Raw genomic sequence first — 56281 nt, 5'->3', positions numbered from 1 at the left:
AATGCAAAAAATGAAGGCTGATAAAGATAATGATTTTAAAGCCGTTTTGACTCCAGAGCAATATGAGATATATCTCAAAAAGCGTAAAGACTAGGTCACGGCAAAAGACTTTTTGATTGAGAAGTTTAAAGAGGTTTATACAGCAAAGTCACTCCTAGCTTAGGAGTGACTTTCTTTTTGTATTTACTACAAACTCTCTGATAAGAACCTTCTGAAATCTGTTTTATTTTCAGACCAAATTTTTTCAAAGACTGCTATCTTATCTCTGAGCTCAACCAAATCATCAAACAATACTCGGTCGCCAGCAGGATTACCTTTTACTTTATCCCCCAAAGTGTTGTCTGTAATTTGTAACTCGTGCGATAATTCGTCGTTTACTTCGTCTTGTCTGATAAAAATACTTTCAAAGTGGCCTACCTTCATTTTGATTTCCTGAGCGGTATTTTGTGCTGAAACAGAAGCAAGCTGATCTTGAAATGTTTTTAACTCATCTTTTACAAAATTTACTTTGCTCTTCCACTCATTGATTTCTGTGTGCAATTCGGTGATATGCTTTTTGGTACTCATGGTTTATAATGGTTTTGGGTACAATGATGCTAATGTTACGCCTGAATAAAAGTCAGTTACTATTCAGTTGGATGAAGATTTGAGATGTTTTTGATGATCAATAAGCGAATCTTCTGAAGCAAAGTTGTATCTATTTTGAGATAGGAGGTATGAGAACGGTCAGCAAAAAAGCCAACCTTACTCAGTTATAAATACTTCAGGAAAAGAGACTATATCCTAACAAAATCCTATTATTGAATAAATAATTTGAGAAGTTAGTGAAAGGGTATTTTAAAGATATTGTATTGTTTATCAAATTGTTAAATTTGAGTATTGTGAAAACTTGTAAGAATTGAGAGGCGGGAAGTTGTCTTAATTTACTTATATTTGTACTAAAAGTTTCTTATTACCGTTTACAAGAAAATATCAAATCAAATAATTTTTTATGAAGCATTTAGCCCTTGTCCTCGTAGGATTGTTATTAGTTATCTCATCTAGTTGTAAAAAGAATAACGTTTCTACAAAAACTAACACTGAAAAATTGACTGCCAAAGTATGGATGGTTTCCGAAGTTTCTTCAACAGGAGGCTTGGTAGTAGTGTACAAAAGAGATTTGGCCAGTAATGGATATGATTTATCAAAAGTGCGTTTGGAGTTTCTTACAAACGGAACAATTCGCGGTGTAGATAACAATGGAAATACCTCGACAAGTGGTACTTGGAAATTTGTGAATAACGAGACGCAAATCGAAATTTCAGGAATCAACTTCGCAGGAATCAACTTTGGTACGATTGCAGTAACTCGCTTAGAGGATGCTAACTTCGACTTTAAAGGAACAGCATCAATTCCTCAGTTGGGTATTCCTTCAACTGATGCAACGGTGAAAATGATTCCAGCAAACTAATATTTAGTGAGTTAGGGTTTATGATTGAGTGATTATTTTATCACAATTTCATTATCCCAAATTAAAAATCCCCACAGAACAAAATTTATTTGTCTTGTGGGGATTTTTAATTATAAGAAGGGCTATCGTATATCTTCTGCTAATATGGTAAAAACTGTTTTAGATAGTTTCTTGCAGTTAGAATAGCTTTTTCAATATCTGCACTTGAACCTTCGTAGGCTTTATCCTCTACTTCAATAACAATCGGTCCACGGTATCTAACATCATTGAGTGCTGAAATGAATTTTCCCCAATTGATGTCTCCAAGTCCAGGGAGTTTTGGCGAATGGTATTCCAAAGGATTTGCCATAATGCCAACTCTGTCCAGTTTTTCTTTATATACTTTGGCGTCTTTCAAGTGAATATGATGTAAGCGCTCAGTGTAATCATAAATCGGGCGGCAGTAGTCCATTTGTTGCCATAACAAGTGCGAAGGGTCATAGTTTAGCCCTAGCGTTGCTGAAGGAATAATGGTAAACATTTTGTCCCAAATAGCTGGAGTGGTAGCTAGGTTTTTGCCCCCTGGCCATTCGTCGTCAGTAAAAAACATTGGACAGTTTTCAATCCCTATTTTTACGCCGTTATCTTCTGCTAGTTTGACAATCTCTGGCCAAACTTCCTTGTATTTATCAAGGTTGTAAGCAACATTTTTCGAAATATCTCTTCCTATGAATGTATTCACTATAGGAACTCCCAATTGCGCTGCCGCCAAGATGATTTTCTTGATGTGGTCTTGAAAAAACTTAGCCTGCGTTTCATTAGCATCTAATGGATTGGGATAATAACCCAAACCAGAAATATAGATTCCTTTGGCCGCTACATATTGTTTGATATAGTCAATTTTTTCTGGAGTCAAAGATTCAACGTCGATGTGCGTAACTCCTGCATAACGTCGAGCATCGGCATTGCCTGCTGGCCAACACATAATTTCAACACATTTGAATCCGTTTGCTGCCACAAAATCTATGGCTTGTTCGAAGGTATTATCCGCTAAAATGGCACTTACAATTCCTAAATCTAACATGTTTTTGGAGGTTTTATCTTAGTTTTTTATTTGGATATTTTTATAAAGAGCGTTACAAATTTTTCTTTTTAAGTTCACTGACAGCAAAATTCACAGCTCTGGCAGTTAGTGCCATAAAGGTCAACGAAGGGTTTTGATTGCCTACCGACGTCATTGCTGCACCATCCGTTACAAATACATTTTTGCAGTGATGTAATTGATTATGAGCATTGAGCATAGATGTTTTTGGGTCTTTTCCCATACGTACGCCACCCATTTCGTGAATGTCTAGCCCAGGAGACTGTTTGGTATCGTACATGAAAATATCTTTTATGCCTGATTTTTCCAATATTTCACTAGCTTGATGATGAAAATCTTGCACCATCTTAGTGTCGTTAGGCTCGTTGTACCCCACAGAGGTGATTAATTGAGGGATTCCCCATGCATCTTTATGCTCAGTTGATAGACGCACATGATTTTGCTCCTGCGGAACGGTTTCGCCTTGCATCATTATAAATACACCCCAAGGACCTACTTCCGTAGATTCTCTTTTAAAGTCAGACCCAAATGCATCGCTATGAATGTTACGATTCCATCCAGTTCGATAAGCCGAAAAAGCGACCATATAGCCTCTTAAGAAATCCGTTTCTTGTTTACGCAAGTTTCTGAAAGAAGGCATAAAAGCTGTAGTCGGGCGTCTGCCTAGATAATACTCTTTGTCAAAACCTTCATAGGTGCCGCCTCCAGCACCTCGGTAGTTGTGAAACGCTACGTATTTCCCAAGAATACCATTATCGTTGCCCAAGCCATTTGTGAAGCGATTCGAGGTCGAATTTAATAGAATCAAATTGGTATTTAAACAAGCAGCATTGACAAAGATTATTTTGGCGTAAAACTCTGTCATTTCTTTGGTTTGAGTATCGATGACTCTCACGCCCGAAGCTTTTTGTTTTTTTTCATCATAAATAATTGAATGAACTACCGAGTGAGGTCGTAAGGTGAGATTACCTGTTTTGGCAGCCCAAGGTAGGGTAGAAGAGTTACTGCTAAAATACCCACCATACGGACATCCCCTATAACATAAGTGTCGAGCTTGACATTGCCCTCTACCTTGCTTGAGGTGAATCTCTTTAGGCTGAGTCAAATGTGCACACCTACCAATAATTACCTGACGGTCGAGGTAGCTTTGTTTGACTCTTTGTTGAATATGTTTTTCGAGACAATTGAGTTCCCAAGGAGGTAAAAACTCACCATCAGGAAGGCTATCAATGCCATCTTTATTACCACTAATTCCTACAAATTTTTCAACTTTGCTATACCAAGGAGCTAAATCTTTGTATCGTATTGGCCAATCCACCGCAAAACCATCTCGAGCTGGTCCTTCAAACTCAAAATCACTCCAACGTTGTGTCTGACGAGCCCAAATCAGAGACTTTCCGCCAACTTGATAGCCACGAATCCAATCGAATGGTTTTTCTTGAACATACGGATGTTCGTGGTCTTTGACAAAAAAGTGTGATGTAGCTTCGTCATAGGCATAGCAACGCTTCACTATAGGGTCTTTTTCTTGTTCTGCTAATGGAATTCTACCATGATGGGGCATATCCCAAGGGTTGTACATGGCAGTTGGGTAGTCTTCAATGTGCTTAACCTCTCGACCACGCTCAAGGACAAGCGTTTTGAGACCAGCTTCACAAAGTTCTTTTGCTGCCCAGCCACCACTAATCCCAGAGCCAACAACGATGGCATCATAGGTTCTTGATTTGTTGGAAGTAATATTCAAATTCATCTTTTTGAAAATTGGGAGTTTATTTTCTAGTTTTATAAAATGGGGTAGAGGAAAAAAGTTGACTTAAATAAAAAAGGAATAGCTTTTCATTCCTGAATTTAAGCTATTCCTTCAATAAAATGTTGTGGGGCTATAAGGTAAATAGAGGGATTATTTATCCAGAAAACCTTTTATGTGGGCAATCATTTGATCTGATTGACAGGAGGTTGCCATGTGTCCACAGTTGCCCTCTAACAAAACCAATGGGCACTTGAGTATTTTTGAAAGCTGAATAGCAGCTAACGGGTTGACCATTTGGTCTTCTGGAGCCACCAAAATCATGACCTTAGCCTTTACCAAAGGAGCTATTTCTTGTGGTGTTTTTCCTTGATAAATATCCTGCTGGAGCATGGCACGTAACTGCGATGCCCAGTCATAAGCATTGAGTGTTTGGGCTTCTTTTTCTAATTTACCAATCAATTCTGGATAGGTGGTGGTTGGCGTATTCTGGGCTCGATACGAAGGTGTCCAAAGATGCATTTGATGTAGCGCGTTCACCGATGCCATCGCTTCAGGGCTATAATTGCCCCGCTCAATCAGATTCAATTGAAGATTCCAGAACAGTTTATCATAGCTACTTTGCTGGGGTGAACCAATAATTGGAACTATCTTATCCATGTAATCAGGATAACTGAGCATCCATTGGAAAGTTTGCATACCACCCATAGAAATACCTGTGACTGCGTATAAATGAGATAGTTTGAGGTGTTCGCTACTCAATTTATAACTTGCTACCACCATATCTCGAATATTGAAAGTTGGGAAAAGTTGATTTTTTTGTGAAGTGCTATTAGAAGGTGAAGACGATACACCGTTGCCAAGGGCATCTACTATAATGACAAAATATTTGGTACTATCCACGAAGCTTTTGGGATCGGCTACGAAAGATTTCTGTTGGCTATTTCCTGTAAACCAAGTAGGAACTAATACGGCGTTGGATTTGCTTGCATTCAGTTTACCAAAAGTTCGATAGCCAATATTACAATCTTTAATAACTTGACCATTTTCGAGTTTGAAATCGCCAAGATGATAAAATTTTTGTTGAGCTGTAGCCCAATTAGCAAGCCCACACAAGAGTAGGAAGAGGATTTTTTTCATAGTTGGTAAAAGAAGTTATCGGTTAGTTGTTTTTATCGGTTATTGGTTAGTTGTATATCAGAGAGTTATGGTAAAAGTGTATCTCGAAAATACAATTAAGTAATCATGCAGAACAAGATTTAAGTTATGTGCTTAGGCAAAAGGCAGCAGGCGCAAGGCAAAGATTGTTAAATTGTTTTTAGTAACGATAGATATGTATTTGCCGAATGCCCATAGCTGAAAGCCGAAAGCTAAAGAAAACAAAGAGATTTTTATTAAATTAAAGAGCCTTTTTGCATAATACCTACAGCCTATAGCCTAGCAATTAAATCTAGCTAAACGAAAAGTTTAACTCACAATTCACTCAATAAAAAAAGGGATTAAGGATTTTGTCCTTAATCCCTTAAAACTTTGATAGTTTTTGGGAAATGTGTCCTTGACCTAGACTGAATTATTCTTCATTGTCGTAATTGATTACCTGCATCTTGCGACCTTTGATAACCTTACGGAATTTGTTCATTGTCAAGCGGTGTTCACGTTCGAAGCCTACATGATACATGGATCTTACTAAAAGTGTAAGAACAATAAGTACTAATTCAATCATGTAAGGAGCTACGAAAACCAAAGCTAGTGCTGAGGCCACACCCGTTACTACAAAATAATACACATACCAATCCTCACCATTTTTTTCTCTTAATCTAAAAATTAGAGGCAAATGAAAAGGCAATGCCCATAAAATATTCTTATTATTCTCTGTTACTCCATGATTAGTCCCGAACCATAAAAATACTAAAATCCAACCAATAAAACCAGCAATGCTGAATAGTATTTTATCTAATTTATAACCTTTTTGTCGTCTTTTCCAATGGTCGTAAGTTTTCCAACAGGTAAACAATAAAACCATTAAGAAAAAGAATGCAGGTTGTAAGAAAAACGGCATTGGTTTTACTTCCTCTTTTACTAATGGAAATAAAGGTGCCTCTGTATCAACTAAATAGCGAAGAACTCTGTGGGTCATTCTTTTAGCTGCGCCTAAACTTCTGTGCAAGTTGGCAGGAATATAATTTGCTTCAAATTGAGTCGTGCGTTCATCCGCCTCAGAACCCAATGCTATATTCATCGCGACTGCTGGCCAACGCATATCTCCAGCATAAAGTGACTTATTCATCCATTGTCTGAATGTCGTATCACTCATAGTTTGCAAATTTGCAAAGTGTACGCTGTCAGTACATGCTACTACAATTGCTTCACGTACACGAGTGGCACAGTTGTCTGTAAAGAATTTATATTGATAGATGCGTTTTGCTGGGTCGTTATAGGTTTTGTCCAGCTCATCAAGAATTCGCTGTTTTTGAGCTAGAGCCATATCTAATACTTGCTCGCTCATGCCACGCTTCATATACTGGTAGTAGGCGATGTAATCACCAATAGGACGATACTCCATTTTGTAGGGCAACGTTCCTTGGATAAATTTCCAGTAAAAATTAGGGGTGCTAAAATCGTATACACCCCAATTATAGGCACGGTCAATGCCATTAGCTGGGTCATAAATCCATAGGAGAGAGTGCCCAAAAACATCATTCAACTCTTTACCCGGGTCGATTGTAATGACACTTACTTTAGCACTTTCTGAAAGTTTCTGAGCATTGGCTGACAGGAAACAACTACCCAGAAAACAAAATAATAAAATAATTTTAGATAGAATGTTGAGGTTTTTCATGTAGTTGAGGTTTTGCAATGGCGATAAATACACCCGTAAGAGTTGTATAAAAACCAGATGGTTCAATTCTAACAATACAACTCAAAAGGAATAGACTCTATTTAATTTTGGCTTTGGTTTCTGTAAATTATTAATATTTACTGAAAAATAGAAACCAAATGACAGGTAATTACCGAAAAATTATTCTTTCCCTGCAATTACCAAAACGATTTCACCTTTAATCGTATTTGGATTTTCTTGATAGTGTTTCAAAACTTCTGCCAAGGTGCCTCTAATATTTTCTTCAAACATTTTGGTCAATTCTCGTGACACACAAGCTTGGCGATCAGCACCCAAGTATTCTCCTAGTTGTTCAAGGGTCTTAATTAAACGATGCGGAGATTCGTAAAAAATCATCGTACGCTCTTCGTTTTGAAGATTTTGTAAGCGCGTTTGGCGTCCTTTTTTATGTGGTAAAAATCCTTCAAAAGTGAAGCGGTCAGACGGTAGTCCCGAATTGACGAGTGCTGGAACAAAAGCCGTGGCTCCTGGGAGACATTCAATTTCTAATCCTTGTTTCAAACACTCACGAACCAATAAAAACCCAGGGTCTGAAATCGCAGGTGTGCCCGCATCAGATACAAGGGCAAGATTTTTCCCTTCTTTCAACATTTTGATAATACCCGCGGTACTGTGGTGCTCGTTGTGGGCATGGTGTGCAAAAAGAGGCTTAGAAATGCCCAAATGCTTTAAAAGCATACCAGAATTGCGAGTATCCTCTGCCAAAATACCATCTACTTGTTGTAGTATTTTAACAGCACGAAGGGTAATATCATCAAGATTGCCAATGGGAGTTGGCACTAAATACAATTTACTCATTAGTTCAATGTCCAATAATAATCTTTATAAAAGTGCATCTATTGCCTTAGCCAAGGCATGATCTTTCTCCGTAACGGTATTACCAGCATCGTGAGTAGTAAGCTCGATGGTAACTGTATTCCAAACATTCGACCACCACGGATGATGATTATGTTGTTCGGCTAAAAGTGCCACACGGGTCATAAAGCCAAAAGCTTCTGAAAAATCCTTAAACTGAAAAGTACGTTGTAATTTTTGGTCTTTTTCTATCCACATAGTCGATGAAGAGGGCTAAATGCAAAAGGGATGCTTAATCAAGCCCGAAGATACTTGATTTTTGAGGGAAAATGATGATGTCGAGGGAAAAATAGGGTAAAAATAGGGAACAGGCACCAAGGCATAAAGTGACATAGTGTTTTCAGAATCTTTTACGAGCTTTTTAAACAAAGTAAATTTTACTTTCAATCACTCTGTGCCTGTTGCCTGTTCCCTCTTTTTTATCCCCCCATTTTCTTTCGCCATTCCAGAGGCGTTATGCCTTCTGATTGTGAAAACCATCGACTAATATGACTATGGTCGTTGAAACCCAACTCAAAGGCAATTTCTTTTATACTCTTATTGGTGGAAAGTAATTGTTTGAATCGGGAGAGTTTGCGTACTTGTATTTCTTGGAAAATAGAATGCCCAATCGCTTTTTGAAATTTCTGATTTAATACTTTCAAAGAGCTATTGCTTGCCTGTACAACGTCTTGTACTTCAATAGCTTTATGAATATTAGCAGAAATAAATTGTATTACCTTGTTTACTTCCTTATCAGTAATAGCCATTGTATCTGTGGAGCTTCGTTCGATAACTTCTAGGGCTTCGGTTAAAATAATGGGTTTCTCTGGCGCTTTACCTTGCAACATATGGCTTAGCGTGGAGCAAATGTTGAAAGCTGTACTCTGATGATTGCGAGCAATGCTCGAAAGATTAGGATATGTAATATTACAAATTAATTCATCGTTATCTATCCCTAATACTGCTATTTCATGCGGTACTTTTACTTGTGCTATCGAACAAGCATTGATTAAAATTTGCCCAAAATCATCGTTACAACATAAAACACCCGTGGGTTTAGGAAGAGATTTTATCCAAGTAATCAAACTTTCAAAATTGTAAGAAAGTACATCTTCTTCATTCCCTTTGAGTAAAAATGAGCTAAACTGTGCCTTCGAAGAAATAGCCATTTCCTGAAAAAACGCCTTTCTTTGTAAAGACCATTCTAGGTTTTCTATTCCTAAAAAAGCCAAACTTTTGAATCCCTTTCTGGTAAAATATTGGATGGCTAACTGAGCATCTGATAAATAATTTCCTTTTACATACGGAATACCCTCCACATGATTGACTGAAGTAACCTGAATAATGGGAATGCCCAATGGCGCCATTGGGGCAATATCTTCACTATTTTCTAAAATACAGGCATCTGGTTGTACCGACTGAATCAGATTGATTCTATTGTTTGCACGATGGTTTTTTAGAAAATAAGCGGGTTCAAAAATAATATCCCAATGACTTATCTGATTGTTGTAATCATAAATGCCACGCAACAAATCACGACTATAACCCCGATTGGATTCAAGATGGATAAATACTTTGTGAGACATGGCTTTTTGTTTTGAAGAATACTTTTCCAAAAATACATTATTAGGAAATAATTGGCGATAGAATAACCAAAAATGGTGTTCTATTGTCAACTTTAGCTTTTTACTTTTGTGAAAAATCAAAAAGTAAAAACCATGAGTTCTTCTGTTAATATTAGAGATTTTAAATTGTACAAGGCGGTTGCGCCCTTGAAAAAGCCAATTGCTGATGCGACACATACGCTACACGAAATTTCGTTTTTGGTATTGCGTCTACAGCTCGAAAATGGTGTTATTGGCGAATCTTATCTGCTTTCATTTCAATATTCACCTTATGCCATTCAAGGGGCTTTTAGAGATTTATTACCACTAGTAAAAGGCTATGCAGCGTATGAAACGGGAAAAGTTTACCAAAAATTAGACGAAGCCAACGAATATTTTGGCAATCAAGGTATCAACCGTTGGGTGCAGGCCGCCGTCAATATTGCCATGTGGGATGCTTGGGGAAAATGTTTGAATCAGCCTGTAGGCAAACTTTTGGGAACCTATCGTGATAAATGTGCGATCTATGGAAGTGGTGGCTGGATTTCTTATACGATTGACGAGCTAGTTGCCGAAGTGACAGATTATGTATCTCGTGGTTTTCAGGCTGTAAAAATCAAAGTGGGCAATCCTGATTGGCGTACAGATTTGGAGCGATTGAGAATAGTTAGAGAAGCAGTGGGTAGTCAGGCAAATATCATGATGGATGCAAATCAGGGTATGAAGTTGCCTTCGGCATTACAATTGGCAAAAGCAGCGCAAGATTTGAATATCTTTTGGTTTGAAGAACCGCTTCACCATCAGGATTTTGAAGGATATAAGGCACTCAAACAACAAGCGGGCATATCTTTAGCGATGGGCGAGCGTGAATATGATACCTTACCATTGGTGGAATTATTGAAGCGAAATGCATTGGATATTTGGCAACCCGATATTCTCAGAATTGGTGGAGTAGAAGCTTGGCGAGAGTCTGCCTTATTGGCTAATAGTCATCATATTCCTGTTTTACCACATTATTACAAAGACTACGATGTGCCTTTGGTTTGTTCAATTCCCAATGGAGTAGGCGTAGAGTCCTTTGATTGGATTGACCCATTAATCGATAATCCGATGACAGTAAAAGATGGCTTTGCTTATCCACATCAAGGAGCAGGCTGGGGATTCAATTTTGTCGATGATACTTTAGAACTGATTTTTTAGGTATGAATATTTTTTCATTAAAAGGCAAAAGAGCTTTGGTGACAGGCGGAGGTACTGGTATTGGATTAGGAATCAGTAAAGCGCTCATCGAAGCTGGAGCCGAGGTAATTATTACAGGACGAAGAGAAGAAGTTTTACAAGATGCTTTTAAGCAACTTGGAGAAAATGCTCGATATCGTATTTTCGACGTAACTCACAAAAAGGAAATTCCAGCATTTATTCAAGATTTAGAAACTCAATTTGGTGGTATAGATATTTTGGTTAACAATGCAGGAATACACTTGAAAAAGTTTTCAAATGAAACAACCGATGAAGAATTTGAAAGTATCATCCAGACCAATTTACTGTCAGTCTTTTCCCTTACTCGAGAATGTGCCAAATACATGGCGCAACGCAAAGGCGGAGTCATCTTATTTATTGGTTCAATGGCAGGGATATTTGGCATAGACCGTGTCTCTGCCTATGGAACCTCCAAGGCAGCGCTGACAGGTTTGATGCAAAATCTAGTAACGGAGTATTCTAAGGATTTAATTCGAGTAAATACCATTGCTCCAGGTTGGATAGAATCCCCCATGTTTTTGAATGCCATCAACGCAGATTTAGCAAGAAAAGAAAAAATCACCAACCGCATAGCCATGCCAAGTTATGGTACACCTGCCGACATAGGGCATACTGCGGTGTTTTTAGCTTCAGATGCAGCACGATATATTACAGGTGTTGTATTACCCGTAGATGGTGGCGCATCAGTTAATTTTTAACAAAAAACCTGATTCAAGTTTCTCGGATCAGGTTTTTTGTTTTTTGATTTTAACTTATGGCATGCAAACCATGCAAAGTGTTGATAATTTAAAAAACATTCAAAATTTACAACTCATCTTTCAGTACTAATGATTATTTTGGTTTGGCGTATTCCAATACTGCTTTATCCACAAATACTCCATAAAGTATAAATGCGATAGTAGAAACAACAACCACAAGTATATAGGTTAGTAGCGTGAGCGCTAAAACTGCTAGAATTTTAACAATTATCTTCTTTAGTGGGATCTGATTGTAAAAACCTTTGAAAAACCACATTAAAATAAATGGAAGGATCAAAAATGTACTTTGTGAAACAAGCATCATTTTTTCTGGATTTTGCCTAAAAAGAAAGAGTATTGGGTACATGACTATGAGACTTACAATGGTGTAATAAGACACCACATAAGAGTTCATCACAATATGTTCATAGTAATTATGCCCCAGTTTTTTAAATGGAATTCTGGTAATAAAAGCAAAAACGGGCAATAGGAAAATCATGAGTATTGCATAATAACTTGAAATTACCGTAAAAATATCCGACATGAATTTTGAATTAATGTGCTGCTGCTCGGTATATTTTCTCATGATATCGTTAAAATTCAATAAACTAACTGATACAAATATTGAAATACCAGCCAGCACAAAAGTAAGTGCGATAGGTTTATAATGATCAACTCGGTTGCCATCTACATACTCACGAGCGGTTTTGCCGGGATTACGAAGAATTTTTAACACTGAATAGAAAAAGCCTTTGTTGACATCGACAAAGATGTCTTGAATCTCTTCCAAGACATAAGCTCGATTAATTCTTTTGTATCTTCTTTGACCACAGTTAGGGCAGAAGTTTCCTGTGATGGCTTCTTTGCAGTTTCTACAATTTTCTTCAAGCATAATGTTTCAATTTGAGTTTTGGAAAATGAGTATTTTCCTGAGTAATAGGTTACACAGGTTTTAATAATGGAGGAGGAAAATTAGATTTTGCTTCAAAACAAATCTGTCGTAAAGCCGAGTAGACATTGTTATAGATAAAATGCCAGCGGTTGAGATTTTGAAGGTTTAAGGTTTAAAGTATTCATAAAGGACGGTTTAAAAATGTATTGAAATGGAGCTCCTTATTATTCATTTTCCTTTTTGCCCTTAAACAGAAAGTATAATCCCGCTGTCAAGGAAATACCATAAACAATGTCGAGATAGGGTCTTTTAAAGGTTAAGGTCGCAAAGTCGAAATCCTTGTAAAGACCAGTGCCAATAATAATGACAACAAGGAGCATCGGAAAATTTACATTTTGGTTTTTCATCTTGAGTTTTTTTTAGAGATAATTAAATAGAAATCGCACTAGAATCGAAGCTGAAATTTTACTGGAAGATATTGCCATGTAGGAGATGAGCATAGAAATCAACTCTCTTTTGGAAATTTGAAAATATAAAATAGTAGAGGTAAATTCTAATAAAACTCTCAGTTTTTATCTATTCAAAACTAGAATAATGGATAAGGCTTAAAACAAAAAAGCCCACCGTAATGGTGGGCTTTTCTTGGTAGAGAGCGAGGGATTCGAACCCCCGAACCTGTTACAGTCAACAGTTTTCAAGACTGCCGCAATCGACCACTCTGCCAGCTCTCTGTGTTTTGATGATGCAAAATTAGTCTTTTGGACAATACGAAGCAAACTTTTTTTGAAACTTCAATTGAAATATTTCCTAAGGAATCACTTAAAGTTTTAGTAGTATTTTCGTAATCAGAATATTACGAGGAGGGGTAAATCTTGAAAAAAAATGAAAATATTTTTGAAATAGTCACTAGCGAGTACTTAAAAACTCGCTAGTAATGCTTATTATGCCTCAAATTTTTTGAAAATAGAGGAGGCTGTATGTCCTCCAAAACCAAATGAATTGTTTAAAGCATATCGAATTGGCTTCTCTAATTTTTCTCCTAAAACTATTTGAAGATTCTGAGGAATCTCTGGGTCTAAGTCCGTAACATTCATCGTAGGAGGGATAGTATCATGCTGAACAGCCATTACGCAGTAAATACTTTCAATAGCTCCCGCAGCACCCAATAAGTGCCCAGTCATAGATTTTGTAGCTGAAATAGCCGTGTTGCTGTTGCCAAAAATGGCAGAAATCGCTTTTATTTCACTCAAATCGCCTACACCTGTTGAGGTGGCGTGTGCATTGATATAGTCAATATCTTCGGGGTTTAATCCTGCATCTTTTAAGGCATTGAGCATTCCCAATTTTGCGCCCAAGCCGTCGGGAGATGTACCTGTAAGATGATAGGCATCTGCTGCCATACCACCTCCAGCAATTTCCGCCAAGATTGTTGCTCCTCTTTGCACAGCATATTCATAATCTTCCAAGATTAAAGCGCCTGCGCCTTCACCTGCTACAAACCCTGTCCGATTAACATCAAATGGTTGTGAGGCTGAACTTACATTGTTTTTAGATAGGGCTTGAGCTGCTCCAAAGCCACCGATCGTACCAGGCGTAATAGCCGCTTCTGAGCCACCAACAATCATTACTTTGGCGCGCCCCAACCTAATATTATCAAGGGCATTGATTATGGCAGTATTCGAGGAGGCGCAAGCAGAAACAGTACAATAATTAGGTCCTAACAAACCATTTCTGATTGAAATAACGCCAGCAGCAATATCTACAATCATTTTTGGAACAAAATATGGATTGAATCTTGGCGTGCCATCGCCTGTAAAGAATTCTTGTAATTGATCCTCAAAAGTTTGCATACCACCTTGACCAGTTGCCCAAATTACACCTATTTCGGCTCTTTGGGCTTCAGTCATTGTGGCAAATTGCAATTGCGATTGTTGAATCGCCTGTTCACTCGCTGCCACGGCATATTGAGTAAACAAATCGTATTTACGAATTTCTTTTTTCTCAAAATAATCGAGCGGATTAAAGTTTTTAACTTCACCTGCTATCTGAGTTTTAAATTTGCTTGCATCAAATTTGGTAATGGGGCCAATGCCCGAAGTACCTTTGAGACTATTTTCCCAAAAACTAGCAACATCATTTCCCAAAGGAGAAATAACACCGAGTCCTGTGATTACTACGCGTTTCATAATGCTGAATTTAAGGCATTAAATGCCTGTTCTGGTGATTGAAGATAAAGTTGAAATAAAGAATTGGTTAATCCAACATCTACTTCATATTGTGCTTCATTTGAATACTTTACAAAAATGTACCGTTCGGTATATTTTTGTGTAAAAAAAATTATAACGAGTTTATTAAATTTTCAACAGTCTTCATCAGACTTTGCATATAGTCTAATTTACCACTGACTTTGGTAAGCATAACAGCTCCTTCAATGATGGCTATAATTTGCAGCGCTAAATCTTCTGCTTTGCTTTCTGAACGAAATTCTCCTGCTTTTATACCTTCATTGATTAAAAATATTAGGGTATTTTTCCAAGAATTAATCGCTTTGCTAACCTCTTCACACATAAATGGAAGTGTGTCGTCTACCTCGATAGCGGTATTAAGAATCACACAACCGCCCACAGGAAACCTAGGGTCATTAAATAAAGTATAGATTCGTGGGTAACAAAGAATCTTACCTCTAAAGGTTGATTCTCTTGCCATTTCTTCTGCAACAAGGTTGGTAACCTTTTTGAAATTATAGCGAAATACTTCAAGCGCAACTTCATCTTTATTTTTGAAGTTGCCATAAATACTTCCTTTAGTCAGCCCAGTAGCCTCCGTCATATCCAGTAAAGAAGTAGCCGCAATACCTTTGGTATTGAAAAGAGTTGCGGTTTTCTCTATGATAAACTGTTTGGTTCGTTCGGCTTTCCCCATGACTAAGCAAATACTTAATAAATTTCATGAAGTAAAAATATACCGTTCGGTATTATTTTGCAACTATTTTTTGTTTTTTAGAAAGAAAAATACATATCTCCTTTAACTGAAGAGTGTAAATTGTAATAATTGAAAGTTTTAATTGTATTTTATTTAAAATGTGATAAATTAGTGATGAAGACGAGCGCTGTTTCGTCCTTCAAAAAATTAGCGTGTCAACCTAAATATAGAAACAAATGAAAATACTTGCTTACTTATCTATTGTGCTCGTAGGACTTGTATTTAGCGCCTGTCAGCGTGAGGTTCAGCCGTATGTCTTATATTATAGCAGTGCGCAATTCAAAACGCAACAAGGAGATACTTTAGCGTCTTTGAAGACAATCAAAAATGGGATCATCTTTAATAAAAATATCACATTGGTGATGCGAGATGGAAGTCGTAAAGAAATATCGAAGGAAGGACTTTGGGGTTATTCACAAGGTGATAAAGTGTATCGAAATTATGGAGATAGGTTTATACGGGTAGTTACGCCATATTCAGATAGTACTATAAAGTATATGGCGGATAGAAGTGTTACTTTTTGGACATCCAATGGCAATCGAACCATGAATCAAGTGATGTTATTATATAGTAAAGACTTGGATTCAAAAGTTTATCTATCTCAAAGAAAGGCGAAGAGGTAGAAACCTAAAACAGCCTAATCTCTTCGAGGAGATTAGGCTGTTTTACATTGATAAAAGTGATTGATGATTTTATCTAACAATTATTTGAGATATAAGTGAAAATGAGTTAGCTGATGGTTCTCTTACCACTATTTGCTTGAAGTTAAACATGTAATTGGCAAATGGGGAATAAGTATCTTGATTTGTACTATACACATCACCATCAAATACTGTAAAAGTTGTTGATTCTGGTGAGTCTCTGTAACTACCTTTAGCTATACCATTCTTCCAAAATTTTGTACGAAATCCAGATATACTATCAATCGTCGCTGAGACATAAACATCATTAACATCGAGTTGAACCACTGAACTTGCAACAACAGTTTTTTCAATCTCCGTAGGTAGTCCATTTTTCCATAACACTAAATTCCTGACACGATTATTTGGATCGGTTGTTACTCCTCCCAACATATATAAATTCCCATTCTGATATTTCATCGATGAGATACCAGTTGAAAGAACATTGGTTGTTCCTTCTAATCGCATTGGAATACCATTTTTCCATAAATAATCGTCGTTATAATATCTAGTAGCGCTGACATATACATCGTTATTGACAACTAGCAAATCAGTGGGATAACCATCGGGTAAGGTAATGGAGTGAATGATTGTCCCATTTTTATAAACATTGAGATTATTTTTAGGTAATTCTTGAGCTGAAGTGAAAGTAGTAAAGTATAAATCGCCGTTACTTACCAATACCTCTCTGATACTTACAGAATAAGGCGGATTAAAGGAGTAAATTTCCTTTCCATTTTTGAGTAATTTGGCAGATTTCCTATAGGTGGAAGGAGGGATGAATGTTCCTTCTCCTGTCATAATATAAATGTCATTTCCATTAATATATAGTCCCGGAAAAGTAAAGCTGTCACCTTGAAGAATAACAGAAGGAACCCCATTTTTCCATAATCTGAAAATTGAATTTGGAAGTCGCTCTAATTCTGCTAGAAACACATCAGGAGTATAACGGATAGTGTCAGAGTTTGCTTCTCCATTTTTATTTTTAACTGTAATGGTGGTTCTTTTGACTTTTACCTCAGGAACTAACACAGTAAGTGTGGTTTTTGAAGCATTTACTATGGTCGCCTCGACACCACTCAAATGAACTTGATTGTTGGATTTAATTTCGTCAAAATTTTCACCTGTTATCGTGATTTGATCGCCGAAATGCAGATTAGTTTGTGATACATTTTTAATGGATGGGGTAACTAAACTATTGGGGTCTTCCGCCAGTTTGCAAGAACTCAAAAATGTGATAGAAGCAATGAAGTATAGATACTTTTTCATGGTAAAATAAGTTAGTATAAATGTTAAGATTCAGATATTTAGGTCACAAAATAGGTAATTTAGTTTCATCTTGAGTTAAAAACAAAAAAGCCCACCGTAATGGTGGGCTTTTTCTTGGTAGAGAGCGAGGGATTCGAACCGTCTACAAAAAATGCTTAAAATGACCTCATTAACCCTTAGTTAATGGCCTGCCACCTAAAGTGCCACCTTTTTTCGTCAAAAAAATTAGGCTTCAGCAGCCATAATTTTTTCTTCTAATAGGTCAGGAAAGAAGTAAATGACTTTCCCAGCACCTGGTCTTCTAGGGACAGGTTTAAACTTTCCCAGAAGCTGTTTTTGAATCGAAATGGTATATTGTAATTCCTCAATTCGATTCTCATAATTTTCCTTCAGTGTTTGCCACAAAGTAGGCTCAGCTACTACTTTTTCTGTTTGTTTGAACATTTCACCTTCACCTCTCAGTAACCAATCTGAGTTTACATTTGGGTAGGTTTTTAATACTTGTTCAAGTAGATCAAAGCCTGGTTTACTTGAACCATCCACAACAAACTTGATGTTTGAGGGCGACTTACCTATGGAGTTTGCGAATGAATTATTATTCATTTTCAAGGCTTTTATTAATGCCTCAAATCTTTGACTTATTGTTGTTTCCATAATATTTACAGTAAAGATTAATATAATCTCAAAAGCTATTTAAAGTTTTATAAGTTATGCTACTGGTGTGGGGTAATCATAACCTGATAAAAGTTCCTTTTGTAGTTCAATGATATATCTTAGTTCTTCTATTTTTGAATCTCTTTTTTTAACTTCTTCGTTAGCCCATACGCTACCTTTACCTATGATCAACCATTCTGCACTGATATTTGGATATTTTAACAGTATATTGGCAAGCATATCAAAACTAGGTTTCCCTTTATTATTGATAATCTTTTTAATATCCATAGGGTTTGCATATATAGTTTTTGCAAAGGAGATGCAATCAAGTTCTAAGCTACTGATAAGATGCTCAAATCTTTGTGCTACAGTATTCGTCATAATTTGTCCTAGTTGTAAGTATGATATTCCTATACATTTGAATTCAAATCAAAAAAACTCAAATTTTACTTCTAGCTTTAGCATTTAGGTGTTCAGCACCTAATTTAATATTATAATGAATTGCCATTATGATTGAATTTACAACAGATTACATCGATTATTTTTCAAAAATTGGCAAAATATTAAATGGTGAAAAGATTCGTATTTCAGCCACACATTTTGAGATTCGCAAAATTGTTCAGTCAACAATTTTCTTTGCTTTTCCTTACCAAGACTCCTCTGGAAAAGTGGTTACTAATGTCTGGTTACTAACAATTAAAAAGCCTTTAATTGGTATCATAGCCGAGTCTAATATTGATTTTGAACAATTTATAGATAGCTTCCTATTCAGTGACAAAATGTTAGATTGTTATAAATTAATTTCAAGTTTATCAGATGCAAATAGTAAAAGGTTTGATTCTATTTTACTTGCATGTGATGAAAACCGTAGTTTATACAACCAGTGTCGACCTTTAATTAAACCTTTGTTATAATTCAGAATAATTTACTGAATAGTCCCATTACTAAAATTAAAACCTAATTTTCTATGTATTCCGTTTTCTTTTCTTGGTGGAATATACCACGCTATCGATATTTTTTTCAAGGGTTTGTAGTTGGAATAAACGTTTTTGGTTTTATAGTTAATTATTTACAAGCTGTAATTGAATTTGTGAAAACTCTTTTCTCAATTCTATAAACCATTGACAGCTATTGTTTATTTGTATTATTGTTATTATTCAAATCTTTTAAAGATGATAGATTCTTTTTGGCTAATTATATCAGGAGTGTTTGGATATTGCTTTTCTATTTGGTGGAATTGCAAAACACGTAATAAGGGCTCTTGATTTTAAAGCAAAAGCACTACTTAGTTTTTGCCTTGATATAGATATAACTAACTTTCCCATTCCCGTTTGCAAAAATTGCTAGCTCATTAAATTCATCGAAATTGTAGTAACGAATAACAGTACTATTAGAAAAATCGGGTTGTTTTTTCTGTTTGATTCCTACTAATTCGATAGCATTTTCGTTGTAATCAAACTTACTTAAATCGTTTACAGTAATCCAATCTGCTTTACCGTTAATATAGGTGATTTCTAAATTGCCGTATTTATAATGAGGACAATCACTACTTGAGCAATTTGCTTTTTTATCCTGAATGTTTTCGGTAAAAACTCCTTTCCCAAGTAAGTTCTCTACTTCCTTTTGAGTTTTTTGTGCAATTTTATCATATTGAATTATAGGTTCAATCGATTCATCTTTTGAAGGAGATAGAATGTTTATTATAAAAAGTAGTGTAAAGACTAGTGCGATGTAGTGGTACCATTTTAGTTTTTTCATTTTTCTGTATATTTTGTTAATTGTTTGATTTTAAGGTGTTTGTATATTTTTTATTTATTATTTTGTTTATTTGTGTTTAAAAATTTGCATAAAATGTTTATATATTTTAATATTGTGTATAAATATTAGAAATAAATACAGCAAAACATGATGTAAATATTACAGAATATTTTACAATTATCAATTATATTTTAGTAAAAGGTTTAAAATAGTAGATGAATGGACGCTTTTACCCCTTTGACCACTCTAAACGATTATTGCAATTTTTGGAAGAAATTCGAGGCTAAAAAATATCATTTGTTCGAAGCTGATTTAGCAAAGGAGGGAATGATAGTCACGTTTCAAAATATCCTCCGAAAAGAAAGAGAACGAATAAAACGTAATGAGATAACCGCTCTAAACTTGTATGAAGTACCTTCATGGGTTCGTACTTGCTTGGTTTCTCACTTAGGTTTTGATCACGAAAACTTTGATAATAATCAAATCCCTGATCCTTTACGGAAAGCCACTAGTTTGGCGCAAACCTGTAAGGAGGCTTAATATGTACTTGTATTTTCTGGCATTCGCTTTTCTCCTTTGCGGAACGATGCTTTCGTGGAGCAGAACCAAACCACCTCGTAGACCTAGGCTATGACAAAGAACGTATTTTATCCCAGTCATCCTCAAAGCGGTCACCCGCTACAGGACTTGAAGGAAATCCTTCAAAAAGGTTTAGAAATGGAAATCAAACAGGTTTCTGATCACACGAAAGTGTCCTTGCAAATGGAGCGTCTGGTGCGAAATTGCAGGCTAAAAGGTATCAATGTCTTTGATTTTCTGAAAACTGAGCTCGCTCAAGTACATGAGCTAACCAGTGTCGAAACAGATCAAATACCACCACAGAACGAAATTTCGAGGTTTGAATGCCCTGTGTGTAAAAAGACTTTTAAAAGTCTGGCGGCCTTGACTGGCCACGGCCCACACAGGTGTAAGACTAAGTTAAATAGCGATTGTTAATTAGGTGTTGTGCGAATGTAGTGGGTTTTACCTGCTTTCATTTTCGGGCATGTCGTACAAGGTAGTACAATCTCCTTCCTAAACTTGGCGGTCTTATGTAGGAGAGTGGTGTTAGTTCGAGTCTAGCTGTGCCCACTAGAATTAAAAAGTTACAAATTCGACAGGCCATCCCTGTGGGGTGGCTCTGTTTTGTCTTAACGTATAATAGATAAGGTTATAAAATTTGCCTTTAATTGGGCAATGGCTGGAGTACGGCTGTTGGTGGTTCGAGTCCACAAAATGGCGCAACGGGAAATAGCACGGGACGGCCTCCTGCATTTTGGTATATACCTCTGACAAGGCAATATACTGCTTCGATATGTAGAGGCCACCCACTCAGAGTTATGAGAATAGAAAAAACTTTCAAACATCAATTTGGTAAGGTTGTCGAGCGCTATTTGGCGTTCGTAAGAGAGCATAATGATGCTCAAATGGTAACAAGGTCTACCATGTTGCGTGAGCCTCATTTGTCTAAATTCAAGACTATTGCTAATTTTTATCTAAAAGAGTTCTGGAATCGCATGAACAGCCCATTGTGGGCTGAAGCTACCAATATGCCTCTGATTACCATTACAAGGGCTGATTTGGCGAATTTGTGTGGCTGTAGTCGTCGAGCTGTGCAGGATCATTTGGCACGCTTGAGTAATTATGGTGTGATTATGCTTGAGGAGTTTGCTGAGGGCAAAATAAACGGCTACCACGTGGCCATTAATCAGTGGTTTTTGCTAGGTGTAGAGGAAAGCAAACCCAAAATTCAGAGCTGGAGCGAAAAAGCTACCACGATTTTAAAATCCGCTTACAAAAGCTTTGAACCCCTACCAGTGTGGCAAAGTTCGCCTGACTTATTAGTCCCTCTTAGTGAAAATTTATATAATTCATATAGAGCGGAAGATGTGGAAAAGCTACCCCAGGAAAGACACCAAGAAAACTGCCAAGAAAAACAGGAAATTGCAAAACCCTTGGAAGCTGGCCAAGAACCTAACCAAGAAAATTTTACCAAGAAAAAAACAGGTGCGGGTCCCGTGGACACCTCCGAGGTGGCAGACGAAAACCCTCAAGGTGGCACCGAAATTTCGTCAGATGAGCGTTTTGAGGCATACAAACAAGGAAAACTGCACAAACTGCGCTACCAAAACAAGCCAACTCCAGTGAAGGCGATCACCGAAATTGAGAAAGCTCAAATTGTGAGCCGCTTCTGGAGCTATGTCAAGGACGTTTTCTATCCAAATCGCAATTTTACGCCAATCGAAGCAGACATTAAAAAGGTGATTCACAAGGATGTATTTAAGTCATTTGTGCCCGAAAAACCGTCAGAAAACACTTTTGAGTTTTGGGAAATCTATAATTTGAGAATGCAATACTGGGCTGACAAAAAGCAAGCTTTTGATGCCCGTAAAGACCGCCAAGCGTACCACCCAACGGCTTATTTCCAAAAAAGCTACGGAAATTCTCAGAAACAAGGCTTTTTGGTAGTATTGGAATGGGACAAAAAGGCTCAGAAATCTCTCAAGGAACTAGAGTTTGAGCGTGAGTTGGAACGTGCTAAGCTTTCAATGCTTCAATTTCCTGTCACTGGTACTGTACCTAAGGGGCAAAAGAACAGAATTAAAGATATTACCCAGTTGGCTCAGTACTTTAGCCGTAAGCTCACAGTACGCACCACTAGCGAATATGTACAGAAATTTAATACCTTTTTAACAACTACAAACTTTACAAATCCATGGCAACAACAACCGCTCCACTCGTAAAATGGAAACTTAAATACATTCTTCCAAACGGTGTTTGGTTACCGCTCAAGACATCGAATGATATTATAGTTTTTGGTAAAAATTCCTCTCAGCGCCTCATGTCGGCCGCCAAGCTGGTAGGAGGTTTTAAAGACCCTTTCGACGATGCTTATATTTATGAGGTTGGTCAAAATGGGCAAATGATAGCGAAATACGATAAGGATTTGAGACGGTTTATTTTGAGGTAAAAACGGGTCAACACTTTATAAAACGGGTCAATAAACAATGAGAACTCAACGCTTACTAATGCCAATTGAAGTGATAAGAGTCTACAAAAAATTACCACTTCGGCAACGCAAAGCCCTATACCAAATACTCCGAACAGAGTTAGACTATGGGCCAAATTCTGATAACTCCAATATTCGAAAAATGCTCCGAGGTGATCGTTACGTACCTGCCTCAGCAATCAAGTTAATTCGTGATCATCTTGGAATGACCCGCTCGGCTGGCAATATTCAAATGGACATCATGGATATAGTCGGGCTCAAGCCCAAAACATTACAACCGTAATTTTATAAACCTTCATATTATGGAATGTCATAACTGCTCAGCTCCTGTGGATTCACATACGCATTTGGATTCAGAAGAGGTCAAATTCCCAGCCAATGGTGATTTTAGTATCTGCTTATACTGCGGTGCTTTAGCCGAATTTTCAAACGGTTCATTAATTCCACTTTCTGATGAGGTAATGGAATCAATTCAAAAAGATGATCCTGAAACTTGGTACCATTTACTTGAAGTTCAGAGTATGATTCGTCACGAGAATATTTAGTTTTAACTCATTTCCTTCAATCATTTTCCAGCCATACGGCTACAATCAAATCATGAAAATCTTAGTTAAAAGTCGGATGCGTATCAGATACGCATTGCAAGGAGTCGTGTACCTAGAGTATAGAGTAAAAGGTTCTTGGGGCTATGTTTGGCGCAAAGCTTCAGTTTGTTTAGAGCTGCCCAATGAGGACTATCGTACAACCTTGAAAAGACTCCAGCGTCTGAGAGCTCACAAACGATCAGAACGTAAAAGTTTAGTGCAAAGAATGACTACGCTTTATTGTAAAAACAAGGAGCTGGAGTTACAAATGGTTTAGCTGGTACAAAAAATTGTCCTACTGATTGAGGTGTGTCAAATCCAACTTGCAGGAAAATACTAGATTTTACACCTACAAAAAAGATGAAACACGCCTCTTTATTCAGTGGAATCGGAGGGTTTGACCTTGTGGCCCACCAGATGGGTTGGGAAAATGTATTCCACTGTGAGATAAACCCGTTTTGCCAGCAAGTTCTACAATATTACTGGCCCAATGCAATTCTTTATGACGACATCACAACAACAGATTTTAGTAAACACCGAGGACAAATCGATGTCCTCACTGGTGGATTCCCTTGCCAGCCCTACAGCGTGGCAGGAAAACGAATGGGTAAAGCCGATGAGCGCCACCTGTGGCCACACATGCTTAGAGCAATTCATGAAATCAGACCAACATGGGTCGTGGGCGAAAACGTTCGCGGCATCATTAGTTGGGACAACGGACTGGTATTCGAAGAGGTGCATGCTCAGTTGGAAGCTGAAGGCTACGAAGTACAAGCGTTCGTACTTCCAGCTGCAGGTGTCGACGCACCGCACCGCCGCGATCGAGTCTGGTTTGTTGCCCACGCCAAGGGCCAGCGAAACGATAGGAGCAAAGGTAGAGAATCCACAATTCGAGAATGGAACGTTTTTCAGGCAGAACAAGGACGGAATCAGGTGGGGACTGAAGCTCAGGGACGCGATAGAAAACGGATTATTACCCACGCCGACTGCTGTACAACGAGATCACCCCGAACGAGTACTGGAGCTGGTGAAAGCTGGAGCAACTTCACTCAACAGTCGAGTGAATGGCGAAGCCAGACCCAACAGCATTTTGGATGCAGTAATGTTTTACGGAATGCTCCCGACACCCCGAACCAACAAAGCCACCAATATCAATTTAAACAGTGTGAAGTTGGCCAATCGCAACAAAGGGAACTTGGAGGAAGCACTAGCCCAAATAGTAGTATCATTTCTCCCCACGCCAACGGCATCGGACAACCCTGCCAAGAACACGGGCAAAATGAACCAAGACTCACTACAAAAAAGGGCTTATCAAGTCACTGGGCAACCTTCCCAGTTGAATCCCCGGTTTGTGGCCGAGATGATGGGTTTTCCAGCAGACTGGACAGAGAGACCCTTCTACAAGGAAGAAAAACCCGAAAATCAACATTCAATTACTGGCGAGAAGAATCTATAAAAGCCTACGGCAATGCAATAGTGCCTCAGGTGGTTTGGAGGGTGTTTGAGGTGATATGTAGATTTGATTCTCTTTGATTTTGTAAAAAGCCTTATACAATTGCCTCTCTTTTGAGAAAATTGTATGAGGCTTTTCTGTTGAAACTACTTTTATCACTATAATAATTTTGTTAAAAAATTATAAAGAAAATTTGTAATATTTGCATTAATTAATAGTTGCTAAAAACGCCAAGTCCAATGAACCCAAAAAAGATTAAAGTCAAATTAACAAGTCTATTGATTAATTTAGAGAATTTCCGTTTCGAAACGGTAGATAATCAAAAAGATGCAATTAAACAGATGGTTGAAGACCAAAAAGAGAAGCTCTTTAATTTAGCGAAGAGTATTCTGGAGGAAGGTTTCAATCCCCATGAAGGTATTATTGTTTCGAAACGTATTCCTTCTAGTAATAGTGAAGTCTTGATAGATCAGAATGAAAAAAATACATTACTGTCATCAAAGAAATACATCGTTATAGAGGGTAATAGAAGGATTACTTCACTAAAGCTTTTTGTAAATCCTACTTTATTAAAGGATTCCAAGAATCCTATGTTACAAAAGAAATTTCAGGATTTACATGATGATTATTTTAAAAATCGCTCTAAGTACACCTTTGATATTGAGTCTTCTGTAGAATGCCTCTACTATGAAAATCCTAATGATGCTCTTAAATGGATTAAGACAAAGCATATAGGACAATATGATGGTGTTGGTACTGTTTCATGGACTGCGAGTCAGATAGATCGTTTTGAAGAAATGACAGGAGGACGAGCATCAAAATCTTTGCAGGTAGTTTCATTTCTAAGAAATTTAGATTCCGTAAGTCCTGAGTTTAAGTTAAAACTAAATCTTTTAAAGGTTACTACACTCGATAGATTATTAGCAGATCCAGATGTAAGGATATTTTTAGGCTTGGAGCTGGAATCAGGAAGATTGTACTCAAAATACTCCTTAACTGAAGTTCAAAAAGGATTAGTCGGAGTCATTAGTGATTTACTTTCTCCCGATTTTACAGTTAAGAAAGTTTATACAAAAGAGCTAAGAGCTGATTATCTTGATAATTTCAACCCGATAAATATACCAAATTTTTCAACTTTTCAAGATACTTCAAAGTGGTATCTTGATACTCCAGATGAGTATCTTAAGTTAGAAAAAACTAAGACTGATGAATTCGATACACAACAGGGAATTGGGCAAAGTTTGTCTTTAGATTCACTAGAGTCTCCCTCTTCAGAGTCATTAAACTCCACTGTGGGAATTGATTCTAATCTTGTGGCTAACTCTAATAAAGTCGAAACTGTAGTTCAACATCCAAAATCAACATCACGTAAGTTTGTAATTCCTAAAAGTTTCAAGGTTACTATTAACGAACCGAAGGTTAACGATATCTTTTTAGAACTCAAGGATTTAGATATAACTAAATTCCAAAATGTTGCCTCCATATCTTTAAGAGTATTTATTGAACTAAGCCTTGATTGCTATTTGGAAAAAAATAACTTAATTCCAAATAATGGTTCTGCTGCTAAAAGTGGATTAACTTTACAGAAAAAAGTGATGGACGTGGCTAGTCATCTGGAAAATACTAAAAAAGCTGATCCAGCAATTTGTAAAGGAATTAAAATTAGTTGCAAAGACCCTAATAACTTGATTGGTATTGATACTTTACACGCATATTTACATAATCACCGTTTTGCATCTACAACAGAAAACTTAATTATAACATGGAATAACATTCAAGATTTTATGTTTCGTGTTTGGCAGTAAAATATAAACTATATGGCCTTTTTTTCGCCTTTGAGATACCCTGGAGGTAAAGCAAAAATTGCAGATTTCTTTATGTCTGTATTTGAAGAGAATTCTTTGTGTGATGGTGTGTACATAGAACCGTATGCAGGAGGAGCCTCCGTAGGATTAAACTTATTGTTTAATGAATATGCATCGAGAATAATAATAAATGATTTAGATAAATCAATTTATGCTTTTTGGTATTCTGTATTAAATGAGACAGATAACTTATGTAAATTAATTTTTGATAATAATGTAGATATTCCTCAATGGAAAGTTCAAAAGGACATTCAAAGAAATAAAGAGAATAGTAGTTTACTTGAATTGGGATATTCTACATTTTTTTTAAATCGAACAAATCGTTCAGGAATAATTCGTGCAGGAGTAATTGGTGGTATTGAACAGTCAGGTGACTGGAAGATGGATGTAAGATTTAATAAAAATGATTTAATCAACCGCATCCAAAAGATCGCATTATACAAAGATAGGATAAAGCTTTATAATTTGGATGCGGTGAAATTGTTGAAAACACTAAGAAATACATTGCCTGAAAATTCTTTAATGTATTTTGACCCTCCATATTATGTTAAAGGGAAAGAGTTATATATGAATTTTTTTACGCATGAAGATCACTCACTAATATATAATGAAATTGCAAAGTCAGAGAATCTAAAGTGGATAGTAACTTATGATAATGTAGAAGAAATCACAAATCTCTACCAAAATTATAGACAACTAACGTATTCGTTAAATTATAGTGCAGGAAATGCAACTAAGGGCAAGGAGGTATTAATCTACTCAGATAATATTATTTTACCTGTACATAATTTACACGGATGTGATGAGGTACCTGTCCTCTAAATAGAATAATAAGACTTCTATGTTTACCCCAAAAAAACAATGAACTGGATTCAATCGATTCTCAGCGTGTTGAAGGGGGTAAAGGACTCTACAGCATTATTTGACTACAAGCGTATTTTACAAGAGGTATTGGTATCAATTCTTGTTTCTGTATTGGTTTGGGCTATTCTTAAACCATTCAAAATCGAGGACGATACCAATTCTCGCTTGTTGAGTATTGCGCTGACAACTCAACGAAAGTTAGATTCCCTCAACTTTCAGGAGAAGCTCCACAAACAACAGGCTCAAATTGACTCATTGAATCGTGTAATTATTCTACATCATGAAAACGATTCTTTGCGCAGTAATGCTCGCCTATCCAAGCTCGATGCTATTCGGGCAATCAACAAGTACATTACGAACTCCTCCAAAACAGAAGGTAGAAACCAATGAGGTTTTATTTCCAGACAGTAGCGCTGTGGTCAAACTGTTTTATGACAATGCTCCGGCTATTTTGGATAGCCTCACACGTTTCACTTTTGTAAAAGCCAACAACAAAGTTCTATCATTGGAGGTCAACCGCTGGAAACTGGATTATTATTTGGCCACACAAGATGCCCAAACTTGTGTTTTGGATAAACTCACATTGTCCAAAACTGCTACTGACATTTCATTAAAACTTAGCGACAGTAAAGCGAAATTAAAGAGTAGCAAAACTGAAAATTGGTGCTGGCGAATAGCCGTAGCAGTTGGTCTCTATTTCGCTTTAAAATGAGTCCTTTTGTGGGTGCGCATGATGTAGCAATTTTGGGTAAACAAAGCACGAGGGGCAACCCTAAAGACCATGAGTGTTAAACGTACCATCAAACGGCGAGTGATGTTTGCCGAAATTCACCAAGACACACGGGGCGATGAGGTACACAAATTTTCTATCAAGTATCGTAAAGTAGACGGAGAAATAGGATACAAAGCGAACGTCTCCAAGAGCATTCGAAATTTACCCGGAAAAGGGAAATACAACGGCAATGTTAAAATCAATCACGTTCTGCTCCTCTATGATCACGATACTGATAGGACTTTTGAAATACTTATTGATCTCATGATTGAATACAACGGACTGCTCATAGACCATACAGTGTAATTGAGCTGAAGTTCTACACCTAACAATTTTATGAAAGTACAACAACTATCGGATTCGCTATTTGTGCTCAATTCGGCGGTATTGCAATTGACGTCAAGGGATGCCGCGTTTGGTTACCATGATAGTCTTTTCGGATCAGCAGTAACGGATCATATCCGATGGGGACACACCGACAACATGCCCAACATGATGAAAAGCATGATTGTTGGCAACAACCAGGTACCTGCTCAGTTGGTCAGTATTCGAGATATGATATATGGTAGTGGGGTGGGGTTCTTCAAAAGAGTGATAGATCCCGAAACAACCAAACAAAGCTTACAACCTTATACAGACTCAAGGTTGGAGGATTGGGAGTTTGATACTGATCTACCATCGTTTGTAGCCTCTGGTTTGAATCAATTTGTAGAGTGCGGCAACAAGTTTACTCGCATGATCTGGAGTGCCTCTAACAAATGGTATCGACCAGAAATTAGTGATTGTTTTATGACTCGGATAGGTTCACCCACCAATGGCCGAATCATTGATTTTCATGTAAACGATGAGTTTGGAGGTAAACGGATTGTTTCGAGTAAATCCAATAGTGATATTATTCCGGCTTTTGATTTTCGTGACGATAGTTATAACAAAAAGCAGGTAGTCACCATGCTCCACGCAAAGGAGCAAATCCCTGGTAATCCATTTTATGCGTATCCTACGTGGTGGTGTGCCAAAGAGTGGATTGAGCTGGCCAATTTGATTCCTATGTTTCACAAATCTGGTATCCAAAATGGCTACAATATCAAATACTTGATTCGTATGCCTGTGGACTACTTCGACGCTCAAGGTGGTAAATCTTTGGATGAAAAAGACCGTTCGAAAAAGTGGGCTGACTTTTCAGATCGCTTGTCGGGTTGGATGGCTGGACAAAAGAACGTCAACAAATCTATGATTGTAAAATACCTACGTGGAGCTGACGGCAAAATGTTGGATAATGTAGACGTGCAGCCACTCAAAAACGAAATGTCGGACGATGCCTATTCGAAGGTTTGGGAAATGTCAAACCAGTCTATTGCCAACGCTATGGGTATTTTGCCAACCTTGGCAGGGGTGAGCCCTGGCAAAGGAAACGACTCAGGTTCACAAATTAGAGTCATGGCCGATTATCAACAACATTTCCGTACACCTGTACCACGCATGTTGGTCTTAAAGGATATTCAGTATGCTTTACGAGCCATGGGTTACCGTGATATTATTCCAGCTTTTAAGGAAGTACAAATTACTACTCTCGATACCAACCCGACCGGTGCTCAAGCCGTCGTTAATCAAGCGTCCTAATGTTGATCAATGAAGCAGTTTTAAAAGCTGAGCTTGGAGGGATTCAAGCAAGTTTGAATTGGAAAACGCTCGAACCTTTTGCTAAAATGGCCAATCGTAATTTTCGCAAACAAATAGGAGTAGAGCTGTACAATGAGTTGATAAAGCCCAATACAAACCTAACTGAGCTGAAGGAAATAGCCGTAGGGGTTGTAGCCTGGCAAAGTTACGATTTAGCTTTTCCACACCTCAAGATGAAAGTAGGGGATTTGGGTTTGATGAAAAGCTCACCACAAAATACGGTGGCCATTACCAAATGGGAGTACGTCGACTCAAGGGAAGCCAATTTACAAGTGGTGGACAAATTGCTGGAGGACTTTTTTGAGTTGTTGGAAATGGAATCTCCAGAAGTTTGGAAAAGCTCTGAGGCCTATAAAACCCGAAACAGATTGTTTGTTAGGTCAGCGTCTGAGCTGGGCAAAAAGCTAACCTTGGTAGGGCGAAACAGTCGCTTCTTTGATGTACTAACCACCTATATAGAGCGATCCGAAAACAACTATATAAAACCCTTACTAACTAAAGAGGTCTTTAGAGATTTGAAGCAAAAGTGGCAGGAGGCAGCAACTTTGACAGCTCAAGAAAGTGAGTTAATACAGGGTATTCAGTGGGCTTTGGCGTATCTGGCCATGTATGAGGCGTACCCGTATTTGCCCATGATCGTAGACATGAATGGGATGCGAGAGGCTCGTTACAAAGACGGCACTAGGGAAGAAGAAACCGCCGACGCTAAACTGAAAAATGTACAACGTCAGGCGCTGTGGAATGATGGTCAGAAGTTTTTGGGGGATATTCGTGAGTTTTTGGATGCTGAGTCATCGCCAACAGTATTTGCAACGTATTATCTAAAAAATCAAACCAATACACTTAGTGAGGATTTGGACTTTACCGACAAACCTCATGTTATTCTTTAACATTCTACACCATGACACTTAGTAAAATGACCAAGGATACTACACCCGTTACACCACTCAAGGTAGTCAACAATTCACAGGATCACCATTCGACCATCGAGGCTAAAAAGAAAGCACTGGAAGAACAGAAAGCTTTGCTTGAGGCAGAGGAGCAAGCATTGATTGAAGCCGAGCAAAAGGCCCAAGAAAAAGCCAAACAAGAACAGCTTACCAAAATTGATTCGCTTTTTCAGAATGCCGAAATGTACGAGAATTGGGCAAAAGAGGAGCTGGCCAAAAAGCCACACGAACGAGACAACGGACAGGCTGAGGCCTATATGGAAATAGCGAGAGAACGCAAAGCTGAAGCCCGAAAATTACAATTGGAGTTAGGTATTCAAAGCATGGCGACCGAGCCTGTCGAAACTAACGAACCTGATACTCAAAGCCGTCACCCTTGGTGGACACCATTTGCACAAATTGGCGGTTTGTTTTTGCTCCTTTGGGTTTGCGTTCAAGGCTTTTTTGATACTCAAAAGAAGATAGCTGCACACAACGCCGTGGTCGAACCATTTGCTCAGGTACGCGCTCATGACTTGGATTCTGTTCAAAAACTCTTTTTTGAGAAAATGACCATCGGGACGGATTTGTTGATTATGCTTGGAATCATTGGCGTAATATCTCCAGTGATTTTTATCTACATAGTACCAATCATTAAGTCCAAAAGAGATTTTCTAAACGAGTTCAATAACGATTTAACGGCATGGCAAAGAGGCTTACTTACATCTATTATCTTATCGGCGGTATTACTTTACTTGGGCTTGTCTCATTCGGTCAGAATGTAATCAGAACCGAAACCGAAAACCGTAGCTATTACACACACTGGGCCGAATACACTCAACCCCAAAAGGAAAATCTTTTACTGTTGATGTCTGAAAGTGAGGTCAGAAAAGCATTGCTAGACATGGCACGGAAAGAGGTCTATGTGGTTGAAAAGACGAATAAAAACGACCACCCACGAATTAGTTATTATAACAAAATAGCACGTTCGTCAGCTCATGCAGCCTATTGTGCAGCGGGTCAGTATGCAATGGCCAAAGAGCTAGGTTTACAATACAATCTCAAAAGTCCTGCCGCGGTTCGTGGATGGTTTACCGACAAACGAACCATTATCTACAACCGTGGCAAGTGGACTGGCAACGCTCAACTAATGGATTACATTTGGATTTATGGTTCACATCTGGAAGCATTGGCCCAACCCAATATAGATCCTGATATTGACGACGACGATGAGATTTTGACCATCGGATTTAATACCACTGCTGGCACTCGCAAGCACGGCGTTCACCATCCTATTTGGAGGCGCTGGGGCGATGTGCAGCTAATGACTAATCAGGTTACTCCAGCGTATTTACAACTCAAAAATAAATACCAATGAACAAACAAGATGAACTTGGATTAATAGACCGTATCCAAGCACCTACACCAAAACTATTTAAGTCGATCCGTAACGTAGCCATTGTTACTTCGGCCGTTGCTTTGGCTTTAGTTCAATCCAAACAACAAGGGGTAGAGCTGCCAAGTATTGTTGACTTTTTAGCAAGTAAAATTGTCGTAGTGAGTGGTGCTATTGCTGGGCTTATCGCTCAGTTGACGGTGGACTATTCTAAATTACAAGAAAAGTAAACCTTGAAAAGGAGCGCCTTCGGGTGCTCCTACATTGTTATGTTAGAAATTGAGTTGTCGAAAGAAAAGTTTTACATTCCTGAAAACTGGAGCGAAGTACCCGTAAAACGTTTACCCAAACTACTGGAGTCTGTTTTTGTTGCTCAAGCTACACCCGAAACCTACCATCAAATTTTACGACTCACACTAGGTATCAGCGATACAACATGGGGACGCTTTTGCTATCATTATTTTAGAAAAGATTTACCCGAAAATACCAGGAAACAAAACGCCGAAATACTACACAATTTACTCATGATGGTGAGCTGGATGTGGACGGAAGAAATGACTACAAGGCCGTTTGATACTGTGAAAGTTGGTACTGAAGAATGGGTTTTGTTTGAAGAAAATTTGACCAGTATGAGTTTTGGTGAGCTGTCGGATGCCTACATCCATTTACTAGCTTTTACAAAACAGTTAATCGAAGGAGACGAACGACTCCACCATTTGATTGCTACTATTTGCCGACCACGGAAGGAAGGGGATTATACTCAGGACACCAATTGGAACGGCGATCATAGAATTCCGTACAATGCCCACGCTGTAAAAGAAATGTCCAAAAAAGTCGCTTTACTGCCTGAAGGGACTAAAGTGGCTATTATGGTTTATTTTGCTGGATCTGTAAAGCAACTATTCGAGCAATATGATTTGATGGAAACAGGCGTGGAAAGTGTAGGCGAGGACGACTATCCTGGTCAGGGACTTATCAAAAATCAACATCTATTAGCCGAAAAAGGAATCTTTGGAAACCTTGATCAAACAAAGCAAGCCAATATACACGATGTGTTTTTGTTTCTGGAAGAACACCGCAAAGACATGAAAGCACAGGCAGAAATACAAAAAGCAGAATGACACCAACCCAACTACTCTGGAACTTCCTAAAACCAATTTGTCAACAAGACGGGATAGAATACGTGGCCATGAGCGATGGTGATCGTATGGATAGATTTAGTGCTGCCAGTGTAAGTCAAACGGTTTACCCTAGTGTTTTTGTGATGCGGCCACGCTATCGTGTAAGAGATACTACCAACGGCTTGATCATGCTCAATTACGAGTTGAAAATATACATTTTGGCTAAGGGGGATTTAAACGATTTTGAAAGTCAGGATTCAGCTTTTGACTTTTGTGAAGGTGTTGCCACCAATATTCTGCAAGAACTCAACCGCAAGTATTTGGAAGAAAAAACATGCTGGTTTGATTTAAACGACTCTGGCATGGACCCAGTAATGTACGTGACACTCGACTCAGCCTGGGGCTATGAACTTACGATCCGTTTGGGTTTAGAATCTAATCAATTATTCTACTGATATGAAAAAACTTTTGTTTTATGCCATCACGGGCTTTTCGATGCCAATTGTATTGGTCTATTTCCTTTTCATGGATTTGATAAACCTACGCTTCAAAACTTCCACGACATGGCTTAAACTACAAATAGTCTATGAGGATGCACAGAAAAAAGCATTTCCCGTGGCTAAACCCGAAACCAACGCTGAGACCATCCGCAAAGAATTTATAAAGCTTCAGAAACGAATGGAGCGTAAACAACTTTACAAATGGTAGATTCATTATTAACAGAAATTGGAGGACGACCAATTGCCTTTATTCCGATGGAGTTTAGCCGAAATAGGTTGTTTCATACCATTGATGCGGCTAATCCTGATTTGACTTCACGAGCCAACCTTTCATACAGTTTAGAAATACAGGTTCCGACTTTTCCTCAATCCCTGGTATTTGAACCACTACACCGAAGCATAGGTAAAGAGCCACCCGTAACCGTGTTTGGAAATATTAACTCCTTTGCTGGAGCAACGTTTGAATACAACCGCCGAAACGGTAAACTTGACGGCTTGCTGAACTATCAAAAACCTAACTGGCAACAAGAAAAAATTACTTCAGTATTTACCCAAACAACACCTTTCAAACTCAGAGAGCTGGTTACTGGAGGTACTCCAAATGTAAATACTGATACGACGCTGGCCACTAGATTCTGTATTAAAGCCGGATTGAACGATGAGGATTTTGCTATGTGGGCCGACACTTTCTGGACTAAGTATCAGTTTGAACAACGTCGGTTTTTGACATGGCAGCCAAATAACAAATTGATTGGTCGTGATCAGGAGGAGTATCTATCTTTTTTGATGAACTTTTCGCCAAAACCTTCAAAAGTATGTCTTCGAGTTCAGAGCTATAAACCAACGGGTACAAATACTTTTACTGCCAAAGAATTGGAGGTGGTAACCCAAAATTCAGTCGTGTTGTGTCCAGTAGGATGCAAAGCTTTGGGTTTAGACAACGACGTTTATCAATATGATGTTTGGTTGTCGGACGAACAAAACAGAAGGTTTACAGAGGTTCGTACTTTTCAAATAGACAGTCGTTACCGAGCAAACGAGCGCTCCATTTTGTTTTCCAACTCTTTGGGCGGGTTTGATACAATACGATTAGTTGGCAAAGCCACAGAAACCTTAAAAGTATCACAAACCTACGCTCAGCGCGATAAATCCGTTCAGGGTATCGACTGGATGGAAATGGTGGTGATCAATACTGAAGGACAACGAGAATTGGTTATTTCGACGGGTTGGTTTGAACGAAGCGCCAAGGACTATTTAAAGTACCTTGATGAGTTGATGTTGTCGGAGCAGGTCTATTTGGTGACGGACAAAGGTCATATTCCTTTACGTAAAAATACCAATGCCTTGGTTGATGTCGAGGACAACACTGAGTTGATAGCACGAAGCTTTAGTTTTACTTATGACCGAACTATCCAAAATTACAGTGATGCTCCGTCGATTGGCGCTGTACCTGCCAGAGCCACCACGTGGGAAGGTTTAGACTTTACTCATATACTAGATTCCTTTGGGCGACGAACGGGACGAATGCGACCAGCTCGCATCCGCAAAGTGTATGCCGACGACAAAAGCCTATTTAAACCCCTAACCATAAAGCCCAACGTAGAGAGTGATCCCGACTATATAGCCTTTTTAGTAAATCCAAGTATAGTACCAGGCTCAAGTCCCTATCCAAACACTGCCATAGTTCGCCAAGGGACTTTTGTACGTTCAAATTGTGGCAATGGCAAAACGGGTGGTTATGCTACAATCAATATTCCCGCTGGTCGTTATGGTTCGGAAACACCAGGAGAAGCCCAACAATTGGCCGAGCTGGAATATACCACGCTGAATACGCAAGAATACGCCAACGCTTATGGAGAATGTATTTTGAACCCTTATGATTATGCTTTTAACGTGCCTGCTAATTATGCACACTTCAGACAAAGTGGGATGAGTGGAGCTGATGCCGTTTCCAAAGATAATGCTAATGGGGTAGGGAAGGGGAATGCCTGGTTTTTACAAGGACAATCAGGACAAACAGATCTTTACCCGGTAGGTGTTTGGGACATCAATTTGCCGACTAATTACCTGACAGGATTCAACTGGAGGTTTATAATCTATGGTACAAACTTTGGATTTAAAGTATATGTCAACGGTCAATTGATTTACAACGTTGCTCAAGTTCCAACGGTTGATAATTGTGCCAGTATCGAAATTCCACATAATCAAATCCCTTCAGGTGCTAGGGTATATCTAGTGAAAGTATGAGTTTAGCCATCAAAATCAATGGGCAATTGGTAGACATAAATGCCAAATTGCCCACCACCATAGATTTAATCAATCCTCACTTGTTGTATGACTTGATTCCGGAAAGTACAATCAAGTTGCCCAATATGCCATATTCGCCGCGTAATCAAAAAGTATTTGGTTACTGGGATGAGCCGACGTCTGGAGGAGCTGTTCCCGAATATCTTTTTGAGTATATCTTTGGCGGTGAACTAATCAAAGAAGGCATTTTGGCCTTAAAAGAGGCTTCACAAAAGAACGGTTATGTAGGTGATACTAAGGAAGAATTTACCAAGTTTTTTGGTGATTATCAGGATAAACTTTTAACCGAAATCACGGAGTTGGGAAGCCTTCCTTTCTCCACTGCTTCAATTGTCTTTAATGATGCCTATTGTTTGCCAACGATTGTCAATACTACCTTTTACGCCGATAAAGGTAGCTCGATTGGTTATGGAGGTAAAGTAAACGATTTTGTTGGAGGTCAGTACATTGGCTCACCATTGGTACCGATGTTTTTTGTAAAATGGGTCATTCAAAAGATTGCTGGAATAACCAATACCACTATAACTGGTGACTTTTTAGATCACCCAGCCTACAGCCAATTGATTCTGTTTAACCTTCGAGCTATGGACGGAGCTGGTACGGTCACAGTAAGCCAGCATTTACCAGAACTGACTGTAGAGCAGTTCTTTCTTGAGCTTCGAAAGTTATCTAACCTCAAGTTTAACTTTAACCCAGTACAAAAGTCTTTAGAAATCAATTTTTGGGAAAATGATTTACAACAACCAGCCGTAGTGGACTGGAGTGATAAAGGATTAATTGGTGAAATCAAAGTACCTGAGTCTAATACCAGAATCCAACTGGGTTACAAACTAGATCCAGCCGATGCACTAACCAAAGATAAACCCGTAGAGCTGAGTGATTACATTACCCCAGAGTACACTGGACAAATGTACAGTGGAGTTGCCAAAGTAATATCAGAGTTTTCGACAACCCTGGTTAATGCAGAAACGGGTTTAGCTGAAGTACGTCAAGAAGGTGTAACCGAGCAATTTGCCCAGCTCACCAAAAAGGTAGCTCCCAAACTATTGTTTTGGCATGGACTACAAGACGGATACCCCAAAGCTTTACCAAGTTGGGGTAATTATACCTTGTATTGGAATGGCCCATCAGGACTAAAAGCAAATCACTGGTCAAAGCTTGAGCAGATGCGTGCTAACCAATTTTACCTCAAGAAAGAGTTGATATTAAACGAAGTGGATTTGGCAAAACTAGACTTTTCAAAAAAGGTTTATTTGAATGGTGTCGAATACTTAATAGCTCAGTTATCGGGTGAGATGCCGATAACTAAGCCGTTTAGTATGTTGTTGGTGGGTACTTAGTTCCAAAGGGGTTCATTTGTCCAACTAATATCAAATCCCATAGCTTTTATATCTATGTTTGGGTATTTAGCACATAAAGCCTGAAGTTCATCTGTAAAATTGTTACTTGGATCTATACTATTAAGTAAATATCTCATGCAACAAAGTACTGGATATAATTTTTGGACTGAGTATGAATTCGGTAAATTTTTAATCCAACGGCCTTTAGGTCTGGTTGGAAGTCTTGGTGTTGTTACTAGAGTTTTGTTCCAAAGTCTGGAGTGATGAGCACAAAAATTTCGTATCAAACTAATTGACTGTAACCAACTACTAAAAAAAGTATGGTTTGGTACAAGAAAGGCATCTGGTATATCATTTTTAACTTTTAAGTTATTTTTTAGATTACCATATAACCTTGAAAGATGACCCATTGAAATAATTTCAATAGTTTTCCATGCAGGGGGTCGGTTGAATTGAGGAGTTTTTGTACTAAAACTATCATATTTCTTGAAGTGCTCTTTGATAAAAACCTCTTTACACCTTTTGAGCTCGTCATCAATTATATCTAAATTCGATTTAAAATCTGCTTGGTTTTGAAATAAACTACTGTCCTCAAACCAATTAGGATTGTGTTGAGTTGATAGTTGATAAATCATACGAGTTCTAAGCGAAATTTCAATTTTCTCGATATAGTTAAATACCAACGCTCTTAAGTCTTTATCAAAATTGTAAAGATTTGCTACCGTCTGGAAATCACTTTTGGGTTTGAAAATATGATTAATTTTGTCAGATTGAAGGGACCACCAATATCCTGCTAAACGATAATAGCTAACATTTTCCAAGAAATTATAAGCAAAATTTCTATCATTAATTAATAAACCTCTGTTTTCTAGTTGATCTAATTGATCATTGATGGTTAGGGCGGGTTTACTGTATTGCATAGGGGTATAAAATAAAAGACTCGCCCTGGTGCGCTGTTCAAGTGGGTAGCGTGGCGAGTACGATTGATACAAAAGTATTTTTTTCTCAGATGCTACACAAGAAGTATTTGAAAAAAGAGTCATTTATAGAAATAATATCTAAAAATAACTATTATTCAGTATGATTTATCTATTTATAATTGTTTGTAAATAAATAAAATCTTTTCATTTTGTGTTTGAATATTATTTTTCTACTAATATATTATAAAAAAACCATTTAGCCATATACTTCAAAGCACCAGATAAAGATTTTTCAGTGTAATGTTCTTCAATTTCTACCACTTCAAGAATGATTGGTAAATTGTCTCTTACTTGGATATTTGGATTAGTAGGTATATAAGAATCTAGCTCCTTGAGTGTTCGGAAAGTTTTGATTTCCGCAAGGAACTTGGGGTTTCTGGTACATAAAATAAAAGCCGCTTCTGAATTCTCAGAAGCGGCTTTGTCGTTCCTAATTAGAACGTATTTAGGTTGATTCATTCTCTATCAAAAGGTACGCTTGAAAGTGTACTTTAGGGTCATACTCGTTTGGTAATTGTATGATGTGTAAATACTTTTCGCCATGACTACCGAATGTCATATAGCAGGGTATCCACAGGTTTCTACGGATATAGACAGGTACTTGTCGATCCATAAATTTCTTCCCACGACTTACTATGGTATCATAGTGAGCTTGAGCAATTGCAATGCCGTTGCTGAGTGTTATTTTTTCCATGATGTATCTCGTTTTTGAATCGGTGAGTCTCCGATTGATTAGTACAAACTTAATGAATTAAGGACAAAAAAATGTCCTTAATTGCTTTTTATCGGGTAATTACTTTTGTTACCACAATACATGAATAGCCTGTTTTACACTAACTTTTTAATTCTAAATGAAAACTCCTGTCGCTTACTATGGTGGTAAGCAATCTATGCTCAAGGAAATCTTACCAAGAATTCCAGAACACAAAGTCTATGTTGAACCTTTTTTTGGAGGTGGAGCCGTCTTTTTCAGTAAACCTCAAAGTGAAGTTGAAATTATTAATGACATCAATCACAATGTTGTCACCTTTTACAGAGTTCTCAAGTATGACTTTGATGCACTACAACAAAAAATTGATGAGACTTTCCACAGTAGAAAGCAACACACCATAGCGCGAGAGGAATACCGACAAGGCCTAAAAGAGATTAAGGACCCATTAGTGACAGCGTGGGCATTTTGGGTTCAAACAACGATGAGCTTTGGTTGTCAGATTGGTAGTGGTTTTGGTTATGATAAGTATGGTAGTTGCCCACTTCGAATACATAATAAAAAACAAAACTTCACAGGAGAGTATCAACAGCGCATGAGGAAAGTGACAATTGAGTGTTATGATGCTTTGAAAGTGATTAAAGCTTATGATAGCCCCGACGCATTCTTTTATATTGACCCTCCTTATGTTTCGTCGGTACAAGGACACTATGCCGGTTATAAAACGGAGGACTTTGAAGCTCTTTTACTAGCCTGTAGCAAGCTTAAAGGTAAATTTTTACTTTCATCATATCCGGAAGAAATATTGAAAGACTATATTGAGCGTTTTGGTTGGAAACATGAGCAGTTTGTAAAAAATCTTTCAGTTGATGGGAAGAAAAACCAAGGTAAGACAAAAACTGAGTGTCTGACTTGGAACTACTAAAAAAATGGTGGATTGTTTTGGTTTTCTAATGTAAAGTTTTCATATTTGTATATGACCTCGTCTAATAGACGGGTGTCGAACTATTTGATTAGGTAAAAGCGCATCACCACTGGTGCGCTTTTCTTTTGTCCTTCAGCTCCCTAAAAGTCTTTCAGAAATTAGATCTTGAATAGAACTACACTGAAATGAAAGACTCCATTCTTGAAAATCCAATCTTTGTCGAAATCCTAAAAAAGTATGTCGATGAGGCCGAAAAGGTGTTTCGTCGAGAGGTAAACGCACAAGGCATTGTCTTGACGGGCGCCATGCTAAACAGTATCAAGTCGGGTGCTGTCGAACGAGGGAAAGACTATATCAAAGCCTTTGTTCACTATGATATGTTACTAAGGCTAAAAGACCTTAAACAGCTCAATTTTGAGCGAATGCCTCCTTTGTCTCCCTTTATTAAGTATGTCGAAAAAGTAGGTGTTAGTGCGTTTCCTTACATTCCTGGTTATCCCAAAGGTTTGACACCACGGAGTTATACTGCTACAGTTATTCGAATAGCTGAAGGAATGCGCCATGCTATCAAAAAAGAACCCAACGTAAAACGGGGTTACCGAGGGGTGTATAATGACCCACTCAAAAACGATATTCTACCCAAATTTTTCTTTGAGCTTCGTCGCCATGCTGGAGCAGGAGCAATACAGGATTTGACCATGAATTTTTCAAAATAGTATCTACTAAAAACGATCTACACCAATGGAATTTAAAGATACCGGTACCCTTGAGCTCAAAGGCCAAACAGGGGATTTGGACAAGAAGCTCAAGGATTTGAATGATAATGCTAAGGCGCTCAGAAAGACCATTAAGGAAATTGAAGAAAACGGCGGCAAAGGTTCTGAAAACTGGAAGAAGTATAAACAGGAATTAAAAGATACCCAACAGGAAGCCGAAAAGTTGAGTAAGTCTATGAAGAGCATGGATGTCAACAAAATGACGCTGCAGCAATTAGAGCAACACACCAAAGCCCTAAACAAAGAACTCAAGCAGCTAGAACCCGGAACTAAGGCTTTTATTGAAACTAGTAAACGACTTGGCGATGTAGAAAAGAGATTAGGAGCAGTCAGGAAAGAAGTTGCCGACATCAAAAAGGGTGGGGAGGATTTAGGTAAACCAAATCTTTGGGACAAGATTTCGGGTGGTGTAAATAAAGTCAATTTAGCCTTTAAGGCTATGATTGCCTTACAGATTATCCAATGGGCTGTTGATCTAGGTAAATCAATTTTTGGAACAACTCAAAAACTAGAGAAATACGAAACGGTTTTAACTACATCATTAAAGTCTCAGAAGCTAGCCAAGGAAAGCATGGCAGCACTCAAGGACATTGCCGCTAAAACGCCGTTTTCACTGGAGGAACTCACAGAGTCTTATGTCAAAATGGTTAACCGTGGGTTAAGGCCTACCAGGGAGCAGATGCTAGCCATGAGCGACGTCGCCAGTGCCTTGGGTAAGCCATTGGAGGCCGTCAACGAAGCTATTTTGGACGTAAGCAATACCGAGCGCTGGAATGAGTTGGGGATTAAGGTACAAAAGTCAGGTGACAAAATTATTGGAACTTTTAAGGGGCAAACTGTGACGATGGAGGCCACCGAAGAAGGTGCGATGAAAATGGTGGCAGCCTTTGGTAAAATCGACGGTGTGGCGGGTATGAATGCTCAAATGATGAATAAACTTGAGGGGCAAACTTCTAACCTTGGAGACGCTTTTATGCAATTGGCTGGAGCTGTAGGTGAGCAGCTCAAACCCGTGTTTTATGCCTTTTTGGCCATTGTGATCAATGTCGCTAATTTCTTGTTGGAGCTGGCCCAGAACTCCGAGCCTGTTGTTACTGTCTTTAAATCACTTTTCCAGCAAGTGACCAACCTATACAACAGTATGATGGGTTTGGTACAACAGATATTCCCTAACCTTAGTAAACAAACCGTTTCGGCCACTACCGTTATGAAGGGTTTAGCGGTTGTGTTTCAATCTTTACTTTTACCTGTTAGGGCTTCCTTTTTGGCCATCCAAGCCATGATTGAGTCATTGGGTGCTTTGATGTCGGGTGGTAAAGCTTTGGTCAAGTTTTTACAAGGTGATTTTGTGGGTGCTTCCAAAACCTGGGACGACGTCAAAAAGCAGTTTAGCAACATGACCAAACATGCCAACGATAACTTTACCCAAATCAAGAAAGGGTTTAAAGATGCCTTGGTAGATACTCCCAAAAAACTAGAACCCGAAGCTGTTTTGGCAGCAGCTACTACCGAAAATAAAAAGCAAAATGTAGTCACGGAGGAGCAGAAAAAAGCGGCTGAAAAGCGAGCTAAAGAAGCTGAGAAAAACCGAAAGAAAGATGAGAATGAAGAAAAGAAACACCTTGATCAAATAGCCAAAGCCAATGAAGAAGCACTCAAGCGTATTGCAGAGTATGAAGCCGAAACCAACATCAACTCGATAAGGGATGAGTTGGAACGTGAAATAGCTAAAATCAACGAGAAAGCTAGAAAACGAAAAACAGAAAATGATGCTTCGTTGGCCGACAAAGCTTTGAAAGAAAAGCTTGAAACTATTCTTGAAAAAGAAGCTGAAGCGGAGCGTCAAAAGGTCAGGGATGAGTATAAAGCCAAGGAAGCTAAGAAGCAGGAAGAAGCGGCTCAAAAGCGGCTTGAAACAGAAAAGCTAGTACAGGAACAGGAGAAAAAAGCCGAAAGCGCTTTGCTCGACTGGAAAGAAGTACAAGCGGGTACCAATGCCAGAAAGCTGGTCGAAATCCGAAAAGAGCGCCTATCGCTTGAGCTGAAGTACACACAAGAAAAGTTGGATACAGAGCTCCAGATCGAGAAGAAAAAAGCCGAACGAGAAATCAGCGATACCCAACAGAAAGAAGCGGCTTTAAAAGCGATTGAGGAGCGTTATCAAAACGAAAAGAAAGCACAAACAGCCAAATACACGCAAGAAATTAGTAAGCTTGATAAAGACCTAATCGACGGGAAGGTAAGTAAACAAAAGGCTTGGAGTGATGTCTTTAGTGCTTTTCTGAAAGGAGACGTAAACAAAGCCGTTGAAGCGGCTGGGCAAATTGTACAGGGAGAAGCAAGTGCCTGGCAAAAGCGACTCCAGAACAACCAGGAGAAGTTTCAAATGGTGGGACAAATGGCGATGCAAGCCGCCAACTTTTTGGCAGATCTGGAAAAAGCCAAAGCAGACAAGGCCATAGCTGAAGCAATGAGAGAACGTGACGAAAAGGTTGCCATTTTGCAACAACAGCTCAATCAGAACAGTGCTGATTTGAATGCTGCCATTGATAATGAGCGCTCCGTTAAACAACAGCATACCGACGCAATTAAACAGCTAAAGGATTCGGAAACGAGCCGAATAAAGGATTTAGAAAAAATTCTCCAAGACGATACCATGGAGAAAGCCGACAAAATCAAGGCTTTTAAAGAAAACTATTCTGAATCGTTTTTGGCCATGAAAGATGCCGAAACCGAAAAGGTAAAGCAACTGAAGGAAGAGGAAACGGAGCGACTTCAAAACCTAGAACAAACCCTCAACGAGCAAATTTGGGATTTGGAGTCACAAATGAGAGTGGCCACTGATAAAGCTGAAAAGGAAGCTTTGGAGGAAAAAATCCGAAAAGCTAAGAAGGAGAAAGAGGAGAAAATGGATGCCGCCGAAAAGACGATGAAAGCGGCTATCAAAGCGGCAGAGGACGAAAGAGACGCCAAAATAAAAGCGGGTCAACAACAGCTCAAGGAACGTTTGGAGGAATTGGATGACGAAACTAAGCAGGATAAAGCGCTATCTAAGGAGCGTATCGAACAGGCCAAGCAGGAAATGGACGATAAAATCAAAGCAGCGGAAAAGGAGAAAGCCGAAAAAGTAAAAGCCGCTACTGATGAGAAAAATCGCCAAATCAAAATCAAAATGGACTTGGAAGCGGCTATCAAAGCCGAAAACGAACGTGCTCGACAAATTGAAAAAGCCGAAAAACTCAAAGCCTGGCAAGCTCAGAAAAAAGCCGACACCGCTAGTGCGATTATCACTGGTGCATTGGCGACCATCAAAGCGCTAGCGTCGGGCTTTTGGCCAGTAAACTTGGTGTTCGCTGCTATGTCGGCCGTAATGACGGGTATTCAGGTAGCCAAAATCAATTCGCAACCTCAACCACAATTTCATTATGGTTTTACGCCTCAAGGGAGCAAGCATGAAAAGACCTACGGAAAAGGTGGTATTGCCTTAGTGGATAACAAAACAGGTAAAGAGTTGGGCGAAATGGAAGGAGGGGAGGCCATTGTCAATGCTGACCAAACAGAAATTAACCAGCCAATTATTAAGCAGATGCACGAAAACGCCAAGCGTGGAATTAAAAAGCCTGTTTGGCAAACTATGAATATCATGGGCGAAGGTGCCAAACCTTTGGCATTTAGAAACGGGATAACTTCACTCAATACCGCCGGGCGAATGTACCAATACGGGACTATTCTAAAACGCTACGACGACGGTTCGGATGGTTCGTTTACAGCCGACTCGCAAAAAGTCAATGAGTCGGAAGCGGACGTGGAAAAAGCCAAACAGTTGGGTGACGAACAAATCAAATTGTTACGTGAGCAAAACGAAGCACTCAAGAAGATTGTACAGCTGAGCGAAAACGGGGTTTACTTGAGTAATGAAATTAGAATGGCTGTAAACCAAAACGTCGGAGCAACCCGTGGAGTTGAAACAGCCATTCGTCAAACCAACGTTTCGAATAAAATGGATACCCTGATTGGAATGATTTCTAACCTAAATGCACGTACTAAATAAAAAGTGATTGGTCTATTTGAATAAAGGTCTTTATATTTGAAGCAGTTTTATTGCACTAACAACTCCACAACTTTTATGATCAAGAAAGTCGAATTTGCAGTGCCGCCACATCTTAAAAAATTCATTGAAGGTACCTATTTAACACAAGAAAAAGGATTTATAAAAATCGGGAAACGTTCACACCTCGGTAGATTGATTCAGTTTGTCCAGAAAGTAGATCCATATCCCAAAAAATACAAAGTCCCTGAAAACTCCACGGTTTTAAAGCTTCAGTATTATGACGAAAGCTACTCTACGTATTTCCCAGTCGAAAAAGCCAAAGAGCTTTGTGATCTGATCGACGCTGAGTTTCGACGTGAGTTGGTTTGTGAAGTCAGGAGCGTACACGAATACAGTCGAGCCATTGACTACACTCCATTTATTCGACGCTTTTTAGATCGGTACGGAATCATTCCAGACGTTGACATAGAAATGGAAACAGCAAGGAAAATTTACAGGGATTATTTGGCCAAAATTTCAAAAGATTTTCAAAAAACTTTTCGCTGATTTGTCCGAAAAATATACCCATTGTCCGAATTTTCGGCTTTTTGTCCTACACAAAAGAATTTTGTCCGACCATAGAGAACTAAAAAACCGCTTAGAATCGCTATTCTAGGCGGTTTTTTAGTTTCTATACTTTTTGCAAAGCTCAAATTTTCGTCCGATGGATTGCGCTTTTTCTCTGGTAGTTTTGACCATGAACACAGTGGAAAAATTTGGACATGGTAAGTCTTCAATCGGATACATTTCACACCTGGTATTAATCGAGTCAAGTAGAGTAAAAACAATCGATGTTTCAGGTGTGCAATTGCTTGATGGTTCCCCAATCACCGTATTCGAGTTTTTACAAAAAAATGCAGTTTGGCAGGAAGCTCAGCAAATAGACGACAGCTCTGGTGACTACTACACGATTACCATTTCTTGTCAAATCAGAAATGTATCGGAGTCATTATTGACTTGGCTTTATGCCAACCAACAAAGACGCTTTGTAGTCTTATGGCGTGGGGTAGATTCGGATACGTTTTATAATGGAAACCAAGAAAACGGTTTTCGCTACCAGTACAACCGACTAGCCTCCGACCGCAAAGTTATAGAGTTGACCCTAACAGGACGATTTACTATTCCAAGCCTTCCACTAAACCCTACATTTATTTCTTCCATTTTGACCCAATATCAATACCAAACATTTTGACATGGCACAGACACTCACCGTTAAACCCCAATATGTAAATACTGCTCAAGTGTTTATTGATGGGAAATCAGTTTTACTCAATAATAACCTAACTCAAGAGCAGTTATTAGCTATTTGGCAAAGAGCGGAGTTTCGTTCATTTATTGACATCACTTATACCAATGTCGCTGACAGCTTTCCAGAAAACTTTGAGATTGATCCAAACTTATTTCATGCTTATGATTCTGGGGAAGTTAGTCATAATCCTGCCAAAACGGATTATCCTGCTAATAGTGTTGGGAAGCAGTTGAATGAGATAATTTCAAGAACTGGACTTCTCGAAAGAAAATACACCAGACCACAAGCTTTTCCAGTACTTAATTTAGCTTTTGCTTATGCTAACTCATTGGATGCTGGGCACAGTTTTCAGCGAAACTCTCAAGCCACTTATATTGGTAAGGATGGAAAAGTTCGAATTGCTAAAGCTAATGTCCCACGTTTCACTTACGACTCAGGTAGTTTAGAACCACTAGGGTTATTGCTTGAAGGAGCGAGAACTAACTATTTAACAAATAGTGTTCAATTAAATCTCTTTTCAAAAGGGGCAAATGTTGTTTATTCAGGTAAAACAACTTTACTAGGATTTGAAGCCCATACTTTCACAAGTACCAGTGTGGTAGATTCATGGGTTACCCAATATGCTCCTCTTACACCTAACAAAGTTTACATCTTTAGTTATTTCTCTAGTCATCCAACTGCTGGACCAATCTTTTTGCGCAAAGCTGGAGATATTCCAACTAGAAGTGTGAATAATTTTGTTTCTACGCTTGTCGCTACAGGAGTATATAAACACAAAGTAGTTTTTACAACTACTTCGGAGGAAACAATAGGGTATTTTAGCGTAATCCCTGCTAACTTAGTTGCTGTTGTAACCTCTTCTATGCCACAACTTGAAGATGGTGAAGTTGATACATCTTTCATCCCCACCTATTCTACTCCAGTAACAAGAGCAGCAGACTATTTTAGAATTGATGAAACTCTATTTCAAAAACAGGTTGGCACATTGAAGGATTTAAGTTTGTTGATTGAAACAAGCTTAGCTTTTGCTAACTCAGGTGAAAGTAATGTTTTAGAGTTACGTGCTCCAGATACGTCTGGAGGTTGGAATGTGAGCAGAGTAATTGTAAGGGAAAAAACGATTACACTAAACACGATTAATGATGGAGTTAATCAATTCTCTAAAAGCTCTGGTATTTTGGCTCAAAATACAAACCATAAAATTGGAGTTAGCTTATCTTCTAGTGAAGCTAATCTCGTAATAAATGGTGTACTGGCAGGAACACAATCGTCAGTGATTAATATACCCAACCCAACCAGACTATTGTTATTAACTGAGCATGTGGTAAGGATTAAATCTTTACAAGTGTTTGACATAAAACTGAGTACTGAATTGTTATTAATTCAAACCAATTCAGAGTCAAAAGCACCACATTATTCGGATTTTAACGGAGCTGCTTTTTTATCAGTTGAAGCAATTTTAAGAAAAACATGTAGACAAGAGTTTTCAGTCGATGGCACAGGTGCAGCAGTTACGAGAAATATCCGTAGAGGATATGATTTTACTTTCGAAATCGTAGATAGTTCAGGTGTTACCATTACGGCTCAACCTGCCTCAAGCTGTACTGCTGGAACGGATAATGCGTTGACCTTTACAGCTCCCTTGGGTAAAACATTGACTTACGCTATTACTCCAGTATTTGAATATTAATATTTACACCTGAGCGCAAAGCACACTTTGCGCTCTAAACACATTTCTTTTATGAAAATTGCAAACATTAACATTTCGACACCCTACAAGGTCACTGTTATTCCTACCCAAATGCGCTTTTCTCTCAAACGTGACTTGTTTGAGTATGAGGGTGAAAAACTTTGCGAAATCCAATACGAGATTTTGGCTGAGAAATACACTCAAATGGTTCCAAAGCTTGATGAAAATGGTCAACCTGTTTTAAAATCGAATAAACCTGTTTTGGAGGAACAACAATTTGACTTTACCTCACCAGTGTTATATCATACCGATAGCAAAGTGATTCCTTTTGAATTGTATTTGTTGATAGAGTCGTACCGTGCGAGTAAATCTGAAGAAAGTTTGACGCTGATTAATCAAGCCTTACAAGGATTTACTTTTGAGGGTAGTCTTGTCAACTTCAAGCTTGCTGTTACGAATGTACAATAAGATTGTAGTGATGTACCGTGAAGCTCCCACCGACAAATCTGATTGGTGGGAGCTCTATGAGCCGTTTGAAGAAACACTTTCAGACGGCTCAACCATTTTGATACCGGCTGGTTATGTAACGGATTTTGCGAGTGTACCAATGTTGCTTTGGTCATTCTTTCCACCTATAGGCAAATACAACCGGGCGGCTTTGGTACATGACTATTTATATGATTTGCAATACCGACAAAAAGAACTAGGAGAGAAGAGCGCCAGAAAGTTTGCGGACGATCAGTTTTTGTTTTTAGCTAACAAGATTTTACCAAATGATAATTTTCGTCACCTTATTATGTATTTGGCAATCAGAATCTTTGGTCTTTATGCTTGGAGAAAGTCCAAATAGATTATATTGCCATAAACCAAGACTTTATTAATAATGATTGAAAAGTTTATTGACTTAACATATTTACAAAATCCTGAAACGTTAATATCTGAAAAGCTTACTAAATATAAATTTGATATTGATTTGAGCCTGTCAACTGGGGAGCTAATTCAAGGTATTTCTATTGTGTACACTCTTTCCAAGCCCAAAGAAATGCCTATTCTTGAAATGTTGGGTGTGGTATTAGGAGAATCATTTTTTGATATAAATCCTTTTAACAACTTTTGTTGTTTCTTCGAATGGGATGAGTCGATAAAATCAAGAAATTTAGTGCCCACATATAAAAACGTCACCAAAATTATAATTAAATCGGTGTCAAAGGTTGTTTGATAACCTTTTATCGTCCTACAAAATATCTTTCTCAGCCATGATATTCGTAAAAATTTTCTACGAATATCATGGCTGAAATTTTTCACGAGCATATCTGGAACGTCGCTGAGTCTCATATTGGCATTGCCTGGCATAAATTGCAGACAATGTCAGCACCTTCGTTCTTCGAAACATTACCCGATCCAAAACTACTCGAAGCTTTTAAAACAAAGTTGATTAGTACCGAAAGCGCTCGGTATATCAATAACTACTATACCAACCTCTACTCTTTGAGTAGTGATATTTTGGTTTTACCCATCGTTGGCGAAATGTCTCGTTATTCTTATTGGTCTTTGGGTATGGAAGAAATGGCCAAGTTGTTAGACGTGGCCAGAGCCGACGAAAAGTACAAAGGGGCTGTTCTTAAAATTTCTACACCGGGTGGGACTGCCGACGGCTGTTCGTTGTTGGCTGATGCAGTGGCCAACTTTCGCAAATCTAAACCTGTGGTAACATCTACTAATCGTTGTTTGTCAGCGGGCTACTTTATTGCCTCTCAAGGTGATGAAATCGTTGTTGAGGATAGCGCCATGAGTAGTATTGGGTCTATTAGTTCACTGTTTATTTACGAAAATTACTCCAGACAACTACAGATGCAAGGGGTTGATGTCGAAATGATTCGAGCTCAAGGTGGAGAAAATAAGGCAAAAATTAACCCTTATGAGCCATTGACAGAAGAAACCAGAGGATATTTACAGGCACAGACCAACGCGGCACGCAAGGAGTTTGTAGGCTATGTAAAACGTGGTAGAGTTGGTAAAATCAAAAATGAGGACGTTTTTTCAGGCAACGTTTATGGAGCGAAAGACGCCATCACCTTGGGTTTAGCTGATAGAATAGGAGATTTTAACTCAGCCATTAAGCGCTGCCAACAGTTGGCCCATGCTTAGGTTGGTTTTTAGTTTTGCACACTTTTAATACTATACGATAATGTCAAAGAGTACCTTACCGGCAAAAGATTGGCTATTGCAAGTCTTGCCAAAATCATTTAAAAATATTTCGGAGGTGGTTTCTGCTGAGCATTTAGCAGAGTTTTCAAACGAAATGACCGAGCTGAAGCAGCGACTCGATGCCCAACAAGAAGGAAACACCAAGCTAAAAGAGGACTTTGAAGCCGAAAAGGTCAAGGCTCAGGAGCTCCAGCAAAAAGTAACTGCTTTGGAAGGGGATAAAACGTCGCTAAATACCAAGCTTACTGAAGCCGAAAAAGATCGTGATACCTACAAAGAGTTTTATGATCAAAAGTCTCAAAATGGTCAAAAGCTTCCTAAAAGTGATGCGTCTAATAAAGAGACTGAAACAAAGCTCGCGGCAGATCACCCAATGAGCATTCTTTTGAGCAGAGCACAATAGTAATTGAGCAAAGTCTAGTAAAAATCTACACAGGGACAAACCCGTTTAAAATCAAAGTTCACCATTAAATTAAGGTAACTATGCCTATTACAAGTTCAATCAATCCCAATTTCGACTCTCTACCAGACGAATTGGAAAACCTCATTTCTGGCAATCCTATCATTGTTAATGAATCGGTAATGGATGGCTTTGGAAAGATTCGTAAGGATTTCAATGTTGAAGTCACCGACGCCAAAACGCCAATCTTTTCAGTTGTCGCTAAGGACGCCAACAAACCAGCTTCAGACGATTTTAATCCTACGACTGATGCCGTTAAAATCAATGCCAAACTACCCAACTTCTTTGATATTGATATTGACTTGGCTTTGAAGCGTTCCGACGTTTTAAAGATTTTTAGAAGCTACGAGCGTCTGATCACTACAGGTAACATGACCAAAGAGCAGGTTTTAGCCATGCCTTGGGAATTATTTTTTGTCAATACTGTACTCCAAAAGTCAGGCGAAGGTTTGGCGCTTTATGGTACTTACAGAGGGGTATTTAATCAGTCTGGATTTGGCTCTATGAGTTCAATTGATGGTTTGATTAAAAAGTTCACTGCTGGTCGTGGAACTGGAGGTGACATTCCTAGTGCTAATGTGGTGACTTCAGCGGCAACACCATTAACTGACCAAAACATTTATGATGAGGTAAAAGCTATCTGTGCTTTGACCGACTCAAATCCAGCTTTGGCAGCCAAACCACTCAAGTTTAAAATTTCGCCATCAAACAAGCGTAAATACGACACCAACCGACGTGCTAAGTTTCCGAATCACGTTGGGCCAAACGAAACGGCAAAAACAGTGGACGATTACGACAATATCACGTTTGATGTTGATCCAGCTTTGGCAGGTAGCAATTTGATGTTTATTTCTCCTGATTTGTTTTTCTTGACAAATGAGGACGTAAGTAAATACCGTGTGAAAATGAAAGAATACACTAAACACTGGGAGCTTAACATTTTGTACTCGGCTTGTGTTGAGTATGGTTTGGGTTCAGAGTGGTTCGGTAACAACCGATTGTAGTCTTTACTTTTCACTAAGATAGATAGAGTCAAAAAATATACACCTTTAATTGGGCTTCGGCCCTAATATCTTTTTATGAATAAGTTTCTAAAAATGGCAATGGTATTTCTCAGCTTTTTTGCTGGAGTGTCCATTTACGCCTACACAGGCAATCCCATTGTATCAGGTTTGAGTATGATGTCGACCAGTGCAGGTTTACAGATGCTAACGGGTCAATATTTGGAGTTTCCCACTGGTGCATTTACAGTGCCTTTGGTGGGTCTCAAGCGTAAAACTCAAAATCCACAGCTTGGTGGCTCAAAGCGATTGTATGTAATTCTGACAGAAGATTTACTCAATGAGTTTGTGGATTATAACCTCATTTTATCAACTGGACAGTTTGCTGGAGCTATTCCATTGGCACCAGGGAAAATGGCGGTCGAGATTGAAGCATGGTACGATACATTAAAGTGGGACGGTGAAATGAAAACAGGTGGTGGCTTTACGCAAGGTGTCGAGTTTGACGTGTTAGGCTTCGATAAAGACATTGCCAAAGCAATGGCGCTTTTGTATGAAACACCTGTAAACTTGATTGTTCAGGGTAACGACAATAGTTTGTACTATTTTGGTGACAAGTACATTCCATTTATGTTTGATGCCAAAATTACGAACCCACCAAAAGGAACGGAGCGTAAGCGTGTAACCTTTACGGCCAAAAATGATGGATACTCTCACCCGATTGTACCATTGGCCAATACGGTTACTTTCGCTGTACAAGCGCTATCCTAATTTCATAATCTGGAGTGACAAACTCTAATTGTCACTCTTTTCGTTACCTATCTATGGCACTCCACAAATATAAAATTACCGATAAACAAAGCGCTGCCACCAATCACGTTTTTGTACTGGGTCAAACCAAATACATCAACGACAACCTCAGCGATGAGGAAGCAGCTGTTTTGTTTGAAAACGGAAACCCTTTTATCGCACTCAATGAAAACTACGTTGAGCCTGAAGTAAAAGTTACTCCGTCTTTATTAGAACTTTTAACCCCGAAACACTAAAATGAACATAGAAAGACTATTTGCTGATTTTCAATTGGCAGAAATGGAGCATAACGCTCAAAAATCGGAAGTGTCGCTTGAGAAATACGAAACAGCCAAATTTGCTTATGAACGAGCTGTTGAAAAATCGAAAGAGCCAGCGCCTAAAAAGCAGACAGAAAAGCCAGCTCCTTCCAATACCAAGACAGCAGCTCCAGCGAACAATACTCCCAAAACTGAAGCACCTGTGGTGACGCCACCAGCTCCAGCGACTGAAGAAAAGGAAAGTCAAGAAGCTAAAAGCGAAACAGAAGAAGAAAAAAAAACGGAGTAGAGTCAAACGAGACTGATCATAGCAGTGAAAAGCTAGAGCGGCTCATGATGCAGGCGGAAAGTTTGCATCGTGAAGCCGCTTTTTTGTCTAATAAGCTTCACACCTTCGAGGATAACGACGTAGAAGGTGTAAAGCCTATCATTGATCAGATCCGAGAAAAGCGTGCAGCCTGGAAAGAATGCAGATTACAAATTGCCTACTTCGAACGCTTTGGTAAACTACCAAGTGAAGAACGTAAAGAACAACAAAAGCTCAACCCTCAAAAGGAAGCAGAGCTACGTTATGAATTGAGTTTGTTAAATACTGCTATTTGGAAGTTTGAGCAGAAAATGAAAGAAAAGCCAGAAAGTAGCCGATTTAATGAATGGACTGAAAAACTAGCAAAAAGCAACTTGAGAAAGAAAGAAATCACAGAAGAACTCCTACGCCTTAAATATGAGACAGCATAATAAATACTTGGACAAAGTCTATGAAGAAATGAGCGTGTTCCGGGAACATTTGCTCACTGGTCGAGAGCTGACCCCGACACAGCAAGAAACCTTTGAAAAGATTAGTGTAGCCCGTGGGTGGCTCAAAGATGGATACTCCGATACTGAAGTGATCCAGTGCTTGAAAAATGACCCAATTGTAAAAGTCCAAGACCGTAGAGCAAGGGAAATTTTGGCGATGACCTACGAGACTTTTGCAGAACTCCGTCAATTACGAAATAAGGAAGGTATAAAGTTTATGTATGCTGAGCTTTTTCGTGAAGCGGCGTACAAAGCTAAACAAGAACTTGATTGGGACGCATATATGAAGCTCATGAAGGAAGCCGCTAAAATTGACGGAGCTTATGACGAAATCAAATCCAACATGGACGAGAAAAAGCGACCAACCAAAATCGTAATCAAAAGAGTTGAGGTAAATAATAATTACAGTACTACACCAAAAGTTGAAGACACCAATTATGAACTCATTGGAACAAATACAGAACATCCAAGTGAATGATAAGCAAGCCGACTTTTTGGAAACAGTCATGTTTAACCTATCCAGTGATGGTATAAAAGTCGCTGGTATAGTAGGAGGGATTGGATCTGGAAAGTCTGTTACTTTGGCGGATTTGTTAATGGTTATGAAAGAAGAATTGCCCAGAGCAAAAGGGCAGTTTGCTTGTATTACTATTACTCAAGCAAAACGTTCTTTGATGCCAGGCTTAAAGGCAACGTGGGGTGACGAGAATAGATGGAACTGTAAGGCTTACAACTGGGAAACAGGTCACGGCGAATACGTGCTTTGGCGTGAACCTCCTAAATCATTTGATAGACCTTACCAGGAACCCGACGACTGGAGTAACTGCATAAGTTTTCCGAATGGCTTTGTAGTGGAGCTTTGTGCCTACAAATTGACACCTGATATACACCGGGGTCGAAATGACGATTTTGTATTGTTGGATGAGGGTCTATTATTCAAACGTGAATGGCTTAAAATCCTTCAGGGTAGAATCAGGGCCAATAAAGGAAAATACCATTCCAATTTGCATTGGGGATTTTATTTCTTTTCGTCACCACCTTATGGTACAAGTGGGGATTGGATGTTTGACTATGAGGAATTGGCGAAAAAATTTCCTGAGAAATATTATTTCTGCCATATCAAGACCAAGGATAATCAGGCGTTTTTACCACCCGATTTTATAGACAATCTAAAAGAGACCCTAACGGATATCGAGTTTGATGTAGAGGTAGAAGGAAACCGACTGGGAAAAACCCCAAAGACGTTTTACCCTGCCTTCAATTTACACACTCATTGCCCGGAGGAGCTGGAGTATTATCAATCAAATAAACCCTTGGAATTGTCGGTCGATTTCAATGCCCACTTTACGAGCTGCACTATATGGCAGCCAGAAGGGTGGGAGCTACGAGAAATAGCAGATGCCTTCGTTAAGACACCAAAGAACAACATGACCATGGCCGAGACCTTGGCACTTAAGGTAGTGGAGCTGTACGAGAAGCACCCTAAAAAGGTAGTGTATATTACAGGGGATAGAAATGGGGGTAGTAAATCAGCCGGTACCAAAATGCGTGATGGGAAATGGCTTACTTTATTTGAGCTCTTTTCTGAAGTGTTTTCAGAGGCTGGTTGGGAAGTGTATTTGCATCCCCTAACTTTTAATTTAGAGGGTAAAGAAAAACATTTTCTGATACATGAAATTCTTTCTGAGAAAAAGCCTGATGAATATAAGCTTAGAATTAATCCACGTGGTGCTAAGTCTACGATACGATCTATAGAGATGACTCCTATCAATGAGGACTACAGCAAGAACAAGGACAGTGAGACCAAGCCCAGCGTGCCACAGGAGCAGGCTACGCACCTATCGGATACCGTTGACTACTACATAACGTACAAGCGCAACCAAGGTATGGGACACCTGCCTATGGGCTTTGAGATTGACTTCATGTAGCTTTCAGATATTCGCCACAACCAAAAGTGGAAATTTCCACCACGGCAAAGGGCGGGCTTTTATGGCAGATCTTTGGATTAAAAACAAAGTGAAAATCTTTTAAACAGTTTATTTATAATTGATTGAGTATTAAATTAAGTTAGAAATGGTGCAATTTTTTAAATGTCATGAAATAAAGGTAATTTAGGGAGTAATTAACAATCAATTCCAGCCTATGAATCCAAATAATCTTTCTGAAAACAAGTACTTTAAAAGAGGAATAACAATAATAATTGTATTGATTATTACCTATTTATTAGTCCCAGTTTTGCTTACAACTTTAGCTCTTTATTCTTCATTTAAAAATAAAGATAGCTTTGCAAACTGCTTAAAAGAATTAGTAACAGTTACGGGACCGATTGGTGATACTCTGGGAGGAACCCTAGGACCACTTGTTGCAATAATAGCAGCACTTTTAACTTATTGGGCTTTTATGGAACAAGTAAAAGCAAATAATTTGCAATTTGCTGAAATTAATAGGACAAAGTATAATGAAAGATTTGACCTGTTCCTATCCATTTACAGAGATAATGTACAAAAGGTTGAATCTAAAGGGAGTTTTCAAGATATTTTTGATGAGTTTAAATTCATTTATTTGGTAATACTTGAGAAAGTAAATGATGATATTCTTGAGAGTAGATTATTTAG

General features: G+C 38.6%; 66 protein-coding genes, 1 tRNA gene and 1 pseudogene (2 of these 68 only partly in view). 48 read left to right on the top strand and 20 right to left on the bottom strand.

The window, feature by feature from the left end; translation table 11 throughout:
• Positions 1 to 94 carry the end of a Spy/CpxP family protein refolding chaperone gene (locus QM524_RS10665; protein ID WP_283344573.1) on the top strand. Its footprint begins 395 nt before the window's first position, so the window shows 94 of its 489 coding nt (coding positions 396-489); its start codon lies beyond the left edge, outside the window; its stop codon occupies positions 92 to 94.
• A 92-nt stretch (positions 95 to 186) separates the two neighbouring features.
• Here QM524_RS10665 and QM524_RS10660 read toward each other — a convergent pair whose 3' ends face one another.
• A complete protein-coding gene (locus QM524_RS10660) occupies positions 187 to 567 on the bottom strand; it encodes a hypothetical protein (RefSeq protein ID WP_283344572.1) in 381 nt (126 codons plus the stop codon).
• 424 nt (positions 568 to 991) lie between these two features.
• Between QM524_RS10660 and QM524_RS10655 the strand changes: the two genes are divergently transcribed.
• Positions 992 to 1450 carry a hypothetical protein gene (locus QM524_RS10655; protein WP_283344571.1) on the top strand — a complete coding sequence of 153 codons (459 nt, stop codon included), beginning with the start codon at positions 992 to 994 and terminating at the stop codon, positions 1448 to 1450.
• A 139-nt stretch (positions 1451 to 1589) separates the two neighbouring features.
• Here the strand turns inward: QM524_RS10655 and QM524_RS10650 are convergent, their stop codons facing one another.
• The 7 genes from QM524_RS10650 to QM524_RS10620 all read right to left on the bottom strand — a co-directional run bounded on the left by QM524_RS10650 (position 1590) and on the right by QM524_RS10620 (position 9600).
• Positions 1590 to 2513 carry a sugar phosphate isomerase/epimerase family protein gene (locus tag QM524_RS10650; RefSeq protein ID WP_283344570.1) on the bottom strand — a complete coding sequence of 308 codons (924 nt, stop codon included), beginning with the start codon at positions 2511 to 2513 and terminating at the stop codon, positions 1590 to 1592.
• A gap of 52 nt (positions 2514 to 2565) precedes the next feature.
• A complete protein-coding gene (locus QM524_RS10645; RefSeq protein ID WP_283344569.1) occupies positions 2566 to 4281 on the bottom strand; it encodes a GMC oxidoreductase in 1716 nt (571 codons plus the stop codon).
• 150 nt (positions 4282 to 4431) lie between these two features.
• Positions 4432 to 5418, bottom strand: coding sequence for an alpha/beta hydrolase (locus tag QM524_RS10640; protein ID WP_283344568.1), 987 nt, complete (start codon positions 5416 to 5418; stop codon positions 4432 to 4434).
• A 430-nt stretch (positions 5419 to 5848) separates the two neighbouring features.
• Entirely contained in the window at positions 5849 to 7117 is a 1269-nt protein-coding gene (locus QM524_RS10635) for a lipoprotein N-acyltransferase Lnb domain-containing protein (RefSeq protein ID WP_283344567.1), read from the bottom strand.
• Between the two features lie 180 nt (positions 7118 to 7297).
• Positions 7298 to 7975 (bottom strand): 16S rRNA (cytidine(1402)-2'-O)-methyltransferase, encoded by a 678-nt coding sequence (rsmI, locus tag QM524_RS10630; RefSeq protein ID WP_095163508.1) that lies wholly within the window; start codon positions 7973 to 7975, stop codon positions 7298 to 7300.
• A gap of 24 nt (positions 7976 to 7999) precedes the next feature.
• Positions 8000 to 8230, bottom strand: a complete 231-nt coding sequence (locus QM524_RS10625) for a 4a-hydroxytetrahydrobiopterin dehydratase (RefSeq protein ID WP_095163509.1) — start codon at positions 8228 to 8230, stop codon at positions 8000 to 8002.
• A 221-nt stretch (positions 8231 to 8451) separates the two neighbouring features.
• Positions 8452 to 9600, bottom strand: coding sequence for a substrate-binding domain-containing protein (locus tag QM524_RS10620; RefSeq protein WP_283344566.1), 1149 nt, complete (start codon positions 9598 to 9600; stop codon positions 8452 to 8454).
• A gap of 132 nt (positions 9601 to 9732) precedes the next feature.
• Between QM524_RS10620 and QM524_RS10615 the strand changes: the two genes are divergently transcribed.
• Positions 9733 to 10818, top strand: coding sequence for a mandelate racemase/muconate lactonizing enzyme family protein (locus tag QM524_RS10615; RefSeq protein ID WP_283344565.1), 1086 nt, complete (start codon positions 9733 to 9735; stop codon positions 10816 to 10818).
• A gap of 2 nt (positions 10819 to 10820) precedes the next feature.
• A complete protein-coding gene (locus QM524_RS10610) occupies positions 10821 to 11576 on the top strand; it encodes an SDR family NAD(P)-dependent oxidoreductase (RefSeq protein ID WP_283344564.1) in 756 nt (251 codons plus the stop codon).
• A 133-nt stretch (positions 11577 to 11709) separates the two neighbouring features.
• On the opposite strand, the gene QM524_RS10605 is transcribed toward QM524_RS10610, so the two are convergent.
• The 5 genes from QM524_RS10605 to QM524_RS10585 all read right to left on the bottom strand — a co-directional run bounded on the left by QM524_RS10605 (position 11710) and on the right by QM524_RS10585 (position 15429).
• Entirely contained in the window at positions 11710 to 12507 is a 798-nt protein-coding gene (locus tag QM524_RS10605; protein WP_283344563.1) for a DUF3667 domain-containing protein, read from the bottom strand.
• A 224-nt stretch (positions 12508 to 12731) separates the two neighbouring features.
• Complete coding sequence (locus QM524_RS10600) at positions 12732 to 12914, bottom strand: hypothetical protein (protein WP_095163513.1); 183 nt, start codon at positions 12912 to 12914, stop codon at positions 12732 to 12734.
• Positions 12915 to 13150: 236 nt separating this feature from the next.
• A tRNA-Ser gene (locus QM524_RS10595) sits at positions 13151 to 13238 on the bottom strand.
• Between the two features lie 210 nt (positions 13239 to 13448).
• The gene (fabF, locus tag QM524_RS10590; protein WP_283344562.1) at positions 13449 to 14693 is read right to left on the bottom strand and encodes a beta-ketoacyl-ACP synthase II; all 1245 of its coding nucleotides are present in this window, start codon (positions 14691 to 14693) and stop codon (positions 13449 to 13451) included.
• Between the two features lie 151 nt (positions 14694 to 14844).
• On the bottom strand, positions 14845 to 15429 hold the full coding sequence (locus QM524_RS10585; protein WP_283344561.1) for a TetR/AcrR family transcriptional regulator: 585 nt from the start codon (positions 15427 to 15429) through the stop codon (positions 14845 to 14847).
• A gap of 236 nt (positions 15430 to 15665) precedes the next feature.
• Between QM524_RS10585 and QM524_RS10580 the strand changes: the two genes are divergently transcribed.
• Positions 15666 to 16112, top strand: a complete 447-nt coding sequence (locus QM524_RS10580; RefSeq protein WP_283344560.1) for a hypothetical protein — start codon at positions 15666 to 15668, stop codon at positions 16110 to 16112.
• 69 nt (positions 16113 to 16181) lie between these two features.
• Here QM524_RS10580 and QM524_RS10575 read toward each other — a convergent pair whose 3' ends face one another.
• From QM524_RS10575 to QM524_RS10565, 3 genes are all read right to left on the bottom strand, one after another.
• Complete coding sequence (locus QM524_RS10575; RefSeq protein ID WP_283344559.1) at positions 16182 to 17438, bottom strand: IPT/TIG domain-containing protein; 1257 nt, start codon at positions 17436 to 17438, stop codon at positions 16182 to 16184.
• Positions 17439 to 17663: 225 nt separating this feature from the next.
• The gene (locus QM524_RS10570) at positions 17664 to 18092 is read right to left on the bottom strand and encodes a helix-turn-helix transcriptional regulator (RefSeq protein WP_283344558.1); all 429 of its coding nucleotides are present in this window, start codon (positions 18090 to 18092) and stop codon (positions 17664 to 17666) included.
• A gap of 54 nt (positions 18093 to 18146) precedes the next feature.
• Positions 18147 to 18473, bottom strand: a complete 327-nt coding sequence (locus tag QM524_RS10565; protein ID WP_283344557.1) for a hypothetical protein — start codon at positions 18471 to 18473, stop codon at positions 18147 to 18149.
• 128 nt (positions 18474 to 18601) lie between these two features.
• Here QM524_RS10565 and QM524_RS10560 point away from each other — a divergent pair, with 128 nt between their 5' ends.
• The gene (locus QM524_RS10560; RefSeq protein WP_283344556.1) at positions 18602 to 19006 is read left to right on the top strand and encodes a hypothetical protein; all 405 of its coding nucleotides are present in this window, start codon (positions 18602 to 18604) and stop codon (positions 19004 to 19006) included.
• A 367-nt stretch (positions 19007 to 19373) separates the two neighbouring features.
• Here the strand turns inward: QM524_RS10560 and QM524_RS10555 are convergent, their stop codons facing one another.
• Complete coding sequence (locus tag QM524_RS10555; RefSeq protein WP_283344555.1) at positions 19374 to 19850, bottom strand: hypothetical protein; 477 nt, start codon at positions 19848 to 19850, stop codon at positions 19374 to 19376.
• Between the two features lie 219 nt (positions 19851 to 20069).
• Between QM524_RS10555 and QM524_RS10550 the strand changes: the two genes are divergently transcribed.
• From QM524_RS10550 to QM524_RS10435, 24 genes and pseudogenes are all read left to right on the top strand, one after another.
• Positions 20070 to 20390 (top strand): hypothetical protein, encoded by a 321-nt coding sequence (locus tag QM524_RS10550; protein WP_283344554.1) that lies wholly within the window; start codon positions 20070 to 20072, stop codon positions 20388 to 20390.
• A gap of 90 nt (positions 20391 to 20480) precedes the next feature.
• Positions 20481 to 20846 (top strand): C2H2-type zinc finger protein, encoded by a 366-nt coding sequence (locus QM524_RS10545; protein WP_283344553.1) that lies wholly within the window; start codon positions 20481 to 20483, stop codon positions 20844 to 20846.
• 45 nt (positions 20847 to 20891) lie between these two features.
• Positions 20892 to 20981 (top strand): annotated as a pseudogene (locus tag QM524_RS10540).
• A gap of 248 nt (positions 20982 to 21229) precedes the next feature.
• Positions 21230 to 22633, top strand: a complete 1404-nt coding sequence (locus QM524_RS10535; RefSeq protein WP_283344552.1) for a helix-turn-helix domain-containing protein — start codon at positions 21230 to 21232, stop codon at positions 22631 to 22633.
• Entirely contained in the window at positions 22606 to 22860 is a 255-nt protein-coding gene (locus QM524_RS10530; protein ID WP_283344551.1) for a hypothetical protein, read from the top strand. The genes QM524_RS10535 and QM524_RS10530 overlap by 28 nt, the downstream gene beginning before the upstream one ends.
• A 37-nt stretch (positions 22861 to 22897) precedes the next feature.
• Entirely contained in the window at positions 22898 to 23182 is a 285-nt protein-coding gene (locus QM524_RS10525) for a hypothetical protein (RefSeq protein WP_283344550.1), read from the top strand.
• Positions 23183 to 23201: 19 nt separating this feature from the next.
• Entirely contained in the window at positions 23202 to 23444 is a 243-nt protein-coding gene (locus tag QM524_RS10520; protein ID WP_283344549.1) for a hypothetical protein, read from the top strand.
• Positions 23445 to 23496: 52 nt separating this feature from the next.
• On the top strand, positions 23497 to 23760 hold the full coding sequence (locus tag QM524_RS10515) for a hypothetical protein (protein WP_283344548.1): 264 nt from the start codon (positions 23497 to 23499) through the stop codon (positions 23758 to 23760).
• A gap of 83 nt (positions 23761 to 23843) precedes the next feature.
• The gene (locus QM524_RS10510; protein WP_310586447.1) at positions 23844 to 25016 is read left to right on the top strand and encodes a DNA cytosine methyltransferase; all 1173 of its coding nucleotides are present in this window, start codon (positions 23844 to 23846) and stop codon (positions 25014 to 25016) included.
• A 159-nt stretch (positions 25017 to 25175) separates the two neighbouring features.
• A complete protein-coding gene (locus QM524_RS10505; protein ID WP_283344547.1) occupies positions 25176 to 26741 on the top strand; it encodes a hypothetical protein in 1566 nt (521 codons plus the stop codon).
• Positions 26742 to 26753: 12 nt separating this feature from the next.
• Positions 26754 to 27623 (top strand): DNA adenine methylase, encoded by an 870-nt coding sequence (locus QM524_RS10500; RefSeq protein WP_283344546.1) that lies wholly within the window; start codon positions 26754 to 26756, stop codon positions 27621 to 27623.
• A gap of 39 nt (positions 27624 to 27662) precedes the next feature.
• Positions 27663 to 28055 carry a hypothetical protein gene (locus QM524_RS10495; protein WP_283344545.1) on the top strand — a complete coding sequence of 131 codons (393 nt, stop codon included), beginning with the start codon at positions 27663 to 27665 and terminating at the stop codon, positions 28053 to 28055.
• On the top strand, positions 27946 to 28377 hold the full coding sequence (locus tag QM524_RS10490; protein ID WP_283344544.1) for a hypothetical protein: 432 nt from the start codon (positions 27946 to 27948) through the stop codon (positions 28375 to 28377). Before QM524_RS10495 ends, QM524_RS10490 begins: the two co-directional genes overlap by 110 nt.
• 69 nt (positions 28378 to 28446) lie before the next feature.
• Positions 28447 to 28743 (top strand): hypothetical protein, encoded by a 297-nt coding sequence (locus QM524_RS10485; RefSeq protein WP_283344543.1) that lies wholly within the window; start codon positions 28447 to 28449, stop codon positions 28741 to 28743.
• Positions 28744 to 28773: 30 nt separating this feature from the next.
• Positions 28774 to 30057 (top strand): phage portal family protein, encoded by a 1284-nt coding sequence (locus QM524_RS10480; RefSeq protein ID WP_283344542.1) that lies wholly within the window; start codon positions 28774 to 28776, stop codon positions 30055 to 30057.
• Positions 30057 to 31007, top strand: a complete 951-nt coding sequence (locus QM524_RS10475) for a DUF6712 family protein (RefSeq protein ID WP_283344541.1) — start codon at positions 30057 to 30059, stop codon at positions 31005 to 31007. Before QM524_RS10480 ends, QM524_RS10475 begins: the two co-directional genes overlap by 1 nt.
• 11 nt (positions 31008 to 31018) lie before the next feature.
• Positions 31019 to 31831, top strand: a complete 813-nt coding sequence (locus tag QM524_RS10470) for a hypothetical protein (RefSeq protein ID WP_283344540.1) — start codon at positions 31019 to 31021, stop codon at positions 31829 to 31831.
• Complete coding sequence (locus tag QM524_RS10465; protein WP_283344539.1) at positions 31750 to 32424, top strand: hypothetical protein; 675 nt, start codon at positions 31750 to 31752, stop codon at positions 32422 to 32424. The genes QM524_RS10470 and QM524_RS10465 overlap by 82 nt, the downstream gene beginning before the upstream one ends.
• Positions 32421 to 32672, top strand: a complete 252-nt coding sequence (locus QM524_RS10460; RefSeq protein ID WP_283344538.1) for a hypothetical protein — start codon at positions 32421 to 32423, stop codon at positions 32670 to 32672. Before QM524_RS10465 ends, QM524_RS10460 begins: the two co-directional genes overlap by 4 nt.
• A 39-nt stretch (positions 32673 to 32711) precedes the next feature.
• Positions 32712 to 33563 (top strand): hypothetical protein, encoded by an 852-nt coding sequence (locus QM524_RS10455; RefSeq protein ID WP_283344537.1) that lies wholly within the window; start codon positions 32712 to 32714, stop codon positions 33561 to 33563.
• The gene (locus QM524_RS10450; RefSeq protein WP_283344536.1) at positions 33560 to 34018 is read left to right on the top strand and encodes a hypothetical protein; all 459 of its coding nucleotides are present in this window, start codon (positions 33560 to 33562) and stop codon (positions 34016 to 34018) included. Before QM524_RS10455 ends, QM524_RS10450 begins: the two co-directional genes overlap by 4 nt.
• Position 34019: 1 nt before the next feature.
• On the top strand, positions 34020 to 34271 hold the full coding sequence (locus QM524_RS10445; RefSeq protein ID WP_283344535.1) for a hypothetical protein: 252 nt from the start codon (positions 34020 to 34022) through the stop codon (positions 34269 to 34271).
• Entirely contained in the window at positions 34265 to 36310 is a 2046-nt protein-coding gene (locus QM524_RS10440; RefSeq protein WP_283344534.1) for a DUF5977 domain-containing protein, read from the top strand. Before QM524_RS10445 ends, QM524_RS10440 begins: the two co-directional genes overlap by 7 nt.
• Positions 36307 to 37710 (top strand): hypothetical protein, encoded by a 1404-nt coding sequence (locus tag QM524_RS10435; protein ID WP_283344533.1) that lies wholly within the window; start codon positions 36307 to 36309, stop codon positions 37708 to 37710. The genes QM524_RS10440 and QM524_RS10435 overlap by 4 nt, the downstream gene beginning before the upstream one ends.
• On the opposite strand, the gene QM524_RS10430 is transcribed toward QM524_RS10435, so the two are convergent.
• The 3 genes from QM524_RS10430 to QM524_RS10420 all read right to left on the bottom strand — a co-directional run bounded on the left by QM524_RS10430 (position 37707) and on the right by QM524_RS10420 (position 39384).
• On the bottom strand, positions 37707 to 38630 hold the full coding sequence (locus QM524_RS10430; protein WP_283344532.1) for an Abi family protein: 924 nt from the start codon (positions 38628 to 38630) through the stop codon (positions 37707 to 37709). The genes QM524_RS10435 and QM524_RS10430 overlap by 4 nt on opposite strands.
• A gap of 222 nt (positions 38631 to 38852) precedes the next feature.
• The gene (locus tag QM524_RS10425) at positions 38853 to 39149 is read right to left on the bottom strand and encodes a hypothetical protein (RefSeq protein ID WP_283344531.1); all 297 of its coding nucleotides are present in this window, start codon (positions 39147 to 39149) and stop codon (positions 38853 to 38855) included.
• Positions 39136 to 39384 (bottom strand): hypothetical protein, encoded by a 249-nt coding sequence (locus QM524_RS10420; protein WP_283344530.1) that lies wholly within the window; start codon positions 39382 to 39384, stop codon positions 39136 to 39138. The genes QM524_RS10425 and QM524_RS10420 overlap by 14 nt, the downstream gene beginning before the upstream one ends.
• A gap of 157 nt (positions 39385 to 39541) precedes the next feature.
• On the opposite strand from QM524_RS10420, the gene QM524_RS10415 reads away from it, so the two are divergent.
• The 18 genes from QM524_RS10415 to QM524_RS10330 all read left to right on the top strand — a co-directional run.
• Positions 39542 to 40324, top strand: a complete 783-nt coding sequence (locus tag QM524_RS10415) for a DNA adenine methylase (protein WP_283344529.1) — start codon at positions 39542 to 39544, stop codon at positions 40322 to 40324.
• A 185-nt stretch (positions 40325 to 40509) separates the two neighbouring features.
• Complete coding sequence (locus tag QM524_RS10410) at positions 40510 to 41040, top strand: hypothetical protein (RefSeq protein ID WP_283344528.1); 531 nt, start codon at positions 40510 to 40512, stop codon at positions 41038 to 41040.
• A 25-nt stretch (positions 41041 to 41065) separates the two neighbouring features.
• Entirely contained in the window at positions 41066 to 45151 is a 4086-nt protein-coding gene (locus QM524_RS10405) for a hypothetical protein (RefSeq protein WP_283344527.1), read from the top strand.
• 75 nt (positions 45152 to 45226) lie between these two features.
• Positions 45227 to 45697 (top strand): hypothetical protein, encoded by a 471-nt coding sequence (locus tag QM524_RS10400; protein WP_283344526.1) that lies wholly within the window; start codon positions 45227 to 45229, stop codon positions 45695 to 45697.
• 190 nt (positions 45698 to 45887) lie between these two features.
• Positions 45888 to 46382: a hypothetical protein gene (locus QM524_RS10395; protein WP_283344525.1), complete on the top strand. Its 495-nt coding sequence runs from the start codon at positions 45888 to 45890 to the stop codon at positions 46380 to 46382.
• Position 46383: 1 nt separating this feature from the next.
• The gene (locus QM524_RS10390; protein ID WP_283344524.1) at positions 46384 to 48129 is read left to right on the top strand and encodes a phage head spike fiber domain-containing protein; all 1746 of its coding nucleotides are present in this window, start codon (positions 46384 to 46386) and stop codon (positions 48127 to 48129) included.
• A gap of 51 nt (positions 48130 to 48180) precedes the next feature.
• Complete coding sequence (locus QM524_RS10385) at positions 48181 to 48597, top strand: hypothetical protein (protein ID WP_283344523.1); 417 nt, start codon at positions 48181 to 48183, stop codon at positions 48595 to 48597.
• On the top strand, positions 48587 to 48979 hold the full coding sequence (locus QM524_RS10380; protein ID WP_283344522.1) for a DUF1353 domain-containing protein: 393 nt from the start codon (positions 48587 to 48589) through the stop codon (positions 48977 to 48979). The genes QM524_RS10385 and QM524_RS10380 overlap by 11 nt, the downstream gene beginning before the upstream one ends.
• Before the next feature lie 437 nt (positions 48980 to 49416).
• Positions 49417 to 50277 (top strand): S49 family peptidase, encoded by an 861-nt coding sequence (locus QM524_RS10375; protein ID WP_283344521.1) that lies wholly within the window; start codon positions 49417 to 49419, stop codon positions 50275 to 50277.
• 40 nt (positions 50278 to 50317) lie between these two features.
• Positions 50318 to 50740 (top strand): hypothetical protein, encoded by a 423-nt coding sequence (locus QM524_RS10370; protein ID WP_283344520.1) that lies wholly within the window; start codon positions 50318 to 50320, stop codon positions 50738 to 50740.
• 80 nt (positions 50741 to 50820) lie between these two features.
• Positions 50821 to 51801, top strand: coding sequence for a hypothetical protein (locus QM524_RS10365; protein ID WP_283344519.1), 981 nt, complete (start codon positions 50821 to 50823; stop codon positions 51799 to 51801).
• Between the two features lie 75 nt (positions 51802 to 51876).
• Complete coding sequence (locus tag QM524_RS10360) at positions 51877 to 52569, top strand: hypothetical protein (protein ID WP_283344518.1); 693 nt, start codon at positions 51877 to 51879, stop codon at positions 52567 to 52569.
• Between the two features lie 53 nt (positions 52570 to 52622).
• On the top strand, positions 52623 to 52844 hold the full coding sequence (locus QM524_RS10355) for a hypothetical protein (protein ID WP_283344517.1): 222 nt from the start codon (positions 52623 to 52625) through the stop codon (positions 52842 to 52844).
• A 1-nt stretch (position 52845) separates the two neighbouring features.
• Complete coding sequence (locus QM524_RS10350) at positions 52846 to 53157, top strand: hypothetical protein (RefSeq protein WP_283344516.1); 312 nt, start codon at positions 52846 to 52848, stop codon at positions 53155 to 53157.
• 44 nt (positions 53158 to 53201) lie between these two features.
• The gene (locus tag QM524_RS10345; RefSeq protein ID WP_283344515.1) at positions 53202 to 53606 is read left to right on the top strand and encodes a hypothetical protein; all 405 of its coding nucleotides are present in this window, start codon (positions 53202 to 53204) and stop codon (positions 53604 to 53606) included.
• Positions 53593 to 54144, top strand: coding sequence for a hypothetical protein (locus QM524_RS10340; protein ID WP_283344514.1), 552 nt, complete (start codon positions 53593 to 53595; stop codon positions 54142 to 54144). The genes QM524_RS10345 and QM524_RS10340 overlap by 14 nt, the downstream gene beginning before the upstream one ends.
• The gene (locus tag QM524_RS10335) at positions 54104 to 55594 is read left to right on the top strand and encodes a terminase large subunit domain-containing protein (RefSeq protein ID WP_283344513.1); all 1491 of its coding nucleotides are present in this window, start codon (positions 54104 to 54106) and stop codon (positions 55592 to 55594) included. Before QM524_RS10340 ends, QM524_RS10335 begins: the two co-directional genes overlap by 41 nt.
• Before the next feature lie 214 nt (positions 55595 to 55808).
• Positions 55809 to 56281, top strand: the beginning of a protein-coding gene (locus QM524_RS10330) for a hypothetical protein (protein ID WP_283344512.1). It continues 634 nt past the right edge of the window; 473 of the gene's 1107 nt are visible here — the first part of the coding sequence; the start codon lies at positions 55809 to 55811; the stop codon falls past the right edge of the window.

It is taken from the genome of Flectobacillus roseus (assembly GCF_030056595.1).
In the GTDB taxonomy this organism is placed as follows: domain Bacteria; phylum Bacteroidota; class Bacteroidia; order Cytophagales; family Spirosomataceae; genus Flectobacillus; species Flectobacillus roseus.
Note: the sequence above shows the minus strand (reverse complement) of the source record. Positions and strands in the feature narration are given on the sequence as shown.

Coding starts and splice junctions, on each gene's coding strand:
- QM524_RS10660 (WP_283344572.1), bottom strand. CDS start 567: ATGAGTACCAAAAAGCATATCACCGAATTGCACACAGAAATCAATGAG.
- QM524_RS10655 (WP_283344571.1), top strand. CDS start 992: ATGAAGCATTTAGCCCTTGTCCTCGTAGGATTGTTATTAGTTATCTCA.
- QM524_RS10650 (WP_283344570.1), bottom strand. CDS start 2,513: ATGTTAGATTTAGGAATTGTAAGTGCCATTTTAGCGGATAATACCTTC.
- QM524_RS10645 (WP_283344569.1), bottom strand. CDS start 4,281: ATGAATTTGAATATTACTTCCAACAAATCAAGAACCTATGATGCCATC.
- QM524_RS10640 (WP_283344568.1), bottom strand. CDS start 5,418: ATGAAAAAAATCCTCTTCCTACTCTTGTGTGGGCTTGCTAATTGGGCT.
- QM524_RS10635 (WP_283344567.1), bottom strand. CDS start 7,117: ATGAAAAACCTCAACATTCTATCTAAAATTATTTTATTATTTTGTTTT.
- rsmI (WP_095163508.1), bottom strand. CDS start 7,975: ATGAGTAAATTGTATTTAGTGCCAACTCCCATTGGCAATCTTGATGAT.
- QM524_RS10625 (WP_095163509.1), bottom strand. CDS start 8,230: ATGTGGATAGAAAAAGACCAAAAATTACAACGTACTTTTCAGTTTAAG.
- QM524_RS10620 (WP_283344566.1), bottom strand. CDS start 9,600: ATGTCTCACAAAGTATTTATCCATCTTGAATCCAATCGGGGTTATAGT.
- QM524_RS10615 (WP_283344565.1), top strand. CDS start 9,733: ATGAGTTCTTCTGTTAATATTAGAGATTTTAAATTGTACAAGGCGGTT.
- QM524_RS10610 (WP_283344564.1), top strand. CDS start 10,821: ATGAATATTTTTTCATTAAAAGGCAAAAGAGCTTTGGTGACAGGCGGA.
- QM524_RS10605 (WP_283344563.1), bottom strand. CDS start 12,507: ATGCTTGAAGAAAATTGTAGAAACTGCAAAGAAGCCATCACAGGAAAC.
- QM524_RS10600 (WP_095163513.1), bottom strand. CDS start 12,914: ATGAAAAACCAAAATGTAAATTTTCCGATGCTCCTTGTTGTCATTATT.
- fabF (WP_283344562.1), bottom strand. CDS start 14,693: ATGAAACGCGTAGTAATCACAGGACTCGGTGTTATTTCTCCTTTGGGA.
- QM524_RS10585 (WP_283344561.1), bottom strand. CDS start 15,429: ATGGGGAAAGCCGAACGAACCAAACAGTTTATCATAGAGAAAACCGCA.
- QM524_RS10580 (WP_283344560.1), top strand. CDS start 15,666: ATGAAAATACTTGCTTACTTATCTATTGTGCTCGTAGGACTTGTATTT.
- QM524_RS10575 (WP_283344559.1), bottom strand. CDS start 17,438: ATGAAAAAGTATCTATACTTCATTGCTTCTATCACATTTTTGAGTTCT.
- QM524_RS10570 (WP_283344558.1), bottom strand. CDS start 18,092: ATGGAAACAACAATAAGTCAAAGATTTGAGGCATTAATAAAAGCCTTG.
- QM524_RS10565 (WP_283344557.1), bottom strand. CDS start 18,473: ATGACGAATACTGTAGCACAAAGATTTGAGCATCTTATCAGTAGCTTA.
- QM524_RS10560 (WP_283344556.1), top strand. CDS start 18,602: ATGATTGAATTTACAACAGATTACATCGATTATTTTTCAAAAATTGGC.
- QM524_RS10555 (WP_283344555.1), bottom strand. CDS start 19,850: ATGAAAAAACTAAAATGGTACCACTACATCGCACTAGTCTTTACACTA.
- QM524_RS10550 (WP_283344554.1), top strand. CDS start 20,070: ATGGACGCTTTTACCCCTTTGACCACTCTAAACGATTATTGCAATTTT.
- QM524_RS10545 (WP_283344553.1), top strand. CDS start 20,481: ATGACAAAGAACGTATTTTATCCCAGTCATCCTCAAAGCGGTCACCCG.
- QM524_RS10535 (WP_283344552.1), top strand. CDS start 21,230: ATGAGAATAGAAAAAACTTTCAAACATCAATTTGGTAAGGTTGTCGAG.
- QM524_RS10530 (WP_283344551.1), top strand. CDS start 22,606: ATGGCAACAACAACCGCTCCACTCGTAAAATGGAAACTTAAATACATT.
- QM524_RS10525 (WP_283344550.1), top strand. CDS start 22,898: ATGAGAACTCAACGCTTACTAATGCCAATTGAAGTGATAAGAGTCTAC.
- QM524_RS10520 (WP_283344549.1), top strand. CDS start 23,202: ATGGAATGTCATAACTGCTCAGCTCCTGTGGATTCACATACGCATTTG.
- QM524_RS10515 (WP_283344548.1), top strand. CDS start 23,497: ATGAAAATCTTAGTTAAAAGTCGGATGCGTATCAGATACGCATTGCAA.
- QM524_RS10510 (WP_310586447.1), top strand. CDS start 23,844: ATGAAACACGCCTCTTTATTCAGTGGAATCGGAGGGTTTGACCTTGTG.
- QM524_RS10505 (WP_283344547.1), top strand. CDS start 25,176: ATGAACCCAAAAAAGATTAAAGTCAAATTAACAAGTCTATTGATTAAT.
- QM524_RS10500 (WP_283344546.1), top strand. CDS start 26,754: ATGGCCTTTTTTTCGCCTTTGAGATACCCTGGAGGTAAAGCAAAAATT.
- QM524_RS10495 (WP_283344545.1), top strand. CDS start 27,663: ATGAACTGGATTCAATCGATTCTCAGCGTGTTGAAGGGGGTAAAGGAC.
- QM524_RS10490 (WP_283344544.1), top strand. CDS start 27,946: ATGAAAACGATTCTTTGCGCAGTAATGCTCGCCTATCCAAGCTCGATG.
- QM524_RS10485 (WP_283344543.1), top strand. CDS start 28,447: ATGAGTGTTAAACGTACCATCAAACGGCGAGTGATGTTTGCCGAAATT.
- QM524_RS10480 (WP_283344542.1), top strand. CDS start 28,774: ATGAAAGTACAACAACTATCGGATTCGCTATTTGTGCTCAATTCGGCG.
- QM524_RS10475 (WP_283344541.1), top strand. CDS start 30,057: ATGTTGATCAATGAAGCAGTTTTAAAAGCTGAGCTTGGAGGGATTCAA.
- QM524_RS10470 (WP_283344540.1), top strand. CDS start 31,019: ATGACACTTAGTAAAATGACCAAGGATACTACACCCGTTACACCACTC.
- QM524_RS10465 (WP_283344539.1), top strand. CDS start 31,750: ATGGCAAAGAGGCTTACTTACATCTATTATCTTATCGGCGGTATTACT.
- QM524_RS10460 (WP_283344538.1), top strand. CDS start 32,421: ATGAACAAACAAGATGAACTTGGATTAATAGACCGTATCCAAGCACCT.
- QM524_RS10455 (WP_283344537.1), top strand. CDS start 32,712: ATGTTAGAAATTGAGTTGTCGAAAGAAAAGTTTTACATTCCTGAAAAC.
- QM524_RS10450 (WP_283344536.1), top strand. CDS start 33,560: ATGACACCAACCCAACTACTCTGGAACTTCCTAAAACCAATTTGTCAA.
- QM524_RS10445 (WP_283344535.1), top strand. CDS start 34,020: ATGAAAAAACTTTTGTTTTATGCCATCACGGGCTTTTCGATGCCAATT.
- QM524_RS10440 (WP_283344534.1), top strand. CDS start 34,265: ATGGTAGATTCATTATTAACAGAAATTGGAGGACGACCAATTGCCTTT.
- QM524_RS10435 (WP_283344533.1), top strand. CDS start 36,307: ATGAGTTTAGCCATCAAAATCAATGGGCAATTGGTAGACATAAATGCC.
- QM524_RS10430 (WP_283344532.1), bottom strand. CDS start 38,630: ATGCAATACAGTAAACCCGCCCTAACCATCAATGATCAATTAGATCAA.
- QM524_RS10425 (WP_283344531.1), bottom strand. CDS start 39,149: ATGAATCAACCTAAATACGTTCTAATTAGGAACGACAAAGCCGCTTCT.
- QM524_RS10420 (WP_283344530.1), bottom strand. CDS start 39,384: ATGGAAAAAATAACACTCAGCAACGGCATTGCAATTGCTCAAGCTCAC.
- QM524_RS10415 (WP_283344529.1), top strand. CDS start 39,542: ATGAAAACTCCTGTCGCTTACTATGGTGGTAAGCAATCTATGCTCAAG.
- QM524_RS10410 (WP_283344528.1), top strand. CDS start 40,510: ATGAAAGACTCCATTCTTGAAAATCCAATCTTTGTCGAAATCCTAAAA.
- QM524_RS10405 (WP_283344527.1), top strand. CDS start 41,066: ATGGAATTTAAAGATACCGGTACCCTTGAGCTCAAAGGCCAAACAGGG.
- QM524_RS10400 (WP_283344526.1), top strand. CDS start 45,227: ATGATCAAGAAAGTCGAATTTGCAGTGCCGCCACATCTTAAAAAATTC.
- QM524_RS10395 (WP_283344525.1), top strand. CDS start 45,888: ATGAACACAGTGGAAAAATTTGGACATGGTAAGTCTTCAATCGGATAC.
- QM524_RS10390 (WP_283344524.1), top strand. CDS start 46,384: ATGGCACAGACACTCACCGTTAAACCCCAATATGTAAATACTGCTCAA.
- QM524_RS10385 (WP_283344523.1), top strand. CDS start 48,181: ATGAAAATTGCAAACATTAACATTTCGACACCCTACAAGGTCACTGTT.
- QM524_RS10380 (WP_283344522.1), top strand. CDS start 48,587: ATGTACAATAAGATTGTAGTGATGTACCGTGAAGCTCCCACCGACAAA.
- QM524_RS10375 (WP_283344521.1), top strand. CDS start 49,417: ATGGCTGAAATTTTTCACGAGCATATCTGGAACGTCGCTGAGTCTCAT.
- QM524_RS10370 (WP_283344520.1), top strand. CDS start 50,318: ATGTCAAAGAGTACCTTACCGGCAAAAGATTGGCTATTGCAAGTCTTG.
- QM524_RS10365 (WP_283344519.1), top strand. CDS start 50,821: ATGCCTATTACAAGTTCAATCAATCCCAATTTCGACTCTCTACCAGAC.
- QM524_RS10360 (WP_283344518.1), top strand. CDS start 51,877: ATGAATAAGTTTCTAAAAATGGCAATGGTATTTCTCAGCTTTTTTGCT.
- QM524_RS10355 (WP_283344517.1), top strand. CDS start 52,623: ATGGCACTCCACAAATATAAAATTACCGATAAACAAAGCGCTGCCACC.
- QM524_RS10350 (WP_283344516.1), top strand. CDS start 52,846: ATGAACATAGAAAGACTATTTGCTGATTTTCAATTGGCAGAAATGGAG.
- QM524_RS10345 (WP_283344515.1), top strand. CDS start 53,202: ATGATGCAGGCGGAAAGTTTGCATCGTGAAGCCGCTTTTTTGTCTAAT.
- QM524_RS10340 (WP_283344514.1), top strand. CDS start 53,593: ATGAGACAGCATAATAAATACTTGGACAAAGTCTATGAAGAAATGAGC.
- QM524_RS10335 (WP_283344513.1), top strand. CDS start 54,104: ATGAACTCATTGGAACAAATACAGAACATCCAAGTGAATGATAAGCAA.